56 protein-coding genes and 2 pseudogenes (2 of these 58 cut by a window edge) are annotated in these 54,655 nt (G+C 62.4%); 18 read left to right on the top strand and 40 right to left on the bottom strand.

The window, feature by feature from the left end:
• The 9 genes from ILFOPFJJ_RS17645 to ILFOPFJJ_RS17685 all read right to left on the bottom strand — a co-directional run.
• Positions 1–908, bottom strand: the 5' portion of a protein-coding gene (locus tag ILFOPFJJ_RS17645; protein ID WP_173511865.1) for a mandelate racemase/muconate lactonizing enzyme family protein. The gene continues 217 nt to the left of window position 1, outside the view; only the first 908 of its 1,125 coding nucleotides appear in the window; the start codon lies at positions 906–908; its stop codon lies off the left edge, out of view.
• A gap of 142 nt (positions 909–1,050) precedes the next feature.
• Positions 1,051–1,941 (bottom strand): glycine betaine ABC transporter substrate-binding protein, encoded by an 891-nt coding sequence (locus tag ILFOPFJJ_RS17650; RefSeq protein ID WP_173511866.1) that lies wholly within the window; start codon positions 1,939–1,941, stop codon positions 1,051–1,053.
• A gap of 23 nt (positions 1,942–1,964) precedes the next feature.
• A complete protein-coding gene (locus tag ILFOPFJJ_RS17655; protein ID WP_173511867.1) occupies positions 1,965–2,720 on the bottom strand; it encodes an ABC transporter permease in 756 nt (251 codons plus the stop codon).
• Entirely contained in the window at positions 2,717–3,832 is a 1,116-nt protein-coding gene (locus ILFOPFJJ_RS17660) for an ABC transporter ATP-binding protein (protein ID WP_173511868.1), read from the bottom strand. The genes ILFOPFJJ_RS17655 and ILFOPFJJ_RS17660 overlap by 4 nt, the downstream gene beginning before the upstream one ends.
• Entirely contained in the window at positions 3,829–4,491 is a 663-nt protein-coding gene (locus tag ILFOPFJJ_RS17665) for an ABC transporter permease (protein ID WP_173511869.1), read from the bottom strand. Before ILFOPFJJ_RS17665 ends, ILFOPFJJ_RS17660 begins: the two co-directional genes overlap by 4 nt.
• Positions 4,492–4,515: 24 nt before the next feature.
• Positions 4,516–5,196, bottom strand: a complete 681-nt coding sequence (locus ILFOPFJJ_RS17670) for an isochorismatase family protein (protein ID WP_173511870.1) — start codon at positions 5,194–5,196, stop codon at positions 4,516–4,518.
• Positions 5,196–6,500 carry a M24 family metallopeptidase gene (locus ILFOPFJJ_RS17675; RefSeq protein ID WP_173511871.1) on the bottom strand — a complete coding sequence of 435 codons (1,305 nt, stop codon included), beginning with the start codon at positions 6,498–6,500 and terminating at the stop codon, positions 5,196–5,198. Before ILFOPFJJ_RS17675 ends, ILFOPFJJ_RS17670 begins: the two co-directional genes overlap by 1 nt.
• A gap of 91 nt (positions 6,501–6,591) precedes the next feature.
• Positions 6,592–7,584: a GlxA family transcriptional regulator gene (locus tag ILFOPFJJ_RS17680; protein WP_173511872.1), complete on the bottom strand. Its 993-nt coding sequence runs from the start codon at positions 7,582–7,584 to the stop codon at positions 6,592–6,594.
• An 8-nt stretch (positions 7,585–7,592) separates the two neighbouring features.
• A complete protein-coding gene (locus ILFOPFJJ_RS17685; RefSeq protein WP_173511873.1) occupies positions 7,593–9,128 on the bottom strand; it encodes a trimethylamine methyltransferase family protein in 1,536 nt (511 codons plus the stop codon).
• A gap of 228 nt (positions 9,129–9,356) precedes the next feature.
• On the opposite strand from ILFOPFJJ_RS17685, the gene ILFOPFJJ_RS17690 reads away from it, so the two are divergent.
• Together ILFOPFJJ_RS17690 and ILFOPFJJ_RS17695 are read left to right on the top strand one after the other, a co-directional pair.
• Positions 9,357–10,244 carry a LysR substrate-binding domain-containing protein gene (locus ILFOPFJJ_RS17690; protein WP_173511874.1) on the top strand — a complete coding sequence of 296 codons (888 nt, stop codon included), beginning with the start codon at positions 9,357–9,359 and terminating at the stop codon, positions 10,242–10,244.
• Positions 10,245–10,467: 223 nt separating this feature from the next.
• Positions 10,468–12,888 carry a GcvT family protein gene (locus tag ILFOPFJJ_RS17695; protein ID WP_173511875.1) on the top strand — a complete coding sequence of 807 codons (2,421 nt, stop codon included), beginning with the start codon at positions 10,468–10,470 and terminating at the stop codon, positions 12,886–12,888.
• Positions 12,889–13,074: 186 nt separating this feature from the next.
• Here the strand turns inward: ILFOPFJJ_RS17695 and katG are convergent, their stop codons facing one another.
• Entirely contained in the window at positions 13,075–15,255 is a 2,181-nt protein-coding gene (gene katG, locus ILFOPFJJ_RS17700) for a catalase/peroxidase HPI (RefSeq protein WP_173511876.1), read from the bottom strand.
• 133 nt (positions 15,256–15,388) lie between these two features.
• On the opposite strand from katG, the pseudogene ILFOPFJJ_RS36490 reads away from it, so the two are divergent.
• Both ILFOPFJJ_RS36490 and ILFOPFJJ_RS17710 read left to right on the top strand, forming a co-directional pair.
• Positions 15,389–15,695: pseudogene (locus ILFOPFJJ_RS36490) on the top strand (LysR family transcriptional regulator); the annotation flags it as partial.
• Positions 15,696–15,911: 216 nt separating this feature from the next.
• Entirely contained in the window at positions 15,912–16,265 is a 354-nt protein-coding gene (locus tag ILFOPFJJ_RS17710; RefSeq protein ID WP_173511877.1) for a VOC family protein, read from the top strand.
• Between the two features lie 213 nt (positions 16,266–16,478).
• Here the strand turns inward: ILFOPFJJ_RS17710 and ILFOPFJJ_RS17715 are convergent, their stop codons facing one another.
• Positions 16,479–16,781: a hypothetical protein gene (locus ILFOPFJJ_RS17715; RefSeq protein WP_246299677.1), complete on the bottom strand. Its 303-nt coding sequence runs from the start codon at positions 16,779–16,781 to the stop codon at positions 16,479–16,481.
• 429 nt (positions 16,782–17,210) lie between these two features.
• Here ILFOPFJJ_RS17715 and ILFOPFJJ_RS36495 point away from each other — a divergent pair.
• A pseudogene (locus ILFOPFJJ_RS36495) lies at positions 17,211–17,279 on the top strand (FitA-like ribbon-helix-helix domain-containing protein); the annotation flags it as partial.
• Positions 17,280–17,358: 79 nt separating this feature from the next.
• Here the strand turns inward: ILFOPFJJ_RS36495 and ILFOPFJJ_RS17720 are convergent.
• The 5 genes from ILFOPFJJ_RS17720 to ILFOPFJJ_RS17740 all read right to left on the bottom strand — a co-directional run bounded on the left by ILFOPFJJ_RS17720 (position 17,359) and on the right by ILFOPFJJ_RS17740 (position 22,561).
• Positions 17,359–17,814: an RrF2 family transcriptional regulator gene (locus tag ILFOPFJJ_RS17720; RefSeq protein WP_173511879.1), complete on the bottom strand. Its 456-nt coding sequence runs from the start codon at positions 17,812–17,814 to the stop codon at positions 17,359–17,361.
• Between the two features lie 602 nt (positions 17,815–18,416).
• Entirely contained in the window at positions 18,417–19,169 is a 753-nt protein-coding gene (locus tag ILFOPFJJ_RS17725) for an ABC transporter ATP-binding protein (protein ID WP_173511880.1), read from the bottom strand.
• Positions 19,163–20,230, bottom strand: coding sequence for a FecCD family ABC transporter permease (locus ILFOPFJJ_RS17730; protein ID WP_173511881.1), 1,068 nt, complete (start codon positions 20,228–20,230; stop codon positions 19,163–19,165). Before ILFOPFJJ_RS17730 ends, ILFOPFJJ_RS17725 begins: the two co-directional genes overlap by 7 nt.
• Positions 20,230–21,369: an ABC transporter substrate-binding protein gene (locus ILFOPFJJ_RS17735; protein ID WP_173511882.1), complete on the bottom strand. Its 1,140-nt coding sequence runs from the start codon at positions 21,367–21,369 to the stop codon at positions 20,230–20,232. The genes ILFOPFJJ_RS17730 and ILFOPFJJ_RS17735 overlap by 1 nt, the downstream gene beginning before the upstream one ends.
• Before the next feature lie 58 nt (positions 21,370–21,427).
• Positions 21,428–22,561 (bottom strand): ABC transporter substrate-binding protein, encoded by a 1,134-nt coding sequence (locus tag ILFOPFJJ_RS17740; protein WP_173511883.1) that lies wholly within the window; start codon positions 22,559–22,561, stop codon positions 21,428–21,430.
• 105 nt (positions 22,562–22,666) lie between these two features.
• Between ILFOPFJJ_RS17740 and ILFOPFJJ_RS17745 the strand changes: the two genes are divergently transcribed.
• A complete protein-coding gene (locus ILFOPFJJ_RS17745) occupies positions 22,667–23,476 on the top strand; it encodes a class I SAM-dependent methyltransferase (RefSeq protein ID WP_173511884.1) in 810 nt (269 codons plus the stop codon).
• Positions 23,477–23,549: 73 nt separating this feature from the next.
• Here the strand turns inward: ILFOPFJJ_RS17745 and ILFOPFJJ_RS17750 are convergent, their stop codons facing one another.
• From ILFOPFJJ_RS17750 to nirK, 3 genes are all read right to left on the bottom strand, one after another.
• Positions 23,550–24,251 carry a Crp/Fnr family transcriptional regulator gene (locus ILFOPFJJ_RS17750; RefSeq protein WP_336621104.1) on the bottom strand — a complete coding sequence of 234 codons (702 nt, stop codon included), beginning with the start codon at positions 24,249–24,251 and terminating at the stop codon, positions 23,550–23,552.
• A 132-nt stretch (positions 24,252–24,383) separates the two neighbouring features.
• Positions 24,384–25,298, bottom strand: coding sequence for an SUMF1/EgtB/PvdO family nonheme iron enzyme (locus ILFOPFJJ_RS17755; RefSeq protein WP_173511885.1), 915 nt, complete (start codon positions 25,296–25,298; stop codon positions 24,384–24,386).
• An 85-nt stretch (positions 25,299–25,383) separates the two neighbouring features.
• Positions 25,384–26,517 carry a copper-containing nitrite reductase gene (gene nirK / locus ILFOPFJJ_RS17760; RefSeq protein WP_173511886.1) on the bottom strand — a complete coding sequence of 378 codons (1,134 nt, stop codon included), beginning with the start codon at positions 26,515–26,517 and terminating at the stop codon, positions 25,384–25,386.
• A 363-nt stretch (positions 26,518–26,880) separates the two neighbouring features.
• Between nirK and ILFOPFJJ_RS17765 the strand changes: the two genes are divergently transcribed.
• Positions 26,881–28,104 carry an NnrS family protein gene (locus tag ILFOPFJJ_RS17765; protein WP_173511887.1) on the top strand — a complete coding sequence of 408 codons (1,224 nt, stop codon included), beginning with the start codon at positions 26,881–26,883 and terminating at the stop codon, positions 28,102–28,104.
• A 48-nt stretch (positions 28,105–28,152) separates the two neighbouring features.
• On the opposite strand, the gene ILFOPFJJ_RS17770 is transcribed toward ILFOPFJJ_RS17765, so the two are convergent.
• A complete protein-coding gene (locus ILFOPFJJ_RS17770; RefSeq protein WP_173511888.1) occupies positions 28,153–28,311 on the bottom strand; it encodes a hypothetical protein in 159 nt (52 codons plus the stop codon).
• Between the two features lie 215 nt (positions 28,312–28,526).
• On the opposite strand from ILFOPFJJ_RS17770, the gene ILFOPFJJ_RS17775 reads away from it, so the two are divergent.
• Positions 28,527–30,035 carry a M10 family metallopeptidase gene (locus tag ILFOPFJJ_RS17775; RefSeq protein ID WP_173511889.1) on the top strand — a complete coding sequence of 503 codons (1,509 nt, stop codon included), beginning with the start codon at positions 28,527–28,529 and terminating at the stop codon, positions 30,033–30,035.
• Positions 30,036–30,190: 155 nt separating this feature from the next.
• On the opposite strand, the gene ILFOPFJJ_RS17780 is transcribed toward ILFOPFJJ_RS17775, so the two are convergent.
• The 4 genes from ILFOPFJJ_RS17780 to ILFOPFJJ_RS17795 all read right to left on the bottom strand — a co-directional run bounded on the left by ILFOPFJJ_RS17780 (position 30,191) and on the right by ILFOPFJJ_RS17795 (position 32,798).
• Complete coding sequence (locus ILFOPFJJ_RS17780; RefSeq protein WP_173511890.1) at positions 30,191–30,493, bottom strand: metal-sulfur cluster assembly factor; 303 nt, start codon at positions 30,491–30,493, stop codon at positions 30,191–30,193.
• Positions 30,480–31,010, bottom strand: a complete 531-nt coding sequence (locus tag ILFOPFJJ_RS17785) for a DUF2249 domain-containing protein (protein WP_173511891.1) — start codon at positions 31,008–31,010, stop codon at positions 30,480–30,482. Before ILFOPFJJ_RS17785 ends, ILFOPFJJ_RS17780 begins: the two co-directional genes overlap by 14 nt.
• Entirely contained in the window at positions 31,007–32,371 is a 1,365-nt protein-coding gene (locus tag ILFOPFJJ_RS17790; RefSeq protein WP_173511892.1) for a hypothetical protein, read from the bottom strand. Before ILFOPFJJ_RS17790 ends, ILFOPFJJ_RS17785 begins: the two co-directional genes overlap by 4 nt.
• Positions 32,372–32,516: 145 nt before the next feature.
• On the bottom strand, positions 32,517–32,798 hold the full coding sequence (locus ILFOPFJJ_RS17795) for a DUF2249 domain-containing protein (RefSeq protein WP_173511893.1): 282 nt from the start codon (positions 32,796–32,798) through the stop codon (positions 32,517–32,519).
• A gap of 326 nt (positions 32,799–33,124) precedes the next feature.
• Between ILFOPFJJ_RS17795 and hemN the strand changes: the two genes are divergently transcribed.
• Positions 33,125–34,477, top strand: coding sequence for an oxygen-independent coproporphyrinogen III oxidase (gene hemN, locus ILFOPFJJ_RS17800; RefSeq protein WP_173511894.1), 1,353 nt, complete (start codon positions 33,125–33,127; stop codon positions 34,475–34,477).
• A 31-nt stretch (positions 34,478–34,508) separates the two neighbouring features.
• Here the strand turns inward: hemN and ILFOPFJJ_RS17805 are convergent, their stop codons facing one another.
• The 7 genes from ILFOPFJJ_RS17805 to ILFOPFJJ_RS17835 all read right to left on the bottom strand — a co-directional run bounded on the left by ILFOPFJJ_RS17805 (position 34,509) and on the right by ILFOPFJJ_RS17835 (position 41,016).
• A complete protein-coding gene (locus tag ILFOPFJJ_RS17805; protein WP_173511895.1) occupies positions 34,509–35,147 on the bottom strand; it encodes a VOC family protein in 639 nt (212 codons plus the stop codon).
• A 237-nt stretch (positions 35,148–35,384) separates the two neighbouring features.
• On the bottom strand, positions 35,385–37,286 hold the full coding sequence (locus ILFOPFJJ_RS17810; RefSeq protein ID WP_173511896.1) for a nitric oxide reductase activation protein NorD: 1,902 nt from the start codon (positions 37,284–37,286) through the stop codon (positions 35,385–35,387).
• Positions 37,287–37,296: 10 nt separating this feature from the next.
• Positions 37,297–38,109, bottom strand: coding sequence for a CbbQ/NirQ/NorQ/GpvN family protein (locus tag ILFOPFJJ_RS17815; protein ID WP_173511897.1), 813 nt, complete (start codon positions 38,107–38,109; stop codon positions 37,297–37,299).
• Positions 38,110–38,185: 76 nt separating this feature from the next.
• Positions 38,186–39,532 carry a nitric-oxide reductase large subunit gene (locus tag ILFOPFJJ_RS17820; RefSeq protein ID WP_173511898.1) on the bottom strand — a complete coding sequence of 449 codons (1,347 nt, stop codon included), beginning with the start codon at positions 39,530–39,532 and terminating at the stop codon, positions 38,186–38,188.
• A gap of 24 nt (positions 39,533–39,556) precedes the next feature.
• The gene (locus ILFOPFJJ_RS17825) at positions 39,557–40,009 is read right to left on the bottom strand and encodes a c-type cytochrome (RefSeq protein WP_173511899.1); all 453 of its coding nucleotides are present in this window, start codon (positions 40,007–40,009) and stop codon (positions 39,557–39,559) included.
• Between the two features lie 169 nt (positions 40,010–40,178).
• Entirely contained in the window at positions 40,179–40,454 is a 276-nt protein-coding gene (locus tag ILFOPFJJ_RS17830; RefSeq protein WP_173511900.1) for a cytochrome C oxidase subunit IV family protein, read from the bottom strand.
• 4 nt (positions 40,455–40,458) lie between these two features.
• A complete protein-coding gene (locus ILFOPFJJ_RS17835) occupies positions 40,459–41,016 on the bottom strand; it encodes a cytochrome c oxidase subunit 3 (RefSeq protein WP_173511901.1) in 558 nt (185 codons plus the stop codon).
• Between the two features lie 238 nt (positions 41,017–41,254).
• On the opposite strand from ILFOPFJJ_RS17835, the gene ILFOPFJJ_RS17840 reads away from it, so the two are divergent.
• The 3 genes from ILFOPFJJ_RS17840 to ILFOPFJJ_RS17850 all read left to right on the top strand — a co-directional run bounded on the left by ILFOPFJJ_RS17840 (position 41,255) and on the right by ILFOPFJJ_RS17850 (position 43,005).
• Entirely contained in the window at positions 41,255–41,410 is a 156-nt protein-coding gene (locus tag ILFOPFJJ_RS17840; RefSeq protein WP_153439984.1) for a hypothetical protein, read from the top strand.
• A gap of 475 nt (positions 41,411–41,885) precedes the next feature.
• Positions 41,886–42,320 carry a hemerythrin domain-containing protein gene (locus ILFOPFJJ_RS17845; RefSeq protein WP_173511902.1) on the top strand — a complete coding sequence of 145 codons (435 nt, stop codon included), beginning with the start codon at positions 41,886–41,888 and terminating at the stop codon, positions 42,318–42,320.
• A complete protein-coding gene (locus tag ILFOPFJJ_RS17850) occupies positions 42,313–43,005 on the top strand; it encodes an NnrU family protein (RefSeq protein ID WP_173511903.1) in 693 nt (230 codons plus the stop codon). The genes ILFOPFJJ_RS17845 and ILFOPFJJ_RS17850 overlap by 8 nt, the downstream gene beginning before the upstream one ends.
• A gap of 33 nt (positions 43,006–43,038) precedes the next feature.
• Here ILFOPFJJ_RS17850 and ILFOPFJJ_RS17855 read toward each other — a convergent pair whose 3' ends face one another.
• Together ILFOPFJJ_RS17855 and ILFOPFJJ_RS17860 are read right to left on the bottom strand one after the other, a co-directional pair.
• Positions 43,039–43,614: a UbiX family flavin prenyltransferase gene (locus ILFOPFJJ_RS17855; RefSeq protein ID WP_173511904.1), complete on the bottom strand. Its 576-nt coding sequence runs from the start codon at positions 43,612–43,614 to the stop codon at positions 43,039–43,041.
• Positions 43,611–45,119, bottom strand: a complete 1,509-nt coding sequence (locus ILFOPFJJ_RS17860) for a UbiD family decarboxylase (RefSeq protein WP_173511905.1) — start codon at positions 45,117–45,119, stop codon at positions 43,611–43,613. Before ILFOPFJJ_RS17860 ends, ILFOPFJJ_RS17855 begins: the two co-directional genes overlap by 4 nt.
• A gap of 108 nt (positions 45,120–45,227) precedes the next feature.
• On the opposite strand from ILFOPFJJ_RS17860, the gene ubiT reads away from it, so the two are divergent.
• The 5 genes from ubiT (at position 45,228) to ILFOPFJJ_RS17885 (ending at position 48,614) form a co-directional block, all read left to right on the top strand.
• Positions 45,228–45,734, top strand: a complete 507-nt coding sequence (gene ubiT, locus ILFOPFJJ_RS17865; RefSeq protein ID WP_173511906.1) for a ubiquinone anaerobic biosynthesis accessory factor UbiT — start codon at positions 45,228–45,230, stop codon at positions 45,732–45,734.
• The gene (ubiU, locus tag ILFOPFJJ_RS17870) at positions 45,725–46,702 is read left to right on the top strand and encodes a ubiquinone anaerobic biosynthesis protein UbiU (RefSeq protein ID WP_173511907.1); all 978 of its coding nucleotides are present in this window, start codon (positions 45,725–45,727) and stop codon (positions 46,700–46,702) included. The genes ubiT and ubiU overlap by 10 nt, the downstream gene beginning before the upstream one ends.
• Positions 46,703–47,626 carry a ubiquinone anaerobic biosynthesis protein UbiV gene (ubiV, locus tag ILFOPFJJ_RS17875; protein ID WP_173512485.1) on the top strand — a complete coding sequence of 308 codons (924 nt, stop codon included), beginning with the start codon at positions 46,703–46,705 and terminating at the stop codon, positions 47,624–47,626.
• A gap of 70 nt (positions 47,627–47,696) precedes the next feature.
• Entirely contained in the window at positions 47,697–48,089 is a 393-nt protein-coding gene (locus ILFOPFJJ_RS17880; protein ID WP_173511908.1) for a hypothetical protein, read from the top strand.
• A 168-nt stretch (positions 48,090–48,257) separates the two neighbouring features.
• Positions 48,258–48,614 carry a YbaN family protein gene (locus ILFOPFJJ_RS17885; protein WP_173512486.1) on the top strand — a complete coding sequence of 119 codons (357 nt, stop codon included), beginning with the start codon at positions 48,258–48,260 and terminating at the stop codon, positions 48,612–48,614.
• Between the two features lie 16 nt (positions 48,615–48,630).
• Here the strand turns inward: ILFOPFJJ_RS17885 and ILFOPFJJ_RS17890 are convergent, their stop codons facing one another.
• The 7 genes from ILFOPFJJ_RS17890 to ILFOPFJJ_RS17920 form a co-directional block, all read right to left on the bottom strand.
• The gene (locus ILFOPFJJ_RS17890; protein WP_173511909.1) at positions 48,631–49,326 is read right to left on the bottom strand and encodes a NapC/NirT family cytochrome c; all 696 of its coding nucleotides are present in this window, start codon (positions 49,324–49,326) and stop codon (positions 48,631–48,633) included.
• A gap of 4 nt (positions 49,327–49,330) precedes the next feature.
• Positions 49,331–49,822 carry a nitrate reductase cytochrome c-type subunit gene (locus ILFOPFJJ_RS17895; protein ID WP_173511910.1) on the bottom strand — a complete coding sequence of 164 codons (492 nt, stop codon included), beginning with the start codon at positions 49,820–49,822 and terminating at the stop codon, positions 49,331–49,333.
• A complete protein-coding gene (gene napA, locus ILFOPFJJ_RS17900) occupies positions 49,792–52,296 on the bottom strand; it encodes a periplasmic nitrate reductase subunit alpha (protein ID WP_173511911.1) in 2,505 nt (834 codons plus the stop codon). The genes ILFOPFJJ_RS17895 and napA overlap by 31 nt, the downstream gene beginning before the upstream one ends.
• Entirely contained in the window at positions 52,271–52,570 is a 300-nt protein-coding gene (locus tag ILFOPFJJ_RS17905; protein WP_173511912.1) for a chaperone NapD, read from the bottom strand. The genes napA and ILFOPFJJ_RS17905 overlap by 26 nt, the downstream gene beginning before the upstream one ends.
• Positions 52,563–53,063, bottom strand: coding sequence for a ferredoxin-type protein NapF (locus ILFOPFJJ_RS17910; protein WP_173511913.1), 501 nt, complete (start codon positions 53,061–53,063; stop codon positions 52,563–52,565). The genes ILFOPFJJ_RS17905 and ILFOPFJJ_RS17910 overlap by 8 nt, the downstream gene beginning before the upstream one ends.
• Positions 53,064–53,071: 8 nt before the next feature.
• The gene (napE, locus tag ILFOPFJJ_RS17915) at positions 53,072–53,242 is read right to left on the bottom strand and encodes a periplasmic nitrate reductase, NapE protein (protein WP_173512487.1); all 171 of its coding nucleotides are present in this window, start codon (positions 53,240–53,242) and stop codon (positions 53,072–53,074) included.
• A 325-nt stretch (positions 53,243–53,567) separates the two neighbouring features.
• Positions 53,568–54,005, bottom strand: a complete 438-nt coding sequence (locus ILFOPFJJ_RS17920; RefSeq protein WP_173512488.1) for a pseudoazurin — start codon at positions 54,003–54,005, stop codon at positions 53,568–53,570.
• Between the two features lie 278 nt (positions 54,006–54,283).
• On the opposite strand from ILFOPFJJ_RS17920, the gene ILFOPFJJ_RS17925 reads away from it, so the two are divergent.
• Positions 54,284–54,655: the 5' portion of a TetR/AcrR family transcriptional regulator gene (locus tag ILFOPFJJ_RS17925; RefSeq protein ID WP_173511914.1), read on the top strand. The gene runs 237 nt beyond the window's last position; only the first 372 of its 609 coding nucleotides appear in the window; the start codon lies at positions 54,284–54,286; its stop codon lies off the right edge, out of view.

The following is a 54,655-nucleotide window of genomic DNA, read 5'->3' on the forward strand; positions in this document are numbered from 1 at the left end:
ATCCCGGTGGTGAAGGAAGAATGGATGCAGATTTTCAGCCCGGCGGATTCCGCTACAGCGGCCGCCTTCATCATCGGCTGTATTCCGCCGATCTCGCGCGGGCCGATGCAAATCATGTCGGCGGCCCGCTGGCGGCAGATCTCGTACACATCGTAGAGTGTGAAGGCGGCCTGATCCGCAACGATCGGAATGCCGACCTTCTCACGCACATGCGCCATGGCGGGAATGCTCCAGCTCACCGTCGGCTGCTCGATGAACTCGATGTCGTACTTCTCGAGCTTGCGGCACATGTTGATCGCCTCGTGCACGCTCCAGCCTTCGTTTGCGTCGAGGCGCAGGCGCGCGTCGCCGATCTCGCGGCGAACCGCCGCGGTGATCTCCAGATCGAGCTTCTCGCCGCGGCCAACCTTGAGATAAAAGACACGCTCGCCCTGGGCATGACCGACGGCGGCATCACGTGCAAGCTCTTCGGCGGTCTCGCCCTGAAGGAAATAAAAGTAGCCGACCGCCTTCCGGTGCGCCCCGCCAAGCAGTTGGTGCACTGGCAGGCCGGCGAGCTTGCCTTGAAGGTCCCACATAGCCATGTCGATGCCTGAGAACATCTGGTTGGCCGCCCGCATGATATTCGCGCCGTGCCCGAGATATTCCTGATGGAAGATGCGCGCGATGAGCGGCGCCACGTCATGGGGCGAATGGCCGACAAGATGGTTGGCCAGGCGGTGAAGGATGGCCGCGGTTCCGGTCTGATCCGGCGCAACCGTGCACTCGCCGATACCGACCGTGCCGTCATCCGCCTCGACCTCGATGAGATTGACAGCAAATGCTTCGCGAATGCCGTAGGACCAGTGGTAGGGCTGCTTCAGCGGCAGGACGAGCGGGCGGACGCGGACGCTTGATATCTTGACCATTCTCGGGGTTCCTCAAAAAGGTGGCCGGCATTGGCCGAGCCATGCATTTGGCGCCCGGCTTTCCGGCACGCACCTTCCCCTCCCGCCTGCGGGAGAACCTGCAGGCGGGCGAGACATTCGATAGGACGCGAAGAGCTTGGCCTTACATGCCGAGCGACTTCAGGTAGTCGGCGGCCACGGTTTCGATGGTTTTCTTCTCGACATCGACCTCGCTGTTCAAACGCTGCATCGTTGCATCGTCGAGCTTCGTCGAGACCGCTTCGAGCGTACCCTTAAGATCCGGATTCTCGTCGAGGACTTCCTTGCGCACGACGGGGGTCAGCGCATAGTTCGGGAAGAAGCCTTTGTCGTCCTTCAGCGTCTTCAGGCCGAGTGCTGCGATCTGGCCGTCGGTCGCCTGGGCGGCGATCGTGTCGAGATCACCATTGGCGAGCGCGTTGTAGGCAAGACCAAGGTCCATCGGCCGCACATTGGCGCGCCCGGCCTCGAAACCGTAGACCTCCTGCAAGCCGATCAGGCCGTCGGGGCGCTTGGGATATTCGGCCGTCGTCCCCATGAGAATTTCCTTGCCGTCGTTATACGCCTTGGCGAGGTCGGAGATCGTCTCCATGCCTTCCGTCTTGGCGTTGCCCGGCTTGATGACATAGGCGTAGGTGTTGTTCGCCGCGGACGGCGCCAGCCAGACGAGGCCTTTTTCGCCATCCAGTTTCTTGACGCGGTTGTAAGTCTCCTCCGGCGAAAGCCGTTCCGTCACCTTGTTGAAGGTGATGAGTGACGTCCCGGTATATTCCCAATAAAGATCGACCTCTCCGTTCTCCAGTGCGGCGCGGACGATCTTGGTGCCCATGCCGTCCTTCTTGTCGACGGTGTAGCCCTTGCTCTCGAGGAGCTGCTTGGTGATCTCTGCTATGATCAGCTGCTCGGTGAAGTTTTTCCCGCCGACGGTAAGCGTCGCTGCCCAGGCGGAGGTTGCGACGAGCGCGATGGCCGCCGCTGATAGAAGGGTTTTGGCAAGTTTCGGTGCGAAGTTCATTTCAGTTCCTCTCTCTCATTTTGTTATCGCAACGGATTGATGCCTCGTGGGACGAGGTAGTACTGGACCTGGCCGAATACGAAATCGACCAGGACCGCGATCATTGCCGTGGGAATGGCCCCGGCCATCATCATCGGGAGTTCGTCCAGCGAGATCCCGGTGAAGATCAGTTCGCCAAGTCCGCCCGCGCCGATCAGAAAGACCAGCGGCGCGGATCCGACGCAGATCGCGAGCGCCGTGCGGATGCCGCCGAAGATCACGAAGAGGGCGTTTGGAAGTTCGACGCGCCACAAAACCTGCCGCGGCGTCATGCCCATGCCCGTTGCGGCTTCCACCAGGTGGGGCGGCACCGCGCGCAAGCCAGCATAGGTGTTGCGCACGATCGGAAGGAGGGTCGCCGCCCAGAGCCCGAAGACCGCGGGCACCGTACCGATACCGAGCAGCGTCATGGAGAGCGCCAGGATCGCAAGGGTCGGCACGGTGCTGCCGATATTGAAAATCTGCATCACCGCCTCCGAAATGAAGCGGAAGGCAGGCCGTGAAAGCACGATGCCGACCGGCACGGCCACAAGGATGGCAAGGCCTCCAGCCCAAGCGACCAGTTCCAGGTGCTGAACGGCGAGATAGGAGATGTCATCGGAATAGGCGAGGATCTCCTCGGCCATGCCGCTCCACCAAAGCCAGACGACAGTTCCGGCCAGAACGATGAGTACGATCATCGGTGCGATTTCGACCCGGCGGCGTTGCTGCGGTTCGGCCTGGTCGACAAGAGCGCTCATGCCTTCCCTCCGTGGCCTAGGTTATGCACGATGGACCGGTAGCTCATAACGCCCGCCATCCGCCCGGCCTCGTCGACGCAGGGCAGTAGCGGCATGTCGTGCGCGAACATCAGCGACACGGCTTGCCGCAGATCACCGGTGGTCGGAACAGCAGACTTTACCGGTTCGGCATGATCGCCCACGGTACCGGAGCGCACCTCTGCCGCCTGCTCGCTCAGAAGAGATTCCGGCACGCCATCGGCGTTAAGGACGAAGGCTGCAGCGCTGCGCGACGAACGCATGCGCTCAAGGGCATGCTCCAGCGAATCCGAGCGCCGAACCGTGATGAAGTCCGTCTCCATGGCGTCGCGCACCGAGACAAGCCTCAGCCGCTTGAGCGCCCGGTCCGAGCCCAGAAAGTCCTCGATGAAGCTGTTCGCGGGCCGGGCGAGCAACTCGTCTGGCGCGGCATACTGTTCGAGCTTGCCGCTACGGAAGATCGCGATCTTGTCCGCCATCTTCACCGCTTCGTCGAGATCGTGCGAGACGAAGATGATCGTCTTGCGGATTTCCCGCTGCATCTTCAGGAACTCCTCCTGGATGGCTTCGCGGTTGATGGGGTCGATCGCCCCGAACGGCTCGTCCATCAGCATGACCGGCGGATCGGCCGCAAGCGCACGCAGGACGCCGACGCGCTGCTGCTGGCCGCCTGAAAGTTCGTTCGGATAGCGCTTGAGGAAGAGGTCGGGCTGAAGCCCCACAAGCTCGAGGAGCTCTTTCGCTCGGGCGCGCGACTTGCGGCGGTCCCAGCCGAGCAGATCTGGCACCACACAGATGTTTTCCTCGATCGTCTTGTTTGGGAACAGGCCGATCTGCTGGATCACATAGCCGATGGACCGCCGGAGTTCGATTGGATCGACGGTGCTGGTGTCCTTGCCGTTGATGAAGACCTTGCCGCTGGTCGGCTGGATCAGCCGGTTGATCATCTTCATCGTCGTCGTCTTGCCGCAGCCCGACGGGCCAAGCAACACGCAGATCTCGCCGGTGGGGAGGTCGAAGCTTACGTTGTCGACCGCAACGAGAGGATCATGCGCCGGACCGTAGTGTTTCGTCAGGTTCTCGAGCCGGATCATGGCGTGACCTCCCACCGGATGCCGCGTGATGTGAGAAGGCGCTGCACGAGCGCGAGGAAAAGGTCGGCTGCGATGGCAAGCAGTGAGACCGCAAGTGCGCCGGTCACCAACTGACGGGGATCGGATTGGCTGATCCCGCGCGAGATGAAGGTGCCGAGACCGCCTGCCCCGATATAGGCGGCAATCGCCGTCACGCCGATGTTCATGACGACGGCTGTCCGCACGCCGGCCATGATAACCGGGATGGCGAGCGGGATTTCGACCTGCCGCAGACGCTGCCAGGTGCTCATGCCCATCCCTTTCGCGGCCTCGCGAAGAGCGGGATCGACATTGGTGATGGCGGTGTAGGTGTTTCGGATGATGGGGAGCTGGGAATAGAGAATGACGGCTACCACCGCCGGGACATAGCCGATGCCGTGCCCGATCGGTGAGAGCAGCGGTATCATCAGGCCGAACAGCGCGATCGACGGAACGGTTATCATCATCGATGCAAGATAGAGAACGGTGTCGGCCGTGCTCTTCGACTGCGTGATGACAATCCCGATCGGTACCGCCGTCGCGATCGCAATCCCTACCGCCAGGAAGACGATCGAGATGTGCTCGAGCGCCCGCGTGCCTATGATGTCCAGATTGTCGATGATGAACCGGACGATTTCCATTCGTTACGGCCAGCCTTTCATTGCCTAGAGTTCCCTGTAAAGTTCGGCAGCATTCTCGAAGGTGAAGCGCAGGGGCACGGATCCTTCGATCTGCCACGCGTCGACAGTGCTGCCCTCCAGCAGGGCGCACGCGGCTTGCGTGTCGACCACCGCGCCGCCATAGAGGCGGTTTGCAAGATTCAGTATACCCGCTTGGTGCATCGCAAGACCGCCGCTGCCGCAGGCGTCCTTGACGAGCAGGACATGCAGGCCGAAGTTGATCGCATCCTTGACCGTCGCGTCGACGCAGGCTTCGGTCCAGACACCGGCGATCACCAGCCATTGCACGCCTGCGTCGCGCAATTCGCCAATCAGTGGACTTTTCCCGAAGGCGCTTGCTTCGTTCTTCACAAGCAGTCGCTCCGACGCGCGCGGAGCGACTTCGGGACAGATCGCCGTCAGCGGGTCGTCCTTGTCACTGAACGCAGAGCGCCCGTCCGGCCCGATTGGATGGAACGGGCGGACATGGTCGGCCAGGTCGACGATGTAGGCGCAGTGGAAGACGGGAATGCCGTTGCGGCGCGCCGAATCCTGAAGGCGGGCGGCATTGCGAAGAACCGCGTCGTAGCCCTCGACGAGATAACGCTCGTCGTGGCGATGCTCCTCCTGGAGATCGATGACAAGGGCGGCAACCTTCTGACGCTCAATCCGCAACGGCTTCTTCATCAAATCTCCCCGCTCAGGAATTCATCCTCATAAGGGAAGCGCGACAACAGTTCCGTGCCGGTTTCCGTGATGAGGATTTCGTCTTCGAGTTTCACGCCCTCGCGACCGCCCTTCTCGCCGATATAGCTCTCGACGGAGACGACCATTCCGGGCACGAGGTGCCCATCGCGACCATAGGTCTCGTAGTCCATTGCATGCGCGATGAACGGGGTCTCGCCATGCATGCCGACGCCGTGCATCACCGACGTGTAACGCTGATCGACGAAGCGGTCGGGTATCTTCCAGGCCTTTTCGGCGATCTCGCGGAAGGCCATGCCCGGCTTAACGATATCGATATTGTGCTGAACCTGCTCATAGGCCATCCGGTAGAGCGACTTCTGGTAAGGCGTCGGCTTGCCGGGACCGCAGCGGAAGGTGCGCGAGAAATCGGAGTAATAGCCGTAGCAGCCGATCGTGTCGGTATCGAGGGCAACGAGTTCCCCCGGCCTGATCTTCCGGCCGCTCGCCTCGTTGAACCAGGGGTTGGTTCGCTGGCCGGAACTCAGCAGGCGGGTCTCGATGAACTCGCCGCCCTGCCGGATGACTTCGTGATACATGATCGCGAAGAGCTCGTTTTCGGAAACGCCCGGCTTGATCGCTTCACGCACGGCGGCCACCGCGGCTTCGGCGCCGGCCATGGAAACCTGAAGGCACTTGATTTCTTCGGGGGTCTTGACTGCCCGGACGGCAAGAATTTCGCCCTGACAGTCCTTTACCTCGCAACCGCGCTTTTCGAGCGCCACGGCCTGCAGGTGGCTGCAGCGATCCATGCCGAGCTTCATCGATCCGCCGCCATGCTGCTTGAGCAAGTCGGTGATCTCGTCCGCGAACGGCCCGGCGGTCTCGTCGTCCTTACCGGAGACGGAGGACCAGACAAGCTTCGAGGGGCGAGCCTCATCGACCGTGTCGAGGACCATCGAGACATGATAGCTCTGCGGATATTCGAAGAGAACGATCGGGCCTTCGGCGGGAATGAAGAAATAGCGGGTGGAGTTGCGGAGGAAGTACCCGAACATGTTTCGGGAACCCGTCGCATAGCGCTGGTTATAAGGATCGAAAAGGACCACCGCGCCGTAGCCGGCCGCGCGCATCCAGTCGCGTAGCTTCTTCAGCCGTCCCTTGCGCAAGGCGTCGGCGTCGATGAAGGACGGCTCCGTGTCCGAAAGCCACATGCCGCCGGCCGGATCGGCTGCCTCCGGATGGCGCATCCGGTCCTTGAAGTCCACATCGTCCACGCTGTCGGGGTCGAATACAACAATGCTCATGACAATCTCCTTTTCCAGCAGGATGGAGAAGAGTCGGAGCGCGCAATTGCGCGGATTCCGCAGTGTCTATGCTGGAATCCGCAGAGTTTCATTATTTCAGCCCCGCGACTGCACGGGGCGCCTCGCCCGCCCGCGAGACGCGGCGGCGAACGCTGTGCGGCACGTATCCGAACTGCTGCTTGAAGGCGCGGGAGAAGTTTGCGGCATTTCCAAAGCCGCAGGCGACGGCGACTTCATTCACCTTGAGACTGGAATGCGTCAGCATGTCTGCGGCATGACCCAGCCTCAGATTGCGATAATAGGCGTTGGGCGATACGCCCACTTCGGCCTTGAAGGCGCGTTCGAGTTTGTCGGATGAGACGTTAAGCCGGCTGGCCAGATCCTCGATGCGCAATACGTCCTCGATAGCATCTTCCATCATCGCCACTGCGGAAAGGACGAGGTCGTCGACGATGCCGCTCCGGATACGCAATGTCAGCTTTCGCCGGTCCGCATCCGGGCGCAATGGGCTGTGCATGTACCAGCCGGCGACACCGTCGGCGAGTTCGGCGCCATAATCCCGTCCGATCATGTCCAGCATCATGTCGAGGCTGCCGATGCCGCCGACGGAGGTGAAGCGGCGGCGGTCGATCACATAAAGGTCCGAGCGCATGTCGAGATGCGGGAATGCTTCCTTGAAGGCAGGCTGGCTCGTCCAGTGCAGCGTGCAGGCGTGACCATCGAGCAATCCTTTGCGCGCGAGGAAGAAGGCCGCGTCCGCCACCGCGCCAAGCTGCGCACCGGAGCGGAGATTCTTGCGGATCCACGCCATCTCCTCGTCCGCGACGAGGTGCTCCGCGTCCCCGCCGGAACACACGATGATCCTGTCGACCTCGGGTGCGTTGCGCACATGAAAGTCCGGTTCGATCCCGATGCCGTTCGACGCCTTGATTTTCTCGCCGGCCGCGACCGTGATCCAGGAATAACAGCGCCTGCCGGAAAGCGTGTTGGCTGCGCGCAGCGGCTCGATGATCGAACTGAAGGCCATCAGCGGAAAGTTTGGAAACATCAAAACCGCAAGGCGGATTTCCTGCGTATCCTTCATCGGCCCCCTCAAGGTTCGCCCGCCCCGATCTCCGCGCGCCGCTTGATCATGTAGGCATCGAGCTCTTCTCGGATTGCCGGGTCGAGTGCCGGCTCCTCGTATTCACGCAAGGCCTGCTGCCAGATGTCGGTCGCGCGCTCCAGCGCATCGCGCCCACCCGCCTCCTGCCAGCTGCCGTAGTTCTGCCAGTTGGACAGCATCGGCTGGTAGAAGGCCGTCTCGTACCGCGCCATCGTGTGTTCTGAACCGAAAAAGTGTCCGCCGGCGGGTACCGCCTTGATGGCTTCGAAACCGAGATCGTCCTCGGAGAAGGGCATGGGCGCGAGAAAGCCCATCATGTTCTGCAGGATCTCCACGTCGAGCACGAGCTTCTCATAGGACGCCGTCAATCCGCCTTCGAGCCATCCCGCAGCGTGATAGATGAGGTTGGCGCCGCCAAGCACCGCACCCCAGGTCGCCATCTCCGTCTCATACGCCGCCTGGAGGTCGACAACGTTCGAGGCGTTGGCGTTCGATGTGCGATAGGGCAGCTTGTAGCGCCGCGCGAGCTGGCCCGCGATGACGTTCGCCTTGGCGTTCTCCGGCGTTCCGAAGGCTGGCGCGCCGGAGCGCATGTCCACGTTGGACGTGAACGCGCCGTACATGACCGGCGTCCCCGGATTGACCAGCTGCGCGAGCGTGACGCCGAACAGCGCCTCGGCATTCTGCTGGCAGAGCGCCGCCGCCAGCGTCACCGGCGTCATGGCGCCCATGAGCGTGAAGGGCGTGATGGTCACCGGCTGCCCGTGCTCGGCCATGGCGATCAGTCCGTCAGCCATCGCATCGTCGAAAAGCCGCGGCGAGTTCACAGAGATGATGGTGATGACACCGGGGGATTGGCGCATCTCCTCGACGCTGATGCCGCGCGCGATTGCCATCATGTTGATGCCGTCGACGGCGCGCCCGCGGCCGATAGCGGTACAGTGGAAGCAGAGATCGCTGAGTGTAAGATTTGCGTTGTAGGTATCGAGGTGCCGCGAATTGGCCGGCAGCTCGATCGGTGCGCACACCTGGTTTCCAAGAATATGGATCGCGTTGAAGTAATGGGCCAGCCGCGTGAAGTTCTGGTAATCGGTCAGATTGCCCTGCCGCCGGCCGTTGATCCGGTCGTGCACGTTCGGCGGGCCCGCCACGAGACCGAAAGCCATCGTATTGCCGCCGACCGTCAGCCGCTTCGCCGGGTTGCGGCTGGTGAGCGTGAAGGAGGACGGTGCGGTGGCCAGTGCGGCGTCGACAATGGATTCGTCGACTCGGACCGTCAGGTTCGCGCGGTCGACGATGGCGCCCGCCTTCTCGAACAGCGTCATCGCCTTTTCGCTCATGACGCGGATGCCGATTTCCGAGAGAATGCGTATCGAATTGCGATGAAGCGCCTCTATACGCTCCTCATCGACAAGCTTCATCGGGGTATAGGTATTGACGACCTCCTGCCATGGTAGCTGTGAGATGCCGCCGCCGCCCCGGGTTGCCCGCGATCGCCGTCCGCCGCCGCGTCTATCACTCATCGAGAACTGCCTTTCATGCAATGCATCCACCCACCGGGGGCAATAAGAAGCCCGGTCGTGGATACTTGCGCTTTTGTGTTCCGCCTCACTGAAACTATGGCCAATCATGCACCGGTCTTCACATGATAAGTTCGGCGGCAATGGCCAAAAAAAACCATGTCATGACGCGCTTGCGACTTGCAAGTGCGGAAGCGGCCGGGCTAGCGTCGTGCAAAAAGGGAACTTCAGATGAAGCCGCCACCGCCATTGAACTACATCCGGTCCTTCGAGTGCTCCGCCCGGCATCTAAGCTTCACTGAGGCGGCCAACGAACTGGGCTATACGCAGGCCGCCATCAGCAATCACGTGCGCGCGCTCGAACAATATCTCGGGCGCCAGCTCTTTATTCGCTATCCGCGGAGCCTCAAGCTGACCGAGATGGGGGAGGCCTTTCTTCCCACCCTGCGCCAGGCACTCACCCAGATCGATTTCGCCACGGAAGCCGTCCTGGCTTCAGCGCGCAACAAAACTGTGGTCATCTCCTGCCCGACGAGCCTTGCCGAAAATTGGCTGGCAAAGTGCGTCGCCGGTTTCAGCAGGAAACATCCTGACGTCGAAATCCTTCTGCATGGCACGATCTGGGAGGATTCGACCGAGCAGATCGCCGATATCCTCATTTCGATCCGTCGCTTCGACAATATGCCGGCAAACGGCATGCAATTGTGGAACGACAGGCTCGTGCTTCTGTGCGCGCCGCAACTCGTCCACGGCCAGAATTCCATCAAGACGCCGGGGGACCTTCTGAGATCGAACTGGATCGCCGTGCACGGACGGCAGGAGTTCTGGCAGGACATGGCCGACGCGCTCGGCATCGATGCATCCGCAAACGACAAGCGGCTTTCCACGAACTCCACAAACATCGCGCTGGAGATGGCGGCGAGCGGCGCCGGCTGCATCGTGACCACCCAGTCGCTTGCGCGGACCTACATCGACCGTGGCCTGCTCGTCGAGCCGTTCCAGACCCGGACCAAGAGCGCGTGGAACTACTACCTCGCCGAGGGCCAGGCGTCAAAAAGCACGACTGTCGCCAAGGTGCGCGAGTGGATTGTCGCCGAGGCCCAGAAGGTGATCGGCTGACCGCCTAAAACACAGAAAGAGCCGACTTCAGACTAGCCGAACCCCATCCGGCAACAAGCGAAAATTGCGGGATCAATGACCCCGTTTTATTTGTCCATCTGACACCGAAAGGGGCCGATTTCACGCTCTCGCCGCCTTTTGGAAGAAACCGCCCGCCCCTAAACTGAGGTCCGCCGGCACAGGCCCGCCGGCAGCAGACGTCATCAGTTCAAGGTTGGAATCTATGCGCTCCCACGCTCAAGCGGTCGTCATCGGCGGCGGTCTCATCGGTTGTTCCATTCTCTACCATCTCACCAAGCTCGGCTGGTCCGACGTCGTACTTTTGGAGCGCAGCGAACTGACGTCGGGTTCGACCTGGCATGCGGCGGCCAATATCCACGGCCTGCACGACTCCACCAATATCAGCCTGCTCCAGCACTATACCATGACGCTTTACAAGGAACTGGAAGTGGAGACCGGGCAAGGCTGCGGCGTCTTCCAGCCAGGCTCCCTCTATCTCGCGCAGACCGAGGCGCGCGAGCATCAGCTCAGGCTGCAGGAGGCCAAGGCGCGCCGATACAAGATGAACTTCTACGAGATCGGTCGTGACGAGGCGGAGCGCCTGCATCCGCTCGTCAATTTCGACGGCATCCGCTGCATCATGTACGAGCCCGAGGGCGGTAATGTCGACCCCTCCGGCGTCACGATGGCCTATGCCGCCGGCGCGCGCCGGCGGGGTGCGGAAATCCACCGTTTCACACCAGTGATCGGCACCGAGGCGCAACCGGACGGCAGCTGGATCGTGCGCACGCCCAAAGGCGACATCCGCACCCAATGGGTCGTCAACGCGGCCGGGTTGTGGGGCCGTGAAGTCGCCGCCATGGCGGGGCTCGAACTTCCGTTGATCCCGACGGAACACCAGTATTTCGTGACCGAGACGATCCCGGAAATCGCCGCGCTCGACCGGCGGCTTCCCTCCGTGGCGGACCGCGACGGCGAATATTACCTCCGGCAGGAAGGCCTCGGCCTTTTGATCGGCGCCTATGAACGCGACATGCGCTTCTGGGCAGAGGAAGGCACGCCGCTCGGCTTCGGCCACGAGCTCTTCCCCGACGATCTCGAACGCATCGAGGACAACATGATGCGCGCCATCGACCGTGTGCCGGTCGTCGGAATGGCGGGCATCAAGCGCGTGATCAACGGGCCGATGATCTGGTCGCCGGACAGCGCGGTCCTCTTCGGCCCCGTGCCGGAGCTGACGAACTACTTCTGCTGCAACGGCATCATCCCCGGCTTCTCGCAGTCGGGCGGCATGGGCAAACTTGCGGCGGAGTGGATGATAGAGGGTGAACCGTCGCTCGACATGTTCGGCTGGGACATGGCGCGTTTCGGCAACTGGGCGAACAAGGCCTTCACCAAGGCGCGCGTGCAGGACCAGTACAGCCACCGCTTCAAGATCCACTTCCCCAACGAGGAGCGGGCGGCCGGCCGACCCGTTCGCACCCGGCCGGCCTATGAGAAACAGAAGGCTATGGGCGCGGTCTTCGGCCTCAATTTCGGCTGGGAACATCCGCTCTGGTTCTCCGCCGATGGCGAGCCGAAGGAAGAGACAATCGGCTTTATCCGCCAGAACTGGTGGGCGCCCGTCGGCCGCGAGGCCCGCATGCTGCGCGAGAATGCCGGCATCATCGACATATCCAACTTCGCCAAATATGCGGTGAAGGGGCCCGGCGCCGCCGAGTGGCTTGACGCGCTCTTCGCCAACCGCATGCCGACTGAGATCGGCCGCTCGTGCCTGACGCCGCTCATCGGCAAGCGCGGCGGCATCGCGGGAGATTTCACCGTGACGAAGCTCGGCGAGCACGAGTTCATGATTTTCGGCTCCGGCATGGCGGAGCGCTACCACCAGCGGTTCTTCAAGGCGGTTCCGCTGCCAGAAGGCACCACCTTCACGTCGATGACGGAGCGCCTCTGCGCCTTCAACATCGCCGGTCCGAAATCCCGCGAATTGCTCATGCGGCTGACGAACGAAGACCTTTCCAACGAGAGCTTCCCGTTCATGCGGTCGCGCAGGATGAGTGTCGCGGGCGTCGATGTCGTCGCGCTGCGCGTCTCCTTCACCGGTGATCTCGGCTGGGAGCTCTACTGCGACGCCGACCAGCAGGTCGCGCTCTACGACGCCTTGCTCGAGGCCGGCAAGGACCTCGGCGCAGGCCCGGTCGGCTCACGCGCGCTCGCCTCGCTGCGCATAGAAAAGGGCTACGGCAGCTGGAGCCGCGAGTACTCGCCGGAATATTGGCCGCAGGAAAGTGGTCTCGGCCGCTTGATCAAGATCGACAAGGGCGCCTTCCTGAACAGGGACGCCTATCAGAAGATTGCCGGGGAGCACCCGAGGCAGAAGCTCGCCATGGTATCAATCGACGCCAGGGATGCGGATGCCACCGGCGGCGAGCCGATCTTTCTTCATGACGGCACCCCGATCGGCCAGGTCTCGTCCGGCGCGTATGGCTATAGCGTCGGCATGTCGCTCGCCCTCTGCTACATCAAGGCCGATATGGCGAAGCCGGGGGACAAGGTCAGCGTCGCGATCCTCGGCCGTCCCCATGATGCAATAGTCCTGGAACGGCCGCCGTTCGACCCGGAAGGGGAAAGGCTGAGATCGTGACAGCCGTGCGGCGCGTCTGATCGGCAGATTAGGCGGTCGGAATCCTGCCGCATTACCTCTTGCCGCTGGCGGCCGCCTGCTTCGCGCTGACATTTTGTCGAGGCGACGAGATCTGACGAGGACGATTTCATCCCGCAATGGATGCCTGGACGCGGCCAAGAGCCGCGTCCAGGCAGGTTTTTCCGATCAGACAAGGTCAAATCGATCGGCATTCATGACCTTGTTCCAGGCGGCAACGAAGTCCTTCACGAACTTCTCCTTGGCGTCGGACTGGGCATAGACTTCCGCCAGGGCGCGAAGCTGCGAGTGTGAACCGAAGATCAGATCGACGCGGGTACCGGTCCACCTGAGTTCGTTCGTCTTGCGGTCGCGCCCTTCGTAAACGCCTTCTTCGCCGGCAATTGGGGCCCACTGCGTGCGCATGTCGAGCAGGTTGACGAAGAAGTCGTTCGTCAGCACCTCGGGACGGGAAGTGAAGACGCCATGCTCAGGCTCGCCCGCCTTCAGCACACGCAGGCCGCCGACGAGAACGGTCATTTCCGGTGCCGTCAATGTGAGCAGCTGGGCGCGATCCACCAGAGCCTCTTCCGGCTTCATGAACTGCCGGCGGCGGCTGCTCAGATAGTTGCGGAAGCCGTCGGCACGAGGTTCCAGCGCGGCGAAGGAAGCCGCGTCGGTCTGTGCCTCCGAGGCATCCATGCGGCCGGGCACAAACGGCACGGCGATGTCGAGGCCGCCGGCCTTTGCCGCCTTCTCGACGCCGGCCGCGCCAGCAAGCACGATCAGGTCGGCGAGCGAAATCTTCTTGCCGCCGGTCTGCGCGGCGTTGAAGTCCTTCTGGATGCCTTCAAGAACGGAGAGCACCTTGGCCAGTTGCGCCGGCTGATTGACTTCCCAATCCTTCTGCGGTTCGAGGCGGATGCGCGCACCATTGGCGCCGCCGCGCTTGTCGGAGCCGCGGAAGGTCGAAGCCGAGGCCCAGGCGGTCGACACCAGTTCCTGCACCGAGAGGCCGGACGCGAGAATCCTGTTCTTGAGGTCGGCGACGTCCTTCTCGTCAACCAGCTTGTGGTCGACGGCCGGGATCACATCCTGCCAGATCAGGTCTTCGGCCGGGACCTCCGGACCGAGATAGCGAACCTTCGGGCCCATGTCGCGGTGGGTCAACTTGAACCATGCGCGGGCGAAGGCATCGGCGAACTGGTCCGGGTTTTCGAGGAAGCGACGCGAGATCTTTTCGTAAACCGGATCGAAGCGTAGCGACAGGTCGGTGGTGAGCATGGTGGGAAGATGCTTCTTCGACCCGTCATAGGCGTCCGGGATGAAAGCATCGGCATTCTTCGCCTTCCATTGATGGGCGCCGGCCGGGCTCTTGGTGAGTTCCCACTCGTAGTTGAACAGGTTCTCGAAGAAGTAGCTGCTCCACCGGGTCGGCGTCTGCGACCAGGTCACTTCCGGGCCGCCAGTGATCGCGTCCTTGCCGATGCCCGTCCCGTACGTGCTCTTCCAGCCGAGGCCCTGGTCTTCGATCGCGGCACCTTCGGGCTCTGCACCGATGAAGGACGGATCGCCGGCACCATGGGTCTTGCCGAAGGTGTGACCACCGGCGATCAGCGCCACGGTTTCCTCGTCGTTCATCGCCATGCGGGCGAAGGTTTCGCGAATGTCGCGTGCAGCAGCTACGGGATCGGGATTGCCGTTCGGACCTTCCGGGTTGACGTAGATAAGGCCCATCTGTACCGCGCCGAGCGGCTCTGCCAACTCGCGTTCGCCGCTGTAGCGCTCATCGCCCAGCCACGTACCTTCCGGCCCCCAGAACAGCTCTTCAGGCTCCCACACATCGGCTCGGCCGCCGGCGAAGCCGAAGGTCTTGAAGCCCATGGATTCGAGCGCGACATTGCCCGTGAGGATCATCAGGTCGGCCCAGGAGATCTTGTTGCCGTATTTCTGCTTGATCGGCCACAGGAGACGGCGGGCCTTGTCGAGGTTGGCGTTGTCCGGCCAGCTGTTGAGCGGCGCAAAACGCTGCTGCCCGGCGCCGGCGCCACCGCGGCCATCGGTGATGCGGTATGTGCCGGCGCTGTGCCAGGCCATGCGGATGAACAGGCCGCCGTAGTGACCGAAGTCGGCCGGCCACCAATCCTGCGAATCCGTCATCAACGCATGAAGATCTTGTTTCAGCGCGTCGAGATCGAGTTTCTTGAACTCCTCGGCGTAGTTGAACTCCTTGCCCAGCGGATCGGCAAGACCAGATTGCTGGTGAAGAACCTGGACGTTCAGCTGGTTAGGCCACCAGTCGCGATTCGATCTGCCGCGGGCCGTATGTGCGACGGGACATTTGCTCGCGCTGTCAGTTTCCATGTCCATGATTTTCTCCTTGTTGCTTCATATGTCTGCCATTCAAAAGGGGGCATTGTCTGTCGGAGCCTTCGATCAGTGCGCCATTTCAGCGTGGCCCCTCCGGTTTGAGCCGGAGACACAGGTCGATGCGCATCCTCCACTGATACAGCATCGTTATTTCGAAGCTTTGACACGACATGGTCGCTTCCGGCTCGCGGCTGACGCCTGTGCAATCTCTCAGCCAGCATTATCAATGCAAATCAAAGAACTCGAAGAAGAATTGGGCAACGACCTCTTTGAACGTAGCGCGCGTGAAGTGAGACTGACCGTGTTCGATCAACGTTCGCGCTGCGCGTCCGCGACATCTTTCGTGCCGTGGATGAACTGGGAGAGTTCCAACGATTGCACCCTACCTGTTACCGGCCATCATAAACGATCTGAACAGAACGTTCGACGGTATTCAAATATAGGTGCATGAGACGCAAACGGCGAAGTTTCCCCGGCTCTCGCGTATGATAGGAATGATCCGGCGCAATTCGACGCCATTGGTCAAACAGCTCCTGCAGATTTCCGACGTGGTCCGCCGGTCGGCCTACGCCATGCGCGAACAGCACTTTTCGACAACCGCTGGCGACCGAACCGGAAAGGCGCACGACTCGAACATCTAGGGAAGGAGTAGCAGGATGACCGTACAGCGCATCGTCGCGAATATCGCAGCAGAAACTGTCCCGGACGTTCGGAAGTTTTATTCCGATCTTTTCGGGCTTGATGTCGTCATGGATCTCGGGTGGATTGCCACGCTGGCGTCGCGCGAAACGACCTTTCCCCAGATCAGCATCCTCAGCGAGGGCGGCTCAGGCGCGCCTGTGCCCGATCTGTCGATCGAAGTCGACAATGTGGACGAGGTGTACCGTCGCGCGAAAGAGATCGGATGCAAGGTCGTTCACGATCTGACCGACGAACCCTGGGGCGTAAGACGCTTCTTCATCGCCGACCCGACAGGCAAGCTGCTCAACGTGCTCTCGCATCTTCGTTAGAGCGTTTCCTCTCGGGGATACGACCCCTTGCTGGTGATCTGGATGGTCGTTGCAGGGGGTTCTTGCGGCCGAGAGCTGCCGGTCGGTGACAGTGCTATTGGAGCCGTCACCGCTCGTCGAGGGCGGGAGAGTTCGACCTGTAGCTTCGCCTTGGCGCCGATCACATTGTGGTGGCCGGAAAGCCGCCAACCCGTCCTTGTCCAGACCAGGTCCTCACTTTTCCCCAATCAGGCCCTTGATTTCCGCCAGCTTCTTCATGCAGCCCTGCTCATCATTGGCTTCGGCCATTTTGCGCGCTTCCGCTAACAGCTGGCTTGGCTTGTCGGCACTTTCCCCGGTCCGTGTCCCGGTTACCTGCTCCTGATGGGGCGAAACCGCTTCAGTCTGGGTACCGGTCGATCCTGTCGTTTCGGTTCCAACGCCCTGCTTCTGTTTACCGGGCATCACTTCTTCCTGGTGCTCCGTAACGGGCACGCCGGACGTGCTGCCGCTTGCACCCGTTTCCGCGGCAACCATAGCTTGCTCGAGTTTCGCAAGTTCCTGACTGCAGTTCGCAAATGCCGGCGCAGCCAACAGAAGGGGAAGGGCGGTAGCTGCTATGAGACGTATCAACATTTTTCTCTTCGCTCGCTGTTTAGGGACGCAATGCATCCGTTACACTGTGGAGCAAACTAAGCTCTGCGCGAAGAGTTCCCTGCAGACAGCTGAGTTTCTTTCAAATTCAGCCGCGAGCATTTTCCAACAGATTGCACGTCATATACTATGCGCGGGACAATGCCGTCTCGTGAAACCTTTGGCTGTTGAGCAGGATTTCTTTCACCACGCGGTTGCTGTTGCGTCACCCGCAGTTGTGATCGTTCCTGTGGTGGTCCGAATGCGCATTCCCCTGCCGTTCAGCACGGTCTCCGCTTCCCGCCGGCCGTTCGTGGAGACCGGAGGCCGCGGCTACGCGCCGCCGCGCGCGGACGCTCGATGGAGGACGAGGCGCGCAACATCCTGCGCACGGCACACTGAAGCCGGCGCAAAGCCTCGCCGTTCCAAACAGTCGACCATCGGCCCGGTCGTTTCACCACGGCGCGGCAAAGGGCAGGTCTCAGCCGGCTCCGCTGCGAAACGGCGCCACGAGGTCTTCGTTCTCGCTGGCCGCGAACTGTTCGAGCGTCATATTGTCGAGGATCCCTGCGATGGCGTCGCGCACGACCACCATCGAGCGCCGCACGTGACAGCGCTCCGGATCGCGACAGTCGTCGCAGGCCTCGAAGGCGGTGCGGCTGGCACAGCGGATCGGCGCAAGCGGGCCGTCGAGCGTGCGGATCACCTGGCCGACGCGGATCTCGGCCGCCGGGCGCGCGAGCGAATAGCCGCCGCCGGGGCCCTTCTTCGAGCGAAGGAAGCCGGCGTTGCGGAGTTCCAGCATGATCGTGTCGAGAAATTTCTTCGGCAAATTGTTACGGACGGCGATATCGGTGATGAAGGCCGTTTCGCCCGGCTGAAGCTGGGCAAGGTCAACCATGGCCTTCAGCCCGTATTTTCCCTTTTTTGTCAGCATGAGACACAGCTTTCGAGAAAGACTTTTGCCAGTGGCCGCCCACCACACCGGGCGTCGCGCCGGCTCATACATTCATGGGGCATCTTAGATATATGTTATATAGATCAACCCCATTCCGGCGGCAAGAAATCAATTCAGTTCCCAGATAGATTTACTGTGAAGCTGTTGTCGATCGTGCCGTCGAAACGCGATCGCAGCTCGCCTTTGGAACAGCAGCGGTCGCGGACCTTCACGATGAAACCGGGGCCGACGCTCTCACCCTGCCCCCCAAGGCAAGATCACTTGACCCGGCTCGCCCCTTGCTCGCCAACAGCATCGAAGAACGGGAAAATCGCGTCGCCTGACGCGGCTTGCGGACAAGTACGCTAATCACCCGTCCGGCGGCCGCGAACGCCCATCTGATGTTGCTCGGTACGATTTCGAAGCATTGCGCATGGCTTCGACGGCGAGTCACGTCAATCGCGCCCGCGGGAACGAACCCTTTACCGGCGGGTGCGCGGCCTAGATCATTTCATTGTTTCATTGAACCAATGCCATGATCTAACTCTTCGAACCAACCCAATTCCAGACGGAAACCGTTACACACTTTTCCTGGAATTGCTCTATAGGGAATCGTCGACGATAACGACGGGGCGGCCCAGAGAACATGCCTCGACGCGGGCTTCGACGCGATAGACGGATTTCAGCATCTCGGCGGTGATCACCTCGGATGTCGGGCCGCTGGCGATCACCGATCCATTGCTGATGACGATCGTATCGTCGCAATAGCGCAGCGCGTGGTTCAAGTCGTGCAAGGCGATCAGCACTGCCATCCCGGATTGCGCCGACAACCGCTTCATGAAGCCGAGCACCTCGATCTGGCGGAAGAGGTCGAGCGCCGACGTCGGCTCGTCCATCAACAGGACTTCCGGCTTGCGCACCAGCGCCTGCGCGATCGAGACGAGCTGGCGCTGACCGCCGGAAAGCTCGCCGAGACCGCGGAACGCCAGGTCATCGATCCGGAGCGCCGAAAGCACCCGGTCGATTTCCGCAAGCTCTTCATCCTTGACCTTCCAGCCGGAGCCCTGCTTGGCCGAAAGCAGCACCGACTCATAGACGGTCAGCACCGCATTCGCTCCGGTATCCTGCGGCATGTAACAGATCGCTTCCGGTCCCTTGGCGGTGTCGGAGAGCTGGACGAGGCCAGGGCCGGCCGCAAGCCCGGCGATGCGCTTGAAGAGCGTCGACTTTCCGGCGGCATTCGGACCGATGACGGCGGTCAGACCGCCACCCCGCAACATGCCCGTACTGACGTCGGACAGCACCACGCGCCGGCCGTATGTCGCGCCAACCTTTTCCAGCGTCAGGGCTACCATGACCGTCTCCTGTTGGTGAAAATCAGCGCGAAGAAGAAGGGGACGCCGACCAGCGCCGTGATGATGCCGATCGGCAGCACCGCGCCGGGAATGAGCATCTTGCTGACGACGGACGTCACCGAGAGCAGAAGCGCGCCGCAAAGAACGGAAGCGGGCAGGAAGAAGCGCTGATCCTCGCCGACGAGCATCCGGGCGATATGCGGCCCCACGAGGCCAACGAAGCCGATGGTGCCGACGAACGAGACCGGGATAGCCGCAAGCAAACTGACCGTCAGCATCGTCTCCAGCCGCAGGCGGCGCACATTGATGCCGAAGCTTGCCGCCTTGTCGTCGCCGAGCCTCAGCGCCGTGAGCGCCCAGGCATGGCGCGCAAAGAGCGGGACCGCGACGACGAGTACGGCGCCGGTGATCCAGACCTTCGGCCAGGTCGCCTTGGTGAGGCTCCCCATGGTCCAGAACACGACGGCGGCGAGCGCCTGTTCTGAGGCAAGATATTCAAGCAGCGACAGGGCCGCATTGAAGGTGAAGACGAGGGCGATGCCGATGAGCACGATCGTCTCGACGGTCACGCCGCGCATGGTCGAGGCGAAATGGATGAAGAGCGCCGCCACCATCGCCATCAGGAAGGCGTTGATCGGCACCATGTAGTGAACCGCGACGGGAAAGATCGCCACGCCTGCAACGAGGCCAAGTGCCGCGCCGAAACCGGCGGCGGCGGAAATGCCGAGCGTGAAGGGGCTTGCCAGCGGATTGGCGAGGATCGTCTGCATCTGCGCGCCTGCGACCGAAAGCGACGCACCGACGGTGACAGCCATCAGCGCGATCGGCATACGGATGTCCCAGATGACCACGCGAAGCTGGTCGCCGACGGTCTCCGGCTGGAACAGGGCCGCCAGTACATCGGAGAGCGGATAATTTGCAGGCCCCAGCGCCATGTCGACCGCCACCGACACGAAGAGCGCCGTGACGAGACCGGAGATCAGCAGCAACCGGCGCAGCACGAGGGCGCGGTAACGCCCGCGCCCCTCAATACCGGCGAATTCTCCCACCGCCGCAACCATTATTCACCCCCTTGCGGAAGCGAGACGAAATAACCCGGCCGATAGGCGACGGGCAGGAATTTCTCGTGGAATTCGCGGAACGTCCGGTCCGGATCGATGTCGGCAAAAAGCTCCGGGTGGAACCACTTGGCAAATTGCTGGATCGGCACGAACTCGTAGGGTGCACCGTAGAACTGGTGCCAGACGGCATGCACCCTGCCCTCTTTCACCGCCTTGAGCGTGGTGAAGCCCGGGCGCTGCATCAGGGCCGCCAGCCTTTCCCGGGCCGCCGCCGGATCGGCACCGCGGCCGACATTCACGAACTGATTGAGGTCGGACTCGGCCGCCCAGTTGCTGCCGGTCACGATCACATGGTCCGGATCGGCGACGACGAGTTGTTCAGGGTTGAGATCAACGAAGGTTGTTGTGGCCACATCCGAGCCGATATTATGGCCGCCCGCCTTTTCCACCATTTCGCCGAAATTGGCAGGCCCAAACGTCCTGCAGCAGGCGGTTTCACCGGTGATGCCGGGCGAGCGTTCGATGAAGACCTTGGGACGCGCGATCGCGCCGGCCGCCGCCAGGCGATCGGTCACCAGCGCGATCTGGGCCTGACGCCAGGCGATGAACTCCTTGGCCCGCGCCTCTGCGCCAAAAAGCGCGCCGAGGATTTCGACGGATTTTACGCTGTTCTTCGCCGGATCGACGCGGAAGTCGAGAAAGACGACGGCGATACCGGCGGCGGCAGCCTTTTCGATGAAGCCGGATTCCTCGACTGCCTGCTGCGCCTCGAGGTTCAGCGTCAGTACATCCGGCTTCAGGGCGATCGCCGCTTCAAGGCTGAAATCGCCGCTCGGGATGTAGCCGAACAGCGGCAGGTCCGCGATCGCCGGAAAACGCTCGCGATAGGCCGTGTAGGAATCCGGGTCCTTCTTGATCAGGTCATCGCGCCAGCCGACGATCGTGTCGAAGACGTGCTCGCCCTTCAGTGCCGCCGCCACATGAATCTGCCGCGCCTCGCCAAGCAGCACCCGCTTGGCCGGGAGATCGAGCTCGACCCGGCGACCGGTGACATCGGTGATTTCCGCGGCCATGGCCGGTACAGCGATGAACACCGCCACGGCGACCAGCGCCGGGAAAAGTCTCTTGAACAGCGACATATGCAAACCTCTTGATGGGAGCGCCGGGGAGCCTCCCTTCCCTCCGGCGCCCGACCCGTTATTGACCGACATTCAGCGAGACGAAGTAGCCGCCCTTGTAGGGAAGCGGCAGGAAGCGCTCGTGCAGTTCCTTGAACGTCGCCTCGGGATCGAGATCCTTGAAGAGGTCCGGATGCAGCCATTTGGCGATCTGCTGGACGGCGACGAACTGATAGGGATTATTGTAGAACTGGTGCCAGATGGCGTGCACGTTGCCGTCCTTGACCGCCTTGACGCCAGTAAAGGCGGCACGCTTGGTCAGGTTGTCGAGCTTCCGGCGCGCTTCCGTCTCGTCGGCGCCATAGCCGACGCCGACCCAGTCCCCGCCGGGCACGTAACCCTGCCAGTTGCCACCGGTGATGATGATCTGATCCGGGTTCGCGGCGATGATCTGCTCCGGATTGACCGTACCGAACGTGCCCGGAATGATGTCCTTCGCCATGTTCACGCCGCCGGCGAGTTCGACCATCTTGCCGAAATTCTCATTGCCGAAGGACATACAGCAATCGTCGGAATAGCCGCCGGCGCGTTCGACGAAGACGAGCGGCTTTTTCGCGTCGGCCTTGGCGAGCACGTCGGTCACCTTGGCGATATTGTCGGCGCGGAACTTGATGAACTCCTCGGCCTTTTCCTCCTTGCCGATGAGCTTGCCCATGATGCGCATGCTCGGTTCGGTGTTCTCCATCGGCTTCTCACGGAAATCGACATAGACGAGCGGAATGCCGACCTTGCCGAGCTTTTCGATGTAGCCGGCTTCCTCCGTCGCCGTCTTGGCGTCGACATTCATCAGGATGACATCCGGCTTCAGCGCCACGGCCTGCTCAATGTCGAAGGTTCCGTCCTTCATGCCGCCGAAAGCCGGCAGCTTGGCAATGTCGGGATATTTGGCGAGATAGGCGGCATAGCTTTCGGGGTCGGCCTTGGCCAGGTCGTCGCGCCAGCCGACGACGCGTTTGAAAGGCTCTTCCCTGTCGAGCGCGGCGAGGAAATAGATCTGGCGCCCTTCGCCGAGAATCACGTGCTCGACTGGCACCTCGACCTCGACGTCACGGCCCGTGACGTCTTTGACGGTGACCGTTTCAGCCCAGGCCGGGGCCGAAAAAAGGACGCAAAAACCCATGGCGGCGCTGGCCACCGTGTTGAAAAGCCTCATTGTTCTTCGCTCCGCTAAAAAATTGGGGCGATCTAATATTTCATGACTTTATCAGTCAACATATATCTTTTAGAACGCTTCCAAAGCGGGTGGGACGAGAGCGATATGAGCGACGTGGCAGAGCAGCGGAACTATAATCTTCGCGACGAAATCAAGGCCTATTGGTCGGAGCGCGCGGCAACCTTCGATCTTTCCCCCGGGCACGAGATTTTCTCCGAGGAGGAGCGCGCAGCATGGCACCGACTGATCCGGCGCCATCTCGGCGAGGGCGCCGGTCGCACAGCCCTGGATCTTGCGAGCGGCACGGGTGTCGTCTCGCAGCTGCTCGACGATCTCGGCTTCCGGGTAACGGGCCTCGACTGGGCCGAACCGATGCTCGAGCGGGCGCGCAACAAGGCGCGCGAGCGCCGGCGCAAGATTTCGTTCCGCTTGGGCGACGCCGAAAATACGATGGAGCCGGACGATCACTACGACGCGGTCGTTAACCGGCATCTCGTCTGGACGCTGGTCGATCCGGCCGCCGCCTTTGCGGAATGGCTGCGGGTGCTGAAACCGGGCGGCATGCTGCTGATCGTCGACGGCGACTTCGTCAACACGAATGCGCTGGAGCGGCTCTTCTCCAAGCTCGGCGCCTGGGGCCAGCGCGCCGGGCTTCTCAAGGCCGACACGCCGTCCGGATCGCGCGAAATGATGGAGACCCACAGGAGCATTCTCTCCCGCGTCCACTTTTCACGCGGCGCGCGCGCCGAGGACGTGGCCGACCTTCTGCGCAAGACCGGATTCGTCGACATCCAGATCGATACCGATCTCAACGAAATTCATCGGACGCAGGCGAAGAACTGGAACGTCTTCAAGGCGCTCGCGCGCAAAAGCCAGCACCGCTACGCGATCCGGGCAAGCAAGCCGTCGAACTGAGACAGGGCCGGCGATCGCCAGCGTGCCTGATCGAGAAACGGCCCGGCTGCGATCCGGCGCGAGGACGAGACGGCTACCGCTCTTCAGCCTGCTCGGCCAGGCGCTTGAGGCCGGGGATGTCGCACAGGACGAGCTTCTGCCTGCCGCCCTGAACAAGGCCCCGCCCCTCCCAGGCGCTGAGGATCCGCGAGACGGTGTGCAGCGTCGTGCCGGTCATTTCGGCGATGTCCTGACGGGAGATCGGGAAGTCGATGCGGACACCGCTCTCTTCCCGGCGACCGGCCTTTTCGGCAAGCCGCAGCACCGCATGCGCGACGCGTCTTTCGACTTCCTCGGTCGACATTTCGCGGATTCGCGTATGCGCCTCGTCAAGCCGCTGGCCGATCGTGTGCATGGCGTTGACGGCGAGATGCGGGTTCATTTCGACGAAGACGTTCCAGAGCTCCGTCGGCCAGGCAAGCACCAGGCTCTCCGTTGCGGACGTTGCGGTACCCGGATAGTCATTGCGCTGAAGGGCGCGGGCAAAGCCGAAGAGGTCGCCCGGATTGACGACGCGAACGATGATCTGCTGCCCGTCGCGCGTGACCTGGGTCACCTTCAGGCGTCCATGCAGCAAGAGGTAGAAGAAATCAGCCGTCGCTCCCTGCTCGAACACCGCCTCGTTTTGTGGGACGCGCCGGACGGTCGCATGCGCCAGCAACTGATCGAGTTCCTGGTCGCTCATCTTCTGAAACAATGGGAGCGATTTGACGAGTGTTCGGTCGAGCGCGGCCACGTCGTTCCTTGTCTTCTGCCGTTCCGATATGGCGGCTCCTATACCATACCGGACCAGGGCAAGAAAGGACCGTCCCCCGCCCTTTGCGGCCGCGCAGGCGCTGAACAGACGGCCCAGGCCGCACGTGCGCTGTCATACCGCACCCCCGCGCCGCCGTTCGAAGGCATAGAGCAAACGGGCATACCAGCGATCGTCGCGCACGAGGCGGAAGCCGAGATTGTCTGGCGGCACCCCGACGGCACAGCCGCCGCTCTTCGGCTCGCGTATGAAGAAGCTCATGGAAGCGCGGTGCTTGCCATCGACCACGTAGATACCGCAGGCCGGCTGTTCCTTCAGCACCTTGCCGCCATCGTCGATCGTCACTCGGCGATGGCAGGTCCTGGTCCATTCCCAGACATTGCCGCCGAGATCGGCCACGCCATATTCGTTCTCGCCGAAGGTACCGCGAGGCCGTGGCTGCGGATCGGGTGACTTCTGGCGGCCTGCCTCGCGCTCGTAATCGGCGAGCCAGCGCAGCGCCGGATTATCGCTTTCGGCATCGATCCCCAGTGCATCGTCGGGGAATTTGCTGCCGGCTGCGAAGGCCCATTGCTCGTCGGTCGGAAGCCGCCAGACCTCTCCTGTCTGCGCGGTAAGCCATTTGGCGTAGTTCTCTGCGTCCCTGTAGTTGACGCCCGTGACCGGAACGTCCTCACCGCCGTCCCCGGCCTCCGGTGCCTCGCAGGCGCCATCCTCGACGCAGCGGTAATATTCACCGCGGCTCACCTGGTACTTGGTGATCGCGAACGGCGCCCTGAGAGCCGCATCGACCAGAGGCGCATCGACGGCCAGACCCCGTTTCAGAAAGTGCCCTTCGGCGCGATAACGCATCTGTCTTGGCTCGATGACGACGGTCTCCGGCCCTTTGATCGCAAGGCCGGAGACCGGCCCCACCGGATCGAAGAGGCCGAGTTTCGCCGACAGTGTGACGCCGAGCGCGACGAGCAGAGCCGCCGGCACAGTCAGCGAGAGTATTGACGGCGAGTTTTCCCGGTTCTTCTTGCTCATGGCTTCGTTTCCGGATGGGACATTTGTCGCGGCCGACGCGGGGCGGATTCATGGTGCCCCGCGCCGGCAATTCGTAAGTATCAACTTACATCGATGCCGGCTTTGTCACCGATGTCATCAGGTCGTCGTTCCACTCGCCGGTGACCTTGAAATGGCCGGCCGCGCCGAGCTCGAACGCTTCGATCAGGTTGTGGTTGACGTAGGCGTAGATGCCGGGTTGCCGGAATGTGTAGAAGGCAGCGCCCGCCGTGCCACCGGGGATGAGCCATGTCTCCTGATCCAGCTCCGGCGGATTGCGGAACTTGCCGGTCGCCCAGACATAGTCACCATGGCCGCCGATCAGGTGTGGCCGCGTGTCGCGGTTGGCCTGCGAATGGATGATCAGCACCCGCTCGCCGACTGCCGCCGTCAACGCCTTCTCGCCCGTGAGCGCGCCGACCGCGCCGTTGAAGACGACGTGGGTCGGGGTCAGCGTGCGCATGGCCTTGACCGTATCCTCGTAGGCTTCGCCGGGCGTCTCGTATTTCTTGTAATTGCCGGCTTCGTCACGCGGCACGTAGAAATCCTGCTCGCCGACATAATAGACGCGGTCATAGGTGAGCGGCTGGCCCTTTTCGTCCTTCAGGCCGTCGCGCGGCAGCACCATGATTGCGCCGTTCATGCCCGACGTGACGTGCCAGGGCACCATCCCCTCAGGCGCGCAATGATAGACGAACACGCCCGGCTTGGTCGCCTTGAAGCGAAGCGTCGTCTCCTCACCGGGATTGACCTGCGTCAGGCCGCCGCCGCCGAGCGCACCGGTCGCGGCGTGAAAGTCGATGTTGTGCAGGAGCGTGTTGGTGTCCGGGTTGATCAGCCTGAGTTCCACATAATCGCCCTCGTGCACAACCATCAGCGGTCCCGGCGCCGAGCCGTTGAAGGTCATGGCGTGGATTTCGGTTCCGTCGCCGTCGATCACCAGCTTCTTTTCCTGAATGGTCATCGTGAATTCGACGATGCGGGGGCCGGTCTTGGCCACCTGGTCATGGGCATGGACGAACGGCGGCGCAACGAGGTCCACCTTCACGCGCGGCAAGGTCGAGATGTCGACCGGCGGCGTGGCCGCCGCGGCCGCGGGCGCCGCCTGCGCCGTCGCCGTCTGCAACAGTGGCGTCAAGGCGCCTGCGAAAGCCGCGCCGGCGAGAACCGTCCTGCGAGTCATCTGAAGCTGTTCACTCATCATCGCTCTCCTTGGGCGCGATCGCGACGCCGGGATTGGCTGTCGAAAGATCACGCCGATATTCAACGTGTTACGGTTGCCGTTGCCCTCTCGGCCGGCTCACCGTTGCTTTGACCGCTGCTTCTTCAGCGTTCGTATTTCAAGTAAAGCCAGGTCCCATTGGCATCTTTGTCTTGGAACAAACGTTTCCTTCCGCTTTGCCGATTTTGGAAAATTCACGTGCGCACTTTGTCGCACCCTCGCCAATACTTGCGTTTTAGCAAAGCTCGCCAATTACTTGCGTTTTCGCAAAGAATGGACCTCCCCTCATGGTACTCGGTGCCATCTCGATATCGGTCGGGATCCCGCAGACAGGATCGGACAATGTTTCATATGCGCAGCAAATTGCCGCCCCGCGGCGGCGTACCGCGCGGGCTTGCCACCACCGGGCCCGTCCTTTTCTCCTATGGCTTCAGGCCGTTCTTTCTCGGCGCCGGTCTCTGGGCCATCGGCGCGATGGCCGCATGGATCGCGGCACTGAGTACGGGCATCGATATCGCGGGGAGCTATGGCGCCGCCCACTGGCATGCCCATGAAATGTTGTTCGGCTTCTCGTCCGCCGTGCTTGCGGGCTTTCTTCTGACTGCAGTGCCCAACTGGACCGGCAGGCTTCCCGTGTCCGGCCTGCCGCTTGCCGGGCTCTTCGGTCTCTGGCTTGCGGGCCGGTTGGCGCTGCTCGCAACGGATCTGCTCGGCCTGACGCCGGCGGCAGCGATCGAAGCACTATTTCTTCCGACGCTACTGGCGATCTGCGCCCGTGAAGTGATCGCGGGACGGAAATGGAAGGACCTGAAGGTGATCGGCGGATTGGTGCTGCTTTCCTGCGCCAACGTGCACTTCCACCTCGCGGTGCTCGAAGGCGCTGACGTCGATACCGCTGCAAGGCTTGCGATCGGAGCCTATGTCATGCTGATCATGATCGTCGGGGGACGAATTCTCCCGAGCTTTACGCGCAACTGGCTCAACAAGCTCGGGCGCACTGATTTTCCGGCGCCCTATAATCGCTTCGACACGGGAGCGATTCTGACGGGCATCGCCGCGCTCGCTTCCTGGGCGCTGGCGCCGGAGCATGTCCTGACCGCGGCAATCAACATGGTCGCCTCCCTGCTTCACATTACCCGCCTGCTTCGCTGGCGCGGCTGGACGACCCATCCCGAAAAGCTGCTCGTCGTGCTGCACGTCGCCTATGCCTTCGTGCCCCTGGGATTCGCCGGGATTGCCGCCGGCGCGCTCGGCCTGCTCGGGGAGTATCCGGTGATGCATATTCTGACCGTGGGCGTCATTGCCTGCATGATGCTGGCGGTGATGACCCGCGCGAGCCGGGGGCACACCGGTCGGCCGCTGACGGCGTCGCCCGTCACCAACGCATCTTACGTGGCGATCATCTGCGCTGCGCTGGTGCGGCCCTTCGCGGAAATCGTGCCGTCCCACTACCATGTACTGGCGGCCGCATCGGGCGCCTTGTGGATATGCGCATTCGCGCTGTTCTGCCTCGAATACGGACCGATGCTGGTACGTAACCGCCGCTCGCCGCGCGGCGCCGCCTGAAATCGGTTGGTCAAACCAGAAGCCTGCCGGTGGTCTGCCGACAGGCTTCTACTGCTTCAGTCGCAACAGGGCCCGTCGCGCTTCGTCAGCCAAGGCATGGTCCGGGTGACGCCGAATGAAGCGTTCGTAGGCCTCGACCGTGTTCTTCGCCTTCACGCGCTCGAACTCGGACCTGACGGCGGTGTCGGGATCCGGAGGTTCCTGCATCTGCACCTCACCTGCGTTCGTTGCGCTTGGCACGGAGGTCGACAAACCCATCGCCAAGACGGCCAGGCCAACCGATGTCAATAATCCGCGGAACGCCACAAAAATGTCTCCAATTTTAACGATCGGCTTACGAGAATCGTATCTCGTGAAGGCATATCGTCCCAATCGCGAGCTTCCTGGCGCAAGGCGCCGCTACTCAAGATCGGGAAATTTGCATGAGCGGAACGGGTAAATCCATCAAAATTGTGAAGGCAACCGGGAACGGCCTGATCGATGGGGTTCTCTCGAATGTGGCCTGGAACGGCACTATCACCTATGCCATTCCAACATCGGCCGGCAGCTACAGCTACAGCGGGGAAAAGAACAGCGGTTTTGCCGCCATATCGGCCGCACAGAAAAATGCGGCGCTCTTCGCGATGGAGCAATCGTTCGGTTCCGCCGCCAATGACGGTTTCTCCGTCGAAGGCTTCACCAACGCCAGTTTCGCGCTCGGCAGCGCCAGCACCGCGACAGTTCGTTTGGCGCAGTCGAACATGCCGAAGACGGCCTACGCCTATTATCCCGGCACCAACTCTGAAGCTGGCGACGTCTGGTTCGGCACGGCCTATGCCGGCACCGTCAACGACTATCGCACGCCCGTAGCCGGAAATTACGCCTGGCATACGCTGCTGCACGAGCTCGGACATGCACTCGGGCTTTCGCACGGGCATGAGGCCGACGACTACGGTGCGCTGCCCGCGCAATACAATTCGGTCGAATATTCGATCATGACCTACAGCGGCTTCGTCGGTTCCGGCAATACCTATTGGTACGAGCGCTTCGGCGCTCCGCAAACCTTCATGATGGCCGACATCGCGGCGCTACAGGAAATGTACGGCGCCGATTTCTCGACCAACAGCGGCAACACCGTCTACAAATGGACGCCCGGCAGCGGCGCCACGCTGGTAAACGGCGCAACGGCCATCGCCCCGGGAGCCAACCGCATTTTCGCGACAGTCTGGGATGGCGGCGGCACCGACACCTACGACCTTTCGGCCTACAGGACCGGGCTCAAGGTCGACTTGCGGCCGGGCCAAGCCTCGACCTTCAGCGAGGATCAGCTCGCCTATCTGGGCGGCGGCCCGAACGGCGGCTTCGCACGCGGCAATGTCTTCAACGCCTTGCTCTACCACGGTGATACGCGCTCGCTGATCGAAAGCGTCCTGGGCGGATCGGCCAGCGATTCGATCACCGGTAACCTGGCCGCCAATACGCTGCGCGGCAATGCCGGCAACGACACGTTGAACGGCGACAGCGGCAACGACTGGCTCGACGGCGGCATCGGCAATGACGGCCTCTCGGGCGGGGCGGGTGCCGACGTGCTCTATGGTGGCGCCGGAGCAGACAGGCTGACGGGCGGGACCGCCGCCGACAGGTTTCTCTTCAGGACGCTCACGGACACGACAGTCACGACGACCGGCCGCGACACGATTTACGATTTCGTCGCCTCGCAATCGGACAGGATCGACCTTTCGGCGATCGACGCCAATTCGGCCGCGACCGGCAACCAGGCGTTTGTCTTCGTCGGAACAGCCGCGTTCGCTGGCGGCAAGGGCGAATTGCGATACGTCCAAGGGGCGTCCGACACTTATATCTACGGCGACATTAACGGCGACCGGAAGGCGGACTTCGCCATTCACCTCGATGATGCCGTTACCCTGCAGAAGGGCTATTTCGTTCTCTGAGCGGAGGTGCGCCCTGCGAGAAGGGTTGGCGGCCGGGATTTCACGTCGCCTCTCATCGTCCGTATGGCTCTCTACAGCGCCGCGCGTCCAATCGGACGCGCGAAGTCGCTGTAGCATTTGGAATTGGTGCATGATTTCGATTCCGATTTGAGGAATCATGCAGTGGCCGCGGTCATCCTGTCCGGTGTCCAGGGCGGCTCATAGGTCAGCCGCACCTCGGCATATTCGACGCCGGGGACATACCAGACGCAGTTCTGTACCGCCTCTTTCAGGAAGCCGGTCGCCGGGCAGCCCTTCACGGTGGTCGTCATGGTGACGCGCACGACGCCTCCCTCCAGCGCCTCGACGTCATAGATCAGGCCGAGATCGACGACGTTCGATCCCAGTTCCGGATCGATGATGATCCGAAGCGCGTCGCGGATCCGCTCGACCAAGTCCCCGGTATCAGGCGCCGACATGGTGCACCGGCCTTCCGACGCGGATGAGGATTCGATAGACCTCGCCGCTCGCATCGAAATTTCCGGCCCAGCGATGGCCGCGTTTCGCCAGTTCGGGATAGAGAAAGAGCGGTTCGCGCGAAAGCAAGGCGAAGAGCACCTCGCCGACTTCCATCTTCTCGACCGCGGCGAGAATGCGCACCATCGGCTCCGGCGGATCGAGCTCGGTCAGATCGAGCTGGCGCACCGGATCCGGCCATCCGTCCAGATCCATGTCTCCAGCCGACATGCGGACATCGTCGATCTCGCCCTCAGGGGTGAACAGCACGAGCCAATCGCCGCCGCCGAGGGCCTCTTCCTGGTGTGAGAATCCGCGCCCGGCCATGACGCTGAAAAGCGGCACCGGCCTGAACGAGGCGAAGAGCTTCAGGCCCTGTCCAGGGGCCAGGTTGTCGACGGCATTCATGATCACCTGGAAGGGATCACCGCCGCCGCGCAAGATCGGCCGGACATCGAGTTCATGCGGTTCGGGGGTCATGGCAGTCTCCATAACTGATGGGATGGCAGGAAAAGATGCGGACGGACCGCACCCGTCGGCAAGCGAAGGCTCGCCGGTACGTTCGAGAGCCGGCGCGCCCGGGTGAACTCCAGGACAAGCGCGAGGATCGCAACCAGTTGGCAAAGACTGGCAAGCCGGAAGAGCGGCACCGCGCCGACCGAGAGGCTGAGGGTGGCAATCAGGACGGACGCGTAAAACGCTCGAAACCAGCCGAGCGCCCGCCTTTCGACGACCAGATCCTGGACCCGCGGTGTCGGGGTTCGGCCGAGCGCGGGGCCGTAGCATTCAAGCCAGGTCATGAAAGGAATGATCTTGTAGAGTTGCGCAAGGCCCATGCCCGTCAGCCAGCCGAAAGCCACAAGATAAACGAGCGAGCCAATACCGTGTTCCATGCGACCGGTCACCAGCAGCCCTACGAGAAGAACGGCGGCGGCGATGAGGGCGCCAAAGGCGCCGATGCTGGCGCGGGTGTTAAGCTCGATTTCCCGCCTCCTTCGCTCCCGGTAAATCCTGAACATGTCGCCGGCATAGACCACGACGGCAAGCACACCAAGGCAGGCGGCAACGAGCAGCCCGCCAAGACGGCCAGGCACATCCGTCAAAACAAGCGGGATCATGCCAGCGACAAGGCCAAGCGCGCCGCTGCCGGACAGCCAGACGATCCTGCTGCTGCGACGCTCCGCATCCGGCGACAGCATGAACATGGTCAAGAGCCGATAGCTGACGCCCATCGTTGTGAAGGTCAGCCAGCCGCCAAGGCCGAGCGCGGCATGCGGCGAAACTCCTTCCAAGGTGAGCGCGATCGCAGCTTCGGAAGCGTCCGCCCCGCCAAGAACGAAAGCATAGGTCCCGCCAAGCAGGATAGTCACCGCCAGTGCGGCGAGACCAACGACGACGAAACGCGCGGTCAGCGGCAGCGGACGTGCGCGCCACAGCGTCACGGCAAACGCGACCCCGAAACAGGCAAAGCCGGCTATCGTCACGACCGCCGCCGCCGGCAGCACGATCGGCGGCAGATCGATACTGCCGGCAAGACCCACAAAACCTATGATCAGGCCAGCGATACCGACGACGAGAAGCACCAGCGCGGGAAAGGCGAGATGGGCGCAGCAAAGCGGCCGGCCGACAAGGACCGGCACGAACTGCAGCAGCGCACCCGCCATCAGCAGGCTCAACCAGCCGAGCGCGATCGTGTGAACCAGCGCCAGGGTCTCAGGAGCCTCGATCGCAGCGGCCGGATATCCGTAGCCGAGGACCATCATCGCCTCGCCGATCAGGAGAAAGGCGAGCGCGGCCGCAAAATAGGACATGGTCCAGCGGGAAAGCGTGGCGCCGAACATCTCTATTCACCTGGTTGACCGGATCACGTGAAGCAATCGAGGTCACGTGATCGATTCTAATAGGTCAGAGCGGGATGCGGGCGGAGAACCGCGCACACTTTTCCTCATCCCGCTCTGATAGGAAGGAGCTGAGCGCGGGCGCCGCTCAATGGCTACCACAGCAGCATTCGCAACCGGAGGCCTCCTGGCGGCCGATCTCGACGCGCCATACGTCGGGTCCCTGCTCCAGATACTCCCAGAAGAATTCGCCCGGATATCGCGCTTCGAGCTGGTAGTGGAGCGGTCGTGGGTCGTGGTCATTGACGATGATGAAGGAACCACCGGCGGCGAGGGCATTAAGCATGCCGAAAATCTTCGGATGGCGCTCCACCGGGGGAATGGTGCGGACGTCGATGGAGGGCTTTGATTCCGTTTCTGCAGTTGTCATGAGGGATCCGTTCGCCACCGACATTGTTGAGCTCTCCGGGGCAAGGCGGCGCGGTCGCCTCGGATTTGAGAAAACTAGTCGGCGCGGCAACGCGACATTTTGTCGAAGCGCAAACAAATTCCGGATCGAGCAACGCGTCTACTACAGCGCCGCGCGTCTTATCAGACGCACAAAGGACACTGCAGCATTTTGGAGTGCTGCATGTGTTTGTCCTTAGGTCGGCGACGAATTAAGGAAACACGCAGTAATTGGCATTTCGCAAAGAACCGTCCTGCATCGCGCCCTACTGTCGGCTCATGAATTCCGACATGACCACAGGAGCCGCCATGCACGCCTCAATCCTTCAGAAGTACGGCGAAATGCGCCTGCCGCGTTACACAAGCTATCCGACCGCGCCGCGTTTTGCGGACACGATCGATCACCAAACCTATTCCGAATGGTTGGCGGCGATACCGCGCGCGCAAGACGTATCGCTCTATCTGCATATCCCCTTCTGCCGTTCGATGTGCTGGTATTGCGGCTGTCACACGACGATCACCCGGCAGGACGAGCCGATCCTCGACTATCTCGCGGTCTTGAAAGACGAGATCCGGATGGTGGCGGGCCGCACGCGCCAACCTCTTCCAATCGGCGAAGTGCATTTCGGCGGCGGCACGCCGACGATCATCGAGCCGGAGGAATTCCTTGCGCTGATGAATCTGTTGCGCGAGCAATTCTCCTTCGCCGGCTCAACCGGCATCGCGGTCGAGATCGATCCGCGCCGGCTGACGGTCGAGATGGCGGAAGCGCTCGGCGCCGGCGGCGTCACCCGTGCCAGTCTCGGCGTGCAAAGCTTTGATCCGGTCGTCCAGAAGGCCATCAATCGCATCCAGAGCGAGGCCCAGACGGCAGACGCCGTCCATCATCTCCGCCGCTCCGGCGTCGACAACATCAATTTCGACCTCATCTACGGCCTGCCGCATCAGACCGTCGGCTCCTGCATCGCGACGGCGAGGGCGGCCCTGGCGATGCGGCCGGAGCGCTTTGCCGTCTTCGGCTACGCGCACATCCCCTCCTTCAAGAAGCACCAGCGCATGATCGACGAGAACGCGTTGCCGGACGGTGCCGCACGCAATGCCCAGGCGATGGCGATCAGCGAGACCCTCGTTGCCGCCGGCTATCGGCAGATCGGCCTCGACCACTTCGCCCTGCCGCACGACGACCTCGTGAAGGCTCAAGAAGCGGGAAAGCTGCGGCGCAATTTTCAGGGCTACACGACCGACAATTGCGAAACGCTCATCGGTTTCGGCGCGTCTTCCATCGGCCGTTCGCAGGAAGGTTATGCGCAAAACGAAGTGGCGCCCGGCCTCTACGCCCGCCACATCGCGTCCGGCCGGCTGGCGACGGCAAAGGGTTATCGTCTTACCGGCGAGGACCGCATGCGGGCTGAGATCATCGAAAGGCTGATGTGCGACTTCAGCGCCGACATTGCTGCGATCGCCGCGGCCCACGGTTTCGACGCGCATCCGCTGCTCGACCAGGACGCCAAGCTCGCCGCACTCGCCGAAGACGGCGTGCTGGACGTTGCCGGCGGCGTCATCCAGGTACGGCAGGATCACCGCTTCGTCGTTCGCGCCGTCGCCGCCGCCTTCGACGCCTATCTCGAGCAGTCGCAGAGAACGCACAGCAAGGCTGCGTGAAGGGAATGAGTGCGGTAGACGAAGCGCCCGGCTATCCTTTGCCGCCTGCAAATGCGATCAGGTTGCCGTCGGGATCTCGCACGATGAAGGTGCGAGTTCCCCACGGCTCTGCCCTCAAGCTCTGGTGGAATGTGACGCCTTCGCTCTGATATTCCAGAAATAGCGATTTGGGATCGTCGAGGGTGAGTGTTGCGGAAAGCGCATCACGTTCTCTCTCGCGAAAGCCGCTGTCAAAAACAGGGCCGCCGACTTTTCGCAGGTTCAAGCGGCCGCCGTCGCGAAACACCTGAGCATAGAACGGCGGCTCCCCGTAAGAGAACGCGATCTTGAAGCCGAGCTTCTCAACATAGAATCGGCACGCTATCTCGATGTCCGAAACGAAGAGCTGCGGCTCTGCCGCCGTGATGACAGACGTGTTATTGATGGCTGCTGGTCCTGTCATGGTGTCCATCCCTTTGATCAATGCAGCCCAATTCTCGAAACCGTGTTTTCTGGCGACCAGCTCCTGCGCGTCACTGAGCCTGAACTCGGCCTCCAGCACCTCCGCATCGCTTAAGTCACGGAATTTGGCCAGAGCTGACCTGATCTGCTCCGCCACAGGATAGTACCGTTCACGGTGCCATCGCAGGTATCGTTTGGCTTGCTTTCTGAGGTTTTCGCTTTTTGGCATGGGCGCGCGCGCTACGTTTGACTTTGTTGTAGGCGGGCAATGCCCCTCCGGCCCGCGAGCCGACGCGCCCTACAGCAGCATGATTGATGCTAGCCCAGTGGAGCAACTGCTTCAAGGGGAGCGGCCCGGTGAGGCTCGACGAGGGGCCGGCGCGGCACCGCCGAATGAGAGTTCAACGCCCTCATGCGGTCGGTGCCGAGCTTCACTCTTGGGCTTCTCCCCGAACTCTGAGCTGCCTCACCCGGCAAGCCCGCGATAGATGGCGGGAAGTGCGGCGGGTAGCCGGGCAATGTTGCCGACCATGGCATAGCCGTTCTGGCCGAACATCGTCGGCACGTAGGATCGCGCCTCGCGATCGACGGTGACGGCAAAGGTACTGATCCCGCTTCGTCGCGCCTCCGACACGGCACGCCGGCTGTCTTCCAGCGCGAAGCGCCCCTCGTAGTGGTCGACGTCGTTCGGCTTGCCGTCGGTCAGCACAAGAAGCAGTTTCTTGCGGTTCGGCTGCTTGCGGAGCTCGGCCGAGGCGTGCCGGATCGCCGCGCCGATGCGAGTGTAATAACCGGGCTTGAGTGCGGCGATCCGCGCTTCGACGAGACCGCTCATCGGCTCATCGAAAGCCTTGACCGTTTCCACTCGCACCCAGTCGCGCCGGCGCGACGTGAAGGTCAGGATCGAATGGTTGTCGCCGCAAGCGGCCAAGCCATGCGCCAGGATCGTCAACGCCTCCTTCTCGACATCGAGAACGCGGTGGTTATCCGACCAGGAATCGGTCGACAGGGAAACGTCGACAAGGATGGTCACGGCGAGATCATGCGCCTGCGGCCGGCTCATCAGATGAATGCGGTCGCTTCCCTGGCCGCCGGCCGCAAGATCGGTGCGCGCGCGAACCACGGCGTCGAGATCAAGGTCGGCACCGTCAATCTGCGCGCGCAGGATCTCGTGGCGCGGTCGCAGCACCTCGAACTGGCGCCGCACCCGACGGATGAGGCTTTGCGTCTCCGAGGTCAGTTCGGCGCGGTCGCCGAGTGCGGAAGCGGGGGAAGCCAGTACGCGGCAATGGTCCTTGAGATAGGTGCCTGTACGGTAGTTCCACTCCGGATAAGTATGTTCGGCCGTCAACGGTGTGACGTCGACCGCCTCGGGCGGCAGGTCCAGATCGAACCGGAAGCGTGCGGACGGGCGCCCCTTGCGTTCGCCGAGCGTCATCTCGTCCAGCTCTTCCGCAGCCTTCGCGTCATGATCGTCGCTGTCGTCGGCCGGCCGGTCGACATTGACCATCTCCGCCATCGCAAGGATCTTCTCGAAGCGGTTTAGAATGAAGGGGCTGCGGTCGCCCTTGCGGTTCTCGGGGTTCTCGCGGGTCGCAACATGACGCTCGGTCTCGACGGCGGGCGACCCCGCCCTACCCTGCGCGGGCTCATCGTCCTCGCGCCGAGTTTCCGTCTCGGAGCGCACCAATGCATCCGGCCAGAGCGGCAGAGGCAACATCGGCAAATAGCCGGGCGGCGCCCGATGCGGGAAGATGACCGGCAAAGTATTGTCCAGTTCCCCGGCGGCCCTCCGCAACATGCCGAGGATACGGTTTTCGACATGCTGCTCCACCGATGGCAGCGCGCCTCGGGTCCGCTCTGCAAGGACGGCTGCGGCGAGCCGGCGGTAACGCGCGCGCATGCCCGGAAACGTGCCCAGCAAGGCCGCGACCGTTACTTCCGCACAGGCGAGTGCGGCTAGATCGCGGCGGAGCAGATCGGCATCCGCCAGCGGCTCCAGCGACATCGTCGCCATATAGGCGACAAGCCAGAAATAAAGGTCGCGGTTGAGGTCCTTGTCCGGGAAAAGATCGATTTCCGCCGGTAGCATCAGCGATGCGTGATCGCGTCCGGGCTGCGTGAGCTTCTCTTCCCCGAGGCCCACTCTCTGGCGCCATTTGAGCCTGTGGGCCGAGGTGCGCCCGCGTGCCGGGGCGATCTGCACCGCGCTCTCGCCGCCGTGCCCGCGAAAGGAGATCGCAAGCACCGGCAAGAGATCGGCGAGCCGCACCGCGTGCTCCGGATAGCGCCGCCACGTGCGCGTATTGCCGATGAAGCGGTGCCAGGCACGGCCGACCGTTTCTTCCAGTTCGAGGAAATCGAGCATCGCCAGGACCTCAGGCTATCAGGGAATCGGCCACTTCCAGCAAGGCGGCCCTGACGTCGGGCTCGTCGGTCAGGGGCTCAATCATGGCGGCTCGAACAGCTTCCTTCGCCGGCATCCCGGCGTCGATCAGGCTGGCGCAGTAGACGAGCAGGCGGGTCGAAACGCCCTCTTCGAGATCGTGGCCCTTGAGCGCCCTGAGACGCGCGGCGAGATCGACGAGCCGTGCGACCTGCGCCTCCGCAAGACCGCTTTCCGCCGAGACGACGGCGATTTCCTGCGCCTTCGGCAGGAAGTCGAACTCGATCGCCACGAAACGTTGCCGCGTGCTGGGCTTCAGGCTCTTGAGAAGGTTCTGGTAGCCGGGATTGTAGGAGACGACCAGCATGAAACCGGGCGGCGCCTCGAGCATCTCGCCGGTGCGCTCCAGCGGCAGCATGCGGCGATCGTCGGTCAGCGGATGCAAGACGACGGCGACGTCCTTGCGCGCCTCGACGATCTCGTCGAGATAGCACACGCCGCCCTCGCGCACCGCGCGCGTCAGCGGCCCGTCAACCCAGACGGTGTCGCCGCCCTTCAACAGGTAACGGCCGGTGAGATCCGCGGCGGCGAGATCGTCATGGCAGGAAACGGTCGAAAGCGGCAGGCCGAGTCTTGCCGCCATATGGCTGACAAAGCGCGTCTTGCCGCAGCCGGTCGGGCCTTTCAGCAACAGCGGCAATTGCCTGACCCAGGCGGTTTCGAACAGCGCGCATTCGTTGCCGAGCGGACTGTAGTGCGGAATGTCGGCGGTCGGGCGGGTTGCGTTCGGCAGGACGAAATTCATTTTGGTCTCCGTGACAAACAGTCGAAGCAAGCGGAAGGACCGACCCCGACGCGGCCGTCGGGGTCGGTCGGGGCGATCATTCGGCGGGCTGGATCGAAGGGCTAAGCCGTGCGTTGCGCTCGCGGCCTGGAACCAGCACGGCCCAGATGAACATCAGCGCCGAGACGAGAACGACCGCACCGGAGCCGAGGCGGACCCAGTAAAACAGCGCCAGCTGGTCCTGCACGTCCATGTAGCTTTCGCCGAGGACGCGCTGAAGGTGTACCTGAAGGACGCCTGCGAAGGTGAGCGCGAAGGTCATTACCGACATGGCGGTGCACATGGCCCAGAAGCTGACGATCGAGAGCCACTGGTTGTAGGGCTGGCGGCCGCGGATTTCCGGGATCGCATAGGCCATCACGGCCAGGTTCAGCATCACATAGGCGCCGAAGAAGGCGAGGTGGCCGTGGGCCGCGGTGACCTGCGTGCCGTGGGTGTAGTAGTTCACCGAAGACAGCGTGTGCAGGAAGCCCCAGACACCGGCACCGAAGAAGGCCATGACCGAGCAGCCGATCGACCAGAGAAGGGCTGCACGGTTCGGATGCTTGCGCCCGGCCTTCCACGTCATCACGAAGGTGAAGATCACCATGGTGAAGAAGGGCGCGACTTCGAGCGTCGAGAAGAGCGAGCCGATCCACTGCCAGTAACCCGGAGCACCGATCCAGTAGTAGTGGTGACCGGTGCCGAGGATGCCGGAGAAGAGCGCCAGGCCGACGATGACATAGAGCCACTTTTCGACGACCTCGCGGTCGATGCCGTTGAGCTTGATCATCAGGAAGGCGAGCACCGAGGCCATGATCAACTCCCAGACACCCTCCACCCACAGGTGGACGACGTACCACCAGTACATCTTGTCGAGCGCCAGGTTCATCGGATTGTAGAAGGCGAACAGGAAGAAGATCGCGACACCCCACAGACCGAAGATCAGGATGTTGGTCACCGTGGTCTTGCGGCCTTTAAGAACGGTAAGCGTGATGTTGTAGAGGAACATCAGCGCCACCACCACGATGCCGACCTTGATCGCGAAGGGCTGCTCGAGAAACTCGCGGCCCTCATGAATGTGGAGAAGGTATCCGACCACCGCGACGGCCGCGGCGATCAGGAAAATCCAGAACTGGGCCACGGCGATCCTGGTGCTGTAAAGCTCCGTTTCCGCTTCTTCCGGCAGGAGATAGTAGGTCGCGCCCATGAAGCCCATCAGCAGCCAGACGATCAGCGCATTGGTATGCACCATGCGCACGATGTTGAACGGCAGGAGCTCGGAGAGCGTGTTGGGCAGGACGTAGATGGTGCCGGCGAGAACACCGAACAGCACCTGGGCGAGAAACAGGCCGAGTGCGCCATAAAAATAGAGCATCGCGACCTTCTGGGTCTGGTATTTCATGGTTCTTTACTCCAATCGCAACGCTTAGCCGGCTTCGTTCGGTGGCCAGTTCTGGGTCTTGATGCGGCTCGTCCACTCCAGGAAGTCGGCGAGATCGTTGAGCTCCTGTTCGGTGAGATTGAATTGCGGCATCTGCCGGCGCCCTTCGACGCCGGAGGGTTGCGCCGCCATCCACGCCTTCAGCGTTTCGCGCGCGCCTTCCGGATCCTTGTCGCCGCCCCAGCGCTTCCAGACATTGCCGAGCTCGGGGGCGAAATAGGCGCCTTCGCCGAGAAGCGTGTGGCAGTTGATACAGGAGTTCTTTTCCCAGACGTGCTTGCCGCGGCCGACGGAGTCCGTCAGCGTCGTCTCGTCGGTCGAGGTCGTCTTCATGTAATAGTGACTGTGGGCCGTCAGCCCGACGAATATTGCAAAGAAGAAGAAGGACCCGCCGTAGAAGACGTTTCGGGCCCCGGTCTTGGTGAGGCGTTCTGCCATCACGTGGTCCTTTCGATTTCAGATGGCCGCGAATGCGTGGCCGGCTTGATCTGATCCCCTCCCCGTTTGACGCCGCCTGCAGCAACGCCGACGAATGTCCGGGGCACGATCCATGTCTATGGATTTCCCGCGCGCGTTCTTTGCGTTTCGGCAAACAAGGAAAGCGGTTTCAAACGGATGGCATGCCGGTGGCGAAGAGCTTCGCCGCTGCCAGCAGCGCAAGGATCAGCGGCCAGACCAAAAGCCCGCGCCGCATGGCGGCTGGACCGGAGCGCAGGCCCATGAAATCCAGGATGATCAGCCTGGCTTTGATGAGCGCCAGGAGGGCGGCGAAGACGACGATAGAGGCGCGGCCTTGAAAGGCGACCGCCGACATGCCCGCAAGGACGATGGCAACAAGCACGATCCAGGTTCGGCCAAGTTCGTTTCGAGTGCGGTCCGTCATGACGTCATACCAGATAGATGATCGGGAACATCACGATCCAGATGAGATCGATGACATGCCAGAGGGTTGTTATCAGGGTTACGTTGTCGGGCGTCTGGCGCCAGGCGACGAGAAGCAGGATCAGGCCGCCGAACACCACATGCATGAGGTGGAAACCGGTGATCAGGAAATAGAGCTCGAAGAAGGCACCGAACCGGGCAATGTCCCCGCTTGCGAGTTCGCCGCTGTATTCCGCGAGTTTGACGGCGACGAAGACGAAGCCGAGCAAGGCCGCCATGACGAGGGCACGCCGGCGCTCCCCGGGCAGAGCGGAGCTGCGCGCGGCGAGCGCCGCCTGCCAGCCGCTCGTCAAGAGCACCAGCGTGTTGATGCCAGCGAGCAGGGGGTTGAGTTCGTTTCGCCCGGCGGCAAATGCGTCGGCCTGCAGGAAGCCGGTGATGAGAAAGGCCGCAAGCAGGATACCGAAGGCCGCAAGCTCGCTCCAGACGAGAACCCAGAGCAGAAGCTCATCCGTCGGTGCTTCTTCTTTCGCCTCGATTTCAGTCGTCGCCCGTGCATCCATGCCCCATCTCCCTTGATCGGAAACGATCGGCACTTAGGCGAGCCGGCGAGGCGATGTCTTTGACATTGCGCAAGGAAGTCGGCGCAAAAACCCGATATCGGCAATGGCAACCAGAGCGGGATGAGGAAAAGTGTGCGCGGTTTTCCGCCCGCATCCCCGCTCTAAAGCATTGAAATTGATCACGTTTATGATTTTGGGTCGATTCGACCCAAAATCATCGTGATCCAGGAGTTCTTCGATGACAGACGCACAGATCGGCCTTTCGGTCGCAACCCCCATCATCATCGTTTTCGCCCTAGTCCTCCACCGCATGGGCGTGTTGCAGCGCGCTGGCACGGTCTCGGCTGTTCTATTTTCGATCGCGATCGCCGTGGTGCTCTTTCTCGACCGCTAATGCATGTGTCCTAGGCCGCAGCCGATTTAAGGCTAAAACATGCAGCAATTCGACGCGCCACAGCATTCTTCGCGCGTCTGATCACCATACGCGACCGCAGCGTGGTTTTCTTCGCCGTCATCCCTGCGCTTGTCACAGGGATCCAGCAGCGCCGCGTCTGCGGCGCGGAAGAGTCTTTTCAGCCCAAGGACTTGGGCTGGCTGGATTCCTGTGACAAGCACAGGAATGAGGTCGGGACGGAAGCCGTGCCGTGCCGCAATCGGCGAGAGGCAGTACGCTGCTGTCCTGCACCGGGGCGTTCGATAAGACGGGCTGCGCTGCAGAGCAATCCGGGAAAATGCGTAACGGCTTTCCGTCCGGAGTGCGTCTTATCAATCCGGACTTGCGATATGTCAAAGAGACGAGCCGATTCGCCGGCTAGACGATTGCTCTAAGTGCAATAAACCGGAGTCCGGCCGATGGCTGGAAAAAAAAGATGCAACGAAGCCGCATGCTGGAGAAGGGCTCTGACGCGCTGTTGGAATTATGTGATCGGCTGGAGGCAATCGCCGACGCCTTGCCCAACGCAATCAATGTAACGCGCTACGAGCAGATCGCGGATACGCTTGTGCCGACGCTTGGCAGCCTGCACGAGCTGGAGGAACAAGTCCTCTTTTCTCAACTTCTCGCGCGAACGGATGGCCGAGACGTGACGGCGCTGATCGAACGTCTTCGCGAAGAGCATCAGCACGACGAGAGAGCTGCGGCCGATGTCGCTGAAGTGCTCCGCGAGCTCCTTCACGGTCGCTGCCGGCTTAGCTGGGACGCGATCGGCTATATGCTGCGCGCGCTCTTCGAGAGCCTCCGCCGCCACGTCGCGACCGAGCGCCTGCTGCTTTCCGAGAGCCGTCAGGGTGCCTGCCATGCGTGAATTTTTGCTGGCCTTCGCGGTCTTTCTTGCGCTGCACATGGTGCCCGCCATGCCGAAACTTCGCGAGCGGCTCATTCAGCGGCTGGGCCGAAAGAGTTATTTCGCCGGCTATTCGCTGCTGTCGATCGTAGCGCTCGTCTGGGTCTTCCACGCAGCTCTTACATTGGATTTCATACCGCTCTGGGACCCGGGGCCGTGGCAGGCCTGGGTCACGTTCGTGCTCGCACCCGTCGGCATCTTCCTCGTTCTTGCGGGCCTCTTCAGCGAGAACCCGCTTTCGATTTCGATCTTTCAGGGTACCGGCGGGACGGGCGCCATCGTCGGCATCACCCGCCATCCGGTGCTCTGGGGGTTCCTCCTCTGGGCGGCTGGACACGTCGTTCCGAACGGCGATCTTCGCTCGCTCGTGCTCTTCGGCGGCTTCGCGCTTTTTGCAGCGGGCGGTTTCCTGATGGTCGAGCGGCGCGCGCGCCGCCGCATTGGCGATGAATGGCCGAAGGTTGCCGCCGGCACATCGATCTTGCCCTTCGCCGCCATTCTCGGCGGCCGCGCCCGCTTCCGCCTGGATCCGGTCCTGGTGCTCTCGGCCTTTGCCACGGGCGCAATCACGCTCTGGCTGCTTGCCGGCGGCCACTACGCAATCTTCGGTGCCGATCCGCTGCTGCAAGCCTTCCTGTTGCTTTGAACCTGCCGCCGGGACGTTTTTCCTGACCCGGCTTTACCCCTGCCAGGCTTCTGCCATCGGCGCGATCGGCAGCGCCAAGAGATCGATGGCGCGCGCGGCGAGATGGTCGACGATCGCCTCGACGCTTGCCGGACGATGGTAAAATCCCGGCACCGGCGGCATGACGATCGCGCCCATTTCGGTAACGGCACACATGTTGCGCAGATGCCCAAGATGGAGCGGCGTTTCGCGCGTCATCAATACGAGCCGCCGGCGCTCCTTCAGATGCACATCGGCGGCTCTGACCAGAAGATTGTCGGCAAGTCCATTGGCGATCGCCGCGAGCGTGCGCATCGAACACGGTGAGACGATCATGCCGGCAGTTGGGAAGGATCCGCTGGCGATCGCCGCGCCGATGTCGTCGTGCTCGTAGATGCGGTCGGCCTTTTCGAACAAGCGCAACAGTGCGTCCGGTCCAACTTCGTGGCTCAATGTCCTGTGCGCCGCCGGCGACATGACCAGATGCATCTCGACTTCGTCGATCCACGCAAGCCGCTCGGCGATGCGCAGCGGGATCGCGGCTCCGGAAGCGCCGGTTACACCAACAACTATCCTCAACCTTCCAGTCATCGGCTGTCTCCCAGACCCAGCTCGGCCCACATCCGATCGACATCGGCCATCACCTCTGGTGACATGTCGAGCACCCTCCCCCATTCGCGGTCGGTCTCCGCGCCGATCTTGTTGGTCGCATCGAGCCCGAGCTTGCCACCGAGGCCGGAGCGCGGTGACGCGAAATCGAGATAGTCGATCGGCGTGTCGGCGATGATCGTGACGTCGCGGCTCGCGTCGAAGCGCGTGGAAAGCGCCCAGATAACATCCGACCAGTTGCGCACGTTGATGTCCGGGTCTACGACGATGATGAGCTTCACGTAGCTGAACTGCGGCAGCATCGACCAGAGCCCCATCATCAACCGCTTCGCCTGGCCCGGGTAACGCTTGTCGATCGCCACGACCATCGCCCGGTAGGAACAGGCCTCCGGCGGCAGCCACAAATCGACGATCTCCGGATACTGCTTCTTCACCAGCGGCACGAACAGAACGTTCATCGCTTCACCGAGACGCGACGGCTCGTCGGGCGGCCGGCCGGTATAGGTAGAGAGATAAATCGGATTCCGACGCATCGTGATCGCCGAGAGAGTCATGACCGGGAAGCGATCGACGGAATTGTAGTAACCGGTATGGTCGCCGTAGGGCCCCTCGTCGGCCGTCTCGGCTGCGGACACGGTGCCTTCGAGCACGATCTCCGCATTCGCCGGCACCGGCAACGGCACCGTGCGGCCTGTTACAACCGGTGTTCGACGCCGGCGAATGAGCCCTGAAAAATTGAGTTCGCTCAGCCCGTCCGGCAATGGCATCACCGACGCGAGGATAGTGGCCGGATCCGCTCCGATCGCGACCGCGACCGGCATGTCCCGGCCCTGTCTCTGCCAGAGGCGATGATGCCGCGCGCCACCGCGGTGGGGGAGCCAGCGAACGATCGCCCGGTCTCGACCCAGAACCTGCATGCGATAGATGCCGACGTTGATGTCGGTCGGATCGTCAGGCGCCATGGTGATGACCAGCGGCCAGGTGATGAGCGGTGCCGGCTCGCCCGGCCAGCACCACTGGATCGGCAGGCTCCCGAGATCGATCTCCGGACCGCTCCAGACGATCTCCTGGCACGGCGCCCGGCTATGATGCTTCGGCCGCATCGAGAGTGCGGACCGCAGCATCGGCAGTTTCTCCCAGGCGTCACGCAGCGATGCCGGCGCGCGGGGATCACGCAGCTCCGCGAGCTCCTCGGCAAAGAAAGGCAATCCGCCCGGCTCCAGGCCGAAGCCGCGCTCGATCCGCGCTTGCGCGCCGAACAGGTTGGCGAGCAGGGGAATCTCGTGCAGGCGCCCGGAAGCATCGACCGGCTTTTCGAACAACAAGGCTGGCCCGCCCGACGCAAGCACGCGCCTGTGGATCTCGGTCACTTCGTGGACGAGCGAAACGGGCCGCGAAATCCGCTTCAGCTCGCCATCGCGCTCAAGCGCCGAAGCAAAATCCTGAAGCGAGGCGAAGTGCTGAGGAGAGCGGAAGCCTTTGTTCATGCCCGCTTCTTTGTGCTCGTGATTTCCGCCTGTCTTTGATGTGGGACAAACACAAGGAACGGCTGCCGGCTAAACATTGGGAGAACATTCACACTGCACAGGCCCCATATGACCGTTTCCTCCGCGATGGCCGTTCCGCTCCGGCTCATCCCCATTCCCGCCATCGAGCGAGCGACAAGGCTCGTTTTTTCTCACGTCATGGCGCGCCATCCGGGCCTCTTCGACCGGTTGGGGGATTACGCCGACAAACGATATGGCTTCATCCCGTCCGACCTGCCGGTCGGCTTCCTGGTCGAACCTGCGAATGCCCGCATATCCGTGCACCGCAAGCCCGATCTGCCACCGACCGACGCTGCGGTCACAGGCGGCTTCGTCCTCCTGCTCGGGCTGCTCGAAGGTCGCCTCGATGGTGATGCGGTCTTCTTCTCGCGCGACCTGACGGTCATCGGCGACATGGAAGCCATGCTGGCGCTGCGCAATGCGCTCGACGACTGCAACATCGACCTGCCCTCAGACATCGGCAGCCTGGCGGGGCCTCTCGCACCGCTGGTGCGGCGCGCCGCCTCGGAAATTCGTAGCCGCGTCCTGCCCCGGGAGGCCGGCCAATGGAACTGATCTGCCCCGCCGGAACGCCGGCTGCCTTCCGCGAGGCCGTCGATGCCGGAGCCGATGCCGTCTATTGCGGTTTTCGCGACGAGACCAATGCCCGCAATTTCCCGGGACTGAACTTTTCCCGCGACGAGCTCAAGGCGGCGATCGCCTATGCCCGTCAGCACGGAGCGATGACCTTCGTCGCCATCAACACCTTCATGCGCGCCGGTCGCGAAAAGCTTTGGCACGAGGCGGTGGACGATGCCGTGCGCCTTGGCGCCGACGTGGTCATCCTCGCGGATTTCGGCCTGATGGCCTATACCGCCGAATGCTACCCCGAGCAGCGCTTGCACGTGTCGGTCCAGGCCTCCGCCGCCAATGCGGACGCCGTCAATTTCCTGGTCGAGACGTTCCGGGCAAAACGTGTCGTGCTGCCGCGCATTCTCACCATCCCCGACATCGCCCGCCTTGCAAAACAGATCCGATGCGAGATCGAGGTCTTCGTCTTCGGTGGGCTCTGCGTGATGGCGGAGGGGCGCTGCTCGCTCTCCTCCTACGCGACCGGCAAGTCGCCGAACATGAATGGTGTCTGTTCCCCAGCGAGCCATGTGCGCTACCGCGAGGATGGCCGCGAACTCGTCTCGGAACTCGGCGACTACACGATCAATCGCTTTCCCGCCGGCGAGGCAGCCGGCTATCCGACACTCTGCAAGGGGCGCTTCAACGTTGCCGACGAGCGCGGATACGCTTTCGAAGACCCCGTTTCGCTTGATGTCATGGACCACGTCGACCTGTTGCGCGAGGCTGGCGTCAGCGCGTTGAAGATCGAAGGACGCCAGCGCGGCAAGGCCTATGTCGCGGAGGTCGTCTCGGTGATGCGCCGCGCTCTCGCCGCGAATGCCGCCGAGCGGCCCGCCCTCATCTCGCGGCTACGGCTCCTGAGCGAAGGTCAGCGGACGACATCCGGTGCCTATGAAAAGCGTTGGAGGTAGATCATGACTGGCGCAACGCTTCCAAGCCTTAGCCTCGGCCCGGTCCTCTACTTGTGGGAAGGACCCAAATGGCGCGATTTCTATTTCCGTATCGCCGACGAAGCGCCGGTCGCGCATGTCGTCATCGGCGAGACGGTCTGCTCGAAACGGCTGCATTTCATCGAGCCGCATGTCGGCGAAGTGGTCGAGCGGCTGGAGCGCGCGGGCAAGAGCGTCAGCCTTGCCTCGCTGGCACTCGTCACGCTCGAACGCGAGGCCCAAGTCGTGCGGGCGCTGGTGCGCGACAGCACGCATCCGATCGAGGCTAATGACCTGTCGGCGCTCGGCCTGCTCGCCGGCAAGCCGCACTCCGTCGGCCCGTTGATCAACGTCTATAACGGCGCCACCGCGCGGCTGCTCGCCTCGCGCGGTGCGACGAGCATCTGCCTGCCACCCGAACTGCCGATGGCGTCCGTTCGCGATATCGTTCGCGATGCTCCCGGCGTGTCGTTCGAGATATTCGCGTTCGGGCGCGTGCCGCTCGCGATCTCGGCCCGCTGCGCGCACGCCCGGTCCAAAGGACTGGTCAAGGACAATTGTCAGTTCATCTGCGGCGACGACCCGGATGGATTGGTGGTCGAAACACTCGACCGCCAGCCCTTTCTCGCCCTGAACGGTGTACAGACCGTGTCGCACACATGCCAGGCACTGATCCAGGAACTGCCGGAATTGGCCGCGGCCGGCATTTCGCGGATCCGGCTTTCGCCTCAAGACTGCGACATGGTCGCGGTCGCCCGGGTCTTCGACGATGCGATCGCCGGCAGGTCTCTCCCCGCCGATGCCATCGCCCGTCTTCAAAATGCCTATGCCGGCGCACGGTTTTCGAACGGCTTCCATTACGGCCAGCAAGGCGCCGCCTGGATCGCAGACCACGCATCAACTTAGAGCAAGATGAGGCAAAGTATGTGTGCGGTTTTCGGCCCGCACCTCGCTCTAACTTATTTGGAGTCGTTCCATGGCACATGAGTTCGATGTTCTCGGGAATGAGACCGCGGAAGACGAAAATCTCGCAACCGTCATCAGCCAGATCCGCCGGCTAATCGACGGCGCCTCGCTCGAATGCGGCTGCCGCGCACGCGTCGACGACTTGCTGCTTCGTTTCGAAAGTCTGACGGCCAGGCAACGCGAAAAGCGGATGCTCGACCAGGCCCGGCGCCAACGGCGACGCATCGCGGTGATCATGGAACTTCTTCACGAACTCGACGAGATCGGTTATGACGACGCCGACCGAAGCGTGCTGGTGGAAGCGCGGCTGCTTTTCGATGACATTGCAGAGGCCGCACGCCAGGGGGCTCGCCTGCTCGATGTCGCCTCCGCCTTGCCGAGATCGAAGGCGGGTGTGCGATGATGAGGCACGGACCTATGGGATCGAGCCTGCTGCATGTGTCCTTAAATCGCAGCCGATTTAAGGACAAAAACATGCAGCAAATCAAAGTGCTACGGTGTCCTTTGCGCTTCTGATAAGCGCGCGGCGCTGTAGTCGCGCGCGATCTGGAGACGGCGAATGAATCTTCCATTGCGTATTCTTTGCCTGTGCCTTGGCTGGCTGATGGTCGCATTCGCCGTCGCCGGCGTGTTCCTGCCCGTGCTGCCCACCACACCTTTCCTGCTTCTGGCGGCGGGCCTGTTCGCCCGCGCGTCTCCTCGGCTTGAACGCTGGCTCATCGAGCATCCCGTCTTCGGTCCCTCGCTGCGCCTGTGGCGAGAAAAGGGCGCGATCGCGATGAGGGCGAAGTTCAGCGCCGTCGCCTTGATGGCCGCGAGCTACGGTCTCTTCTGTCTGTTCAGCAGGCCGAATGCCGCGCTTGCGGCCCTCGTCGCGGCCGTGATGGTGCTTCCGGTCGCCTTCATCCTCACGCGCCCGAGCAATTGACCGCCGATAGAAGGCGTCAGAAGTTGCTGGCGTGGAGCTCCCTCATCGCCTTCCTGAGTTCGTCGATCGGGGTCAAGCTGCTGGTGCTTTGGCCTTCCAGTTCCGGCGGCATCTTCCAGCCCGGATCGATGCCTTCCATGTTCGGCAGCTCGTGCGCGATGCCCTTGTGGCAATCGATGCAGGTTGCCCGGCCGGGAAGCAGATAGCGAGTATGGATCGCCGCCGCCCGTTGCGTCTGCTTCTGCAGATCCATGGCGATAGACGAATGGCAGTTGCGGCATTCGAGACTGTCGTTTGCCTTCAGCCGCGCCCATTCATGCTGCGCGAGCTCCAGCCGGTGCTCGAGGAATTTCGGCCGGGTGTTGATCGTTCCGAAGATCTTGCCCCAGACCTCCTTCGACGCCTGCATCTTGCGGGCGATCTTGTCCGTCCAGTCATGGGGCACGTGGCAGTCCGGACAGGTGGCCCTGACGCCGGAGCGGTTGGAGAAATGGATCGTCCGCGTCAGCTCCTGATAGACGTTGTCGCGCATCTCGTGGCAGGAGGTGCAGAAGGTCTCGGTGTTGGTAAGCTCGAGCGCGGTGTTGAAGGCGCCCCAGAATATCACACCGCCGACGAAGCCGCCAAGTGTCAGAAAGCCGAGGCTCAGTGTTCCTGCCGGCGTGCTGACGAGGTGCCACGCCCAGAGGACGAGTTTCCGGATCCATCCCATGGCGTCACTCGCTTCCCGCCGGCTTGACGCCCAGCTCGCTCATGTCCTTGAAAGTGTTATCGACGAGCGGCCTGACATCGGCCTGGGGCACGTGGCAGGCGGTGCAGAAATAGCGCCGCGGCGACACGTCCGCGAGCATCTGCCCATCCCGCGTCAGATAATGGGTGACGCTGATCATCGGAGCCCCGGAATCCTGAGTGAATTCACGCTTGTGGCAGGAGAGGCAGCGATTGGTGTTGACCGACAGCTGATAGCCTTCGATCGAATGCGGGATCACCGGCGGCTGATCGGGATACGCCCGCATCTTGCGGACGTCGTCGACCACCCATTTCGGTATCGGTTCGGCTCCCGGTTCGTCCATCGATTGCGGCGGCCCGGAAAGTTCCGGCACCATCTGGGCGATGGCCGCGGTGCTCACGAACAGCACCGCAAGCAGCGCTCCGAGCATCCATGCTGGGCTTCTCATCATGCGGCAGAGACGATCTTGACTGCGCATTTCTTGAAATCCGTCTGTTTGGAGATGGGATCGGTAGCGTCCAGCGTTACCTTGTTGATGAGCTTGCTGGCGTCGAACCACGGAACGAAGATCACGCCGGGAGGCATGCGGTTGCGGCCGCGTGTCTCGACGCGGGCACGGATTTCGCCGCGCCGGGAAACGATCCTGACCTCGCCACCCTGGTTGAGGCCGCGCTTGCGGGCATCGTCCGCGTTCACGAAGCAAACCGCGCCGGGGAAGGCCCGATAGAGCTCCGGCACCCGCATCGTCATCGATCCAGAATGCCAGTGTTCGAGCACGCGACCGGTAACCAGCCAGATATCGTATTCGTCATCGGGCTCTTCGGCCGGAGGCTCGTAGGGAACGGCAAGGATCACCGCCCTGCCGTCCGGGCGGCCGTAGAACTTCACGCCCTCGCCCGGCTTCACATAGGGGTCATAGCCTTCCCGGTAGCGCCAAAGCGTCTCCTTCCCGTCGACGACGGGCCAGCGCAGGCCGCGCTCCTCGTGGTAGCGGTCATAAGGGGCGAGGTCATGCCCATGCCCGCGCCCGAAGGTGGCATATTCCTCGAAAAGGCCCTTCTGGATATAGAAGCCGAAGGCCTCCGCCTCGTTGTTGGCATAGTCGCCGTTGACCTCGCTTAAGGGGAAGCGATCCACCGCACCATTCTTGAACAGGACGTCGTGCAGCGTCTTGCCGCGATAGGACGGATTGGCGTCAAGGATTTCCGCCGGCCAGACCTCGTCGGTCGTGAAGCGCTTGGAGAATTCGACCATCTGCCACAGGTCCGAACGCGCCTCGGCCGGCGCCTGGACGAGCTGGTGCCAGACATGGGTGCGGCGTTCGGCATTGCCATAGGCTCCTTCCTTCTCCACCCACATGGCGGCCGGCAGGATAAGGTCTGCGCTCATGGCGGTAATCGTCGGATAGACATCGGAAACGACGATGAAGTTGTCGGGGTTGCGGTAGCCCTGGTAAGTCTCGTTGCTGGTGTTGGGCGCCGCCTGGACGTTGTTGTTGACCTGCACCCAATAGAAATTGAGCTTGCCGTCCTTCAGCATGCGGTCCTGCTCGACGGCATGATAGCCCGGTTTTTCCGGGATGATCCCGTGCGGTATCCGCCAGATCTCTTCGGCATGCTCGCGATGTTCCGGATTGGTGACGGTCATGTCGGCCGGCAGGCGATGGGCAAAGGTGCCGACCTCGCGCGCGGTGCCGCAGGCGGATGGTTGCCCGGTCAGCGAGAACGGGCTGTTGCCCGGCTCCGAAATCTTCCCCGTCAAGAGATGGAGGTTGTAGACCATCTGGTTGACCCAGACGCCGCGCACATGCTGGTTGAACCCCATGGTCCAGAGCGACATTACCTTGCGCTTGGGGTCGGCATAGAGTTCGGCCAGTTGTTCCAGGAAGGCTGCGTCGACGCCGGTGAGTTCAGCGGTCTTGTCGAGCGTGTATTCCGAAACGAATGTCTTGAACTCTTCGAAATTGCTCGGCGTCATCTTGGCGGCATCCTTGGCATTCACCGCCTTGACCTCCAGGGGATTATCAGGCCTCAAGCCGTAGCCGATATCGGTCGCGCCGACCATGAAGGTCGTGTGCTTCTCGACGAACTCCTGGTTGACGCGCCCGGTCTGGATGATGTGGTTGGCGATGTAGTTCAGGATCGCGAGGTCGGTGCCCGGCTTGAAGACGATCGGGATGTCGGCGAGGTCCATGCTGCGGTGGGTGAAGGTCGAGAGCACCGCGACCCGCACATGCGGATGGCCCAACCGCCTGTCTGCGAGCCGGGTCCAGAGTATCGGATGCATCTCCGCCATGTTGGAGCCCCAAAGCACGAAGGCGTCGGCGTGCTCGAAGTCGTCGTAGCACCCCATCGGCTCGTCCATGCCGAAGGTGCGCATGAAGGCGTAGGCGGCCGATGCCATGCAATGGCGGGCATTGGGATCGAGGTTGTTGGAGCGGAAGCCGGCGCGCATCAGCTTCGTCGCCGCATAGCCCTCGAAGATCGTCCACTGCCCGGAGCCGAACATGCCGACAGCCGTCGGGCCCTTCTCCTTCAAGACCCTCTTCGCCTGCTCCGCCATCACGTCAAAGGCTTCGTCCCAGCTCACCGGCTCGAACTCGCCGTCCTTGGCGTAGGCGCCGTTTCGCTTGCGCATGAGCGGTGTCTTCAACCGGTCGGCGCCGTACATGATCTTCGACAGGAAATAGCCCTTGATGCAGTTCAGGCCGCGATTGACCTCCGCCTGCATGTCGCCATGGGTGGCGACCACCTGCCCTTCCTTCACGCCCACCATCACGCCGCAACCGGTGCCGCAGAAGCGGCATGGCGCCTTCGACCACTTGATCTCCAGCGCGCTTACGCCACCGGGTACGGGTTGCGCGGCGGCGGGCAGCGCGATGCCCGCCGTTGCCGCCGCTATGCCGGCCGCGTGGGCCTTGAGGATGTCACGCCGCGTCAGTTCGTCGGTCATTGCCGATCGTCTCCTCTTTCTCGACATGCTCGAACACCATGTTGGCGGCGACCACGCCTTCGAGCGTGGAAATCCGCGACAGGCACTCGCCGAGCACGCCCGTACTCGTTCCTTCGATGACCACCACGATCTTGCCGCCCTGGTGGCCGTAAACCTCGACATTGTTCATTCGGGAAAGCGCCGCGAGGACCTGCTCCTCCATCGCCGGAACGGCGACAATAACGGCGCTCGAGACATGATATTCGGCTGGTTTTTCCCTCGATCTTTCAGGCATGGGCGCCCTCCCGGTTCCGTGCGGCGACCTGGACGGCGCCGACCGGGCAGATGCCGACGCAGGCGCCGCAGCCGCTGCAGGCATTTTCGTTCACGATTGGCAGGAAAGGCCCGCCGGTGCGGGGCTGAAAGCGGATCGCCTCCTCCGGACAACTGTCGCGGCAGGACTGGCAGGCGACGTTGTTCTTCGCCAGGCAATGATCGGCGATCGCCGCCACATGCGCAAAGCGCGTCACATCCGCCGATTGAAAGACCGGCTCCGGACAGGCGCGCCGGCAATCACCGCAGAAGGTGCATTCGCCGACTGAAAAATCGAGCGACGGTCGGTCGGCGGCAAGGCTGATGATACGTGGTGGACATGCGTCGACGCAGCGGCCGCAACCGGTGCAGGCGGCGAGGCTCTCGAGCGTCACGCCCGGCGGACAGATCCGTTCGGGCTCGGATGCGCCGCGTCCGAACAGGAGGTTTCGTCTGGAGATCGTCGTAACCGCCATGACGCACCTCAATGCGGCGCCGGTGGCGGACCCGGCGGTCCGAAGACGATCTGAAACATCCAGACGATGAAGCCATAGCCGCCGACGACGGCGACGGCGAGCAGCGGCCAGATGCCGAAGGCCAGCACCAGAAAGGTCAGAAGTTCACGCCGCCGGGACTGCGGCCTTGGCGTTGTCATCTGCTGTGGAGATAGCTCTGACACATTATATCTCCCCGTTGATCCGACCCATGCGCATAGTAACGATCCCAGACGGGAAAGAAAGAAGAATAAACTAAACTCTTCTTCTCAGGTATAAAAATAACATCTGTCAATTCAACGGGATATTTACCCGGGCAATTAGAGGACCTCTCCTGTCCGAGAAAGAACCTGTAGTACTTTATGCTTTCCTAAAGCACTAAATACTGCAACGCTTGCGGGCGAAGGTTGCGCCCTTCGGCGGCGCAGGATCAGGGCGCAAGACCGGTGCGGCTTTCGGCGGCACCGGCCTTGCCGGGCGGTATCTCTATTGCGCCAGCGCCGCGAATGCCGCGTCCAGGCGCTCCTGCGCCTTCTTCGGGTTCTTCGCCCCTCTCGCCGCGTCGAGGTTGGCCGGGTTCTCGCCGACCTGCACGACGCCGACCATGCCCATGCCGTAGTGCGGCGTGCACTTCACGCCATAGACGCCCGGAGTGGTGAACGTGACCTTGTAGTTCTCGTTGACCTTGCTCTTCAGCGCTTCGGCGCCGTCCGGCAGCATGCCCTTGATCGTCTCGACATTGTGGCCCTTGTCGGTCGGAACGAAGGTCACGGTATCGCCGGCGGCGACCTTCAGCGAAGCCGGTTCGAAGACCATCACGCCGTCCTTGCCCTTGTTGAGCATGTGCACTTCGAAATCTGCCGCAAGCGCGGGCGTGGTGGCCAGCATTGCCAGCGCGGCGAGGCCAAGGCTCTTCTTCATCATAGTCAGCATTTCATCTTCTCCGTTGAACCGCCAAGCCCTTGCCTGGAGTTGTCTCCCCGGAAATAGGCCGACGCCAGCCTGCCGACTTTGACGCGCGTCAAACAACGCGAAAGATGATGGTCGACCGCCTCTCCGCTCATGCATACGAACTCGACCGTGATTTCCACGTCATCGCGCCGGCCTTCCGACTCCCGCCGCCGAAGACCGTTGACAGGTTACGTCTATCGGATTAAGACTGACGAAATTCGAAAATCGTCACTCGTAATTCGTGAGATGAAATGAGCGAACTCGCAGATACCGGCGTCGACGCAGCCAGACAGGAAAACGTGACGCGGATCCTCGACTCCGCCGAGCGGCTGTTCCGCCATTACGGCTACAGCAAGACGAACGTGGCCGACATCGCCCGCGACCTCGAAATGTCGCCGGCGAATATCTACCGCTTCTTCGCCTCCAAGACCGAGATCCACCAGGCGATCTGCGGCCGCATGCTCGCCGCCAGCTACCAACAGGCCTACGAGATTTCACACCTTCCCTTGAGCGCTTCCGAGCGGTTGCGCCGTTACGTGCACAGCCAGCACAAGATGACGGTCGAAACCATGCTCGACGAGCAGAAGGTCCACGAGATGGTGGTCGTCGCGATCGAGCGGGAT

The organism is Sinorhizobium psoraleae (genome assembly GCF_013283645.1).
Lineage (GTDB): Bacteria > Pseudomonadota > Alphaproteobacteria > Rhizobiales > Rhizobiaceae > Sinorhizobium > Sinorhizobium psoraleae.

Coding starts and splice junctions, on each gene's coding strand:
- ILFOPFJJ_RS17780 (WP_173511890.1), bottom strand. CDS start 30,493: ATGTCGGCGCCTGATACCGGGGACTTGGTCGAGCGGATCCGCGACGCG.
- ILFOPFJJ_RS17710 (WP_173511877.1), top strand. CDS start 15,912: ATGACCGTACAGCGCATCGTCGCGAATATCGCAGCAGAAACTGTCCCG.
- ubiT (WP_173511906.1), top strand. CDS start 45,228: ATGACCGTTTCCTCCGCGATGGCCGTTCCGCTCCGGCTCATCCCCATT.
- ILFOPFJJ_RS17725 (WP_173511880.1), bottom strand. CDS start 19,169: ATGGTAGCCCTGACGCTGGAAAAGGTTGGCGCGACATACGGCCGGCGC.
- ILFOPFJJ_RS17805 (WP_173511895.1), bottom strand. CDS start 35,147: ATGCCAAAAAGCGAAAACCTCAGAAAGCAAGCCAAACGATACCTGCGA.
- ILFOPFJJ_RS17850 (WP_173511903.1), top strand. CDS start 42,313: ATGCGTGAATTTTTGCTGGCCTTCGCGGTCTTTCTTGCGCTGCACATG.
- ILFOPFJJ_RS17785 (WP_173511891.1), bottom strand. CDS start 31,010: ATGACCCCCGAACCGCATGAACTCGATGTCCGGCCGATCTTGCGCGGC.
- ILFOPFJJ_RS17735 (WP_173511882.1), bottom strand. CDS start 21,369: ATGTCGCTGTTCAAGAGACTTTTCCCGGCGCTGGTCGCCGTGGCGGTG.
- ILFOPFJJ_RS17665 (WP_173511869.1), bottom strand. CDS start 4,491: ATGGAAATCGTCCGGTTCATCATCGACAATCTGGACATCATAGGCACG.
- ubiU (WP_173511907.1), top strand. CDS start 45,725: ATGGAACTGATCTGCCCCGCCGGAACGCCGGCTGCCTTCCGCGAGGCC.
- ILFOPFJJ_RS17830 (WP_173511900.1), bottom strand. CDS start 40,454: ATGACGGACCGCACTCGAAACGAACTTGGCCGAACCTGGATCGTGCTT.
- ILFOPFJJ_RS17655 (WP_173511867.1), bottom strand. CDS start 2,720: ATGAGCGCTCTTGTCGACCAGGCCGAACCGCAGCAACGCCGCCGGGTC.
- ILFOPFJJ_RS17775 (WP_173511889.1), top strand. CDS start 28,527: ATGAGCGGAACGGGTAAATCCATCAAAATTGTGAAGGCAACCGGGAAC.
- hemN (WP_173511894.1), top strand. CDS start 33,125: ATGCACGCCTCAATCCTTCAGAAGTACGGCGAAATGCGCCTGCCGCGT.
- ILFOPFJJ_RS17720 (WP_173511879.1), bottom strand. CDS start 17,814: ATGCTGACAAAAAAGGGAAAATACGGGCTGAAGGCCATGGTTGACCTT.
- ILFOPFJJ_RS17675 (WP_173511871.1), bottom strand. CDS start 6,500: ATGAGCATTGTTGTATTCGACCCCGACAGCGTGGACGATGTGGACTTC.
- napE (WP_173512487.1), bottom strand. CDS start 53,242: ATGACAACGCCAAGGCCGCAGTCCCGGCGGCGTGAACTTCTGACCTTT.
- ILFOPFJJ_RS17755 (WP_173511885.1), bottom strand. CDS start 25,298: ATGAGCAAGAAGAACCGGGAAAACTCGCCGTCAATACTCTCGCTGACT.
- ILFOPFJJ_RS17715 (WP_246299677.1), bottom strand. CDS start 16,781: ATGGTTGCCGCGGAAACGGGTGCAAGCGGCAGCACGTCCGGCGTGCCC.
- ILFOPFJJ_RS17905 (WP_173511912.1), bottom strand. CDS start 52,570: ATGCCTGAAAGATCGAGGGAAAAACCAGCCGAATATCATGTCTCGAGC.
- ILFOPFJJ_RS17825 (WP_173511899.1), bottom strand. CDS start 40,009: ATGGCAGAACGCCTCACCAAGACCGGGGCCCGAAACGTCTTCTACGGC.
- ILFOPFJJ_RS17695 (WP_173511875.1), top strand. CDS start 10,468: ATGCGCTCCCACGCTCAAGCGGTCGTCATCGGCGGCGGTCTCATCGGT.
- ILFOPFJJ_RS17660 (WP_173511868.1), bottom strand. CDS start 3,832: ATGATCCGGCTCGAGAACCTGACGAAACACTACGGTCCGGCGCATGAT.
- ILFOPFJJ_RS17895 (WP_173511910.1), bottom strand. CDS start 49,822: ATGCGCAGTCAAGATCGTCTCTGCCGCATGATGAGAAGCCCAGCATGG.
- ILFOPFJJ_RS17740 (WP_173511883.1), bottom strand. CDS start 22,561: ATGAGGCTTTTCAACACGGTGGCCAGCGCCGCCATGGGTTTTTGCGTC.
- ILFOPFJJ_RS17820 (WP_173511898.1), bottom strand. CDS start 39,532: ATGAAATACCAGACCCAGAAGGTCGCGATGCTCTATTTTTATGGCGCA.
- ILFOPFJJ_RS17670 (WP_173511870.1), bottom strand. CDS start 5,196: ATGAAGAAGCCGTTGCGGATTGAGCGTCAGAAGGTTGCCGCCCTTGTC.
- katG (WP_173511876.1), bottom strand. CDS start 15,255: ATGGACATGGAAACTGACAGCGCGAGCAAATGTCCCGTCGCACATACG.
- ILFOPFJJ_RS17890 (WP_173511909.1), bottom strand. CDS start 49,326: ATGGGATGGATCCGGAAACTCGTCCTCTGGGCGTGGCACCTCGTCAGC.
- ILFOPFJJ_RS17845 (WP_173511902.1), top strand. CDS start 41,886: ATGCAACGAAGCCGCATGCTGGAGAAGGGCTCTGACGCGCTGTTGGAA.
- ILFOPFJJ_RS17860 (WP_173511905.1), bottom strand. CDS start 45,119: ATGAACAAAGGCTTCCGCTCTCCTCAGCACTTCGCCTCGCTTCAGGAT.
- ILFOPFJJ_RS17730 (WP_173511881.1), bottom strand. CDS start 20,230: ATGGTTGCGGCGGTGGGAGAATTCGCCGGTATTGAGGGGCGCGGGCGT.
- ILFOPFJJ_RS17815 (WP_173511897.1), bottom strand. CDS start 38,109: ATGAATTTCGTCCTGCCGAACGCAACCCGCCCGACCGCCGACATTCCG.
- ILFOPFJJ_RS17810 (WP_173511896.1), bottom strand. CDS start 37,286: ATGCTCGATTTCCTCGAACTGGAAGAAACGGTCGGCCGTGCCTGGCAC.
- ILFOPFJJ_RS17880 (WP_173511908.1), top strand. CDS start 47,697: ATGGCACATGAGTTCGATGTTCTCGGGAATGAGACCGCGGAAGACGAA.
- ILFOPFJJ_RS17765 (WP_173511887.1), top strand. CDS start 26,881: ATGTTTCATATGCGCAGCAAATTGCCGCCCCGCGGCGGCGTACCGCGC.
- ILFOPFJJ_RS17910 (WP_173511913.1), bottom strand. CDS start 53,063: ATGGCGGTTACGACGATCTCCAGACGAAACCTCCTGTTCGGACGCGGC.
- ILFOPFJJ_RS17770 (WP_173511888.1), bottom strand. CDS start 28,311: ATGCAGGAACCTCCGGATCCCGACACCGCCGTCAGGTCCGAGTTCGAG.
- ILFOPFJJ_RS17650 (WP_173511866.1), bottom strand. CDS start 1,941: ATGAACTTCGCACCGAAACTTGCCAAAACCCTTCTATCAGCGGCGGCC.
- ILFOPFJJ_RS17790 (WP_173511892.1), bottom strand. CDS start 32,371: ATGTTCGGCGCCACGCTTTCCCGCTGGACCATGTCCTATTTTGCGGCC.
- nirK (WP_173511886.1), bottom strand. CDS start 26,517: ATGAGTGAACAGCTTCAGATGACTCGCAGGACGGTTCTCGCCGGCGCG.
- ILFOPFJJ_RS17840 (WP_153439984.1), top strand. CDS start 41,255: ATGACAGACGCACAGATCGGCCTTTCGGTCGCAACCCCCATCATCATC.
- ILFOPFJJ_RS17795 (WP_173511893.1), bottom strand. CDS start 32,798: ATGACAACTGCAGAAACGGAATCAAAGCCCTCCATCGACGTCCGCACC.
- ILFOPFJJ_RS17680 (WP_173511872.1), bottom strand. CDS start 7,584: ATGAAGGATACGCAGGAAATCCGCCTTGCGGTTTTGATGTTTCCAAAC.
- napA (WP_173511911.1), bottom strand. CDS start 52,296: ATGACCGACGAACTGACGCGGCGTGACATCCTCAAGGCCCACGCGGCC.
- ILFOPFJJ_RS17920 (WP_173512488.1), bottom strand. CDS start 54,005: ATGATGAAGAAGAGCCTTGGCCTCGCCGCGCTGGCAATGCTGGCCACC.
- ILFOPFJJ_RS17835 (WP_173511901.1), bottom strand. CDS start 41,016: ATGGATGCACGGGCGACGACTGAAATCGAGGCGAAAGAAGAAGCACCG.
- ILFOPFJJ_RS17690 (WP_173511874.1), top strand. CDS start 9,357: ATGAAGCCGCCACCGCCATTGAACTACATCCGGTCCTTCGAGTGCTCC.
- ILFOPFJJ_RS17685 (WP_173511873.1), bottom strand. CDS start 9,128: ATGAGTGATAGACGCGGCGGCGGACGGCGATCGCGGGCAACCCGGGGC.
- ILFOPFJJ_RS17855 (WP_173511904.1), bottom strand. CDS start 43,614: ATGACTGGAAGGTTGAGGATAGTTGTTGGTGTAACCGGCGCTTCCGGA.
- ILFOPFJJ_RS17745 (WP_173511884.1), top strand. CDS start 22,667: ATGAGCGACGTGGCAGAGCAGCGGAACTATAATCTTCGCGACGAAATC.